Source organism: Mesobacillus sp. MER 48 (assembly GCF_023714225.1).
GTDB classification, from domain to species: domain Bacteria; phylum Bacillota; class Bacilli; order Bacillales; family Cytobacillaceae; genus Mesobacillus; species Mesobacillus oceanisediminis_A.
The window spans coordinates 115,344-173,014 of record NZ_JAMAUR010000001.1 but is presented as its reverse complement, the minus strand read 5'-3'; the positions used below and the strand labels follow the sequence as shown (position 1 = coordinate 173,014).

The following is a 57,671-nucleotide window of genomic DNA, read 5'->3' as shown; positions in this document are numbered from 1 at the left end:
GGAAGGTTCAGATATTTGAAGGGTTATTTGTTGGGATTTTGTCTGAATTAGGTGCAAGTTCGGACATTTCAATGGCTTTCCGATGGGATTTTGTCCGAAGAAGGGGGAAGTTCAGACATTTCATGGGTTATTTGTTGAGGTTTTGTCTGAAGTAAGTGTAAGTTCAGACATTTCAGTGGCAGTTCAATGTGGTTTTGTCTGAATTAGGTGCAAGTTCGGACATTTCAGTGGCTTTCCGATGGGATTTTGTCCGAAGAAGGGGAAAGTTCAGACATTTCATGGGTTATTTGTTGAGGTTTTGTCTGAAGTAAGTGCAAGTTCGGACATTTCAGTGGCTTTCCGATGGGATTTTGTCCGAAGAAGGGGGAAGTTCAGACATTTCAGTGGCAGTTCAATGTGGTTTTGTCTGAATTAGGTGCAAGTTCGGACATTTCAGTGGCTTTCCGATGGGATTTTGTCCGAAGAAGGGGGAAGTTCAGACATTTCATGGGTTATTTGTTGAGGTTTTGTCTGAAGTAAGTGCAAGTTCAGACATTTCAGTGGCAATTCAATGTGGTTTTATCTGAAGTAGGTGTAAGTACGGACATTTCAGTTGCAATCTAATGTGGTTTTGTCTGAAGTTCTCATTGGTTTGAATATTCACCCGAAGTAGATAGAGGGATCAAATACAGAGTGGATAATAAACAATAAACCTGCTGGTATATGAACCAGCAGGTTTATTCCTGGATTAGTTATTCGCATTCGCTGCCCATTCTTCCACGTTCCAAACTTTTGTAACCCAATCTTCATAGAAGTCAGGTTCGTGGCTGACCAGGACAATTGTTCCTTTATATGCTTTTAATGCACGTTTTAATTCTTCTTTTGCTGTGATATCCAGGTGGTTTGTCGGCTCATCGAATAATAGCCAGTTGCTTTCATTCATAAGCAATTTGGTCAGGCGTACCTTAGCCTGCTCGCCGCCGCTCAGTTGATTGAGGGGGCGTGAAATATGCTCGTTCTTGAGGCCGCTTCTGGCCAATGCCGCCCTTACTTGATGCTGGTCCATCCCAGGGAATTCACTCCACACATCCTCAATAGGTGTGATACTTCCTGCTTTAACTTCCTGTTCAAAGTAGGAAGGGAAGAGGAAGTCACCCCGCTCGATTTTGCCGCTCAATGGAGGAATCTTTCCGAGCATTGTTTTAAGTAGAGTGGATTTCCCGACTCCATTCATACCAACTAGCGCAATCTTTTCACCGCGTTCTATTGTAACGGATAGTTTTGGAAGCAGCGGGTGCGTATATCCGATTTCGAAATCTGTGCCTTCAAATACATATCGGCTGCTTGCGCGTGATTCCTTGAAATCAAAAGTGGGTTTTAAAGCCGTCTCAGGTCTGTCGATCCTTTCCATGCGATCAAGTTGTTTCTGGCGGCTCTTCGCGCGGCCTGTTGTCGAATAACGTGCTTTATTTTTTGCAATGAAATCTTCTTGTTTCTTGATGAAATCCTTTTGTTTTTCATATGCATTTAGATGCTGATTCTTGTTGATCTCAGCTAATTCCAGGAATTTTTCATACGTAGCAGTGTATCGTGTCAGTTTTGAGAACTCGAGCTGGAAAATGACGTTAGAAACCTGATTCATGAACTCGGTATCATGCGAGATCAAAATGAAAGCGTAAGGATAATCTTTCAGGTACCTGGTCAACCACTGAATATGCTCAACGTCAAGATAGTTAGTCGGCTCATCAAGCAGAAGGACCTTTGGTTTTTCAAGCAAAAGCTTAGCAAGTAAGACCTTAGTGCGCTGTCCGCCGCTTAATGCAGAAACATCACGGTCGATGCCGATTGCATCAAGGCCAAGGCCTCTTGCCGCTTCCTCAACTTCGATATCAAGGGAATAAAAACCGCCAGCATCAAGAGCATCCTGGATTTCCGCCATTTCTTCGAGCAGCTTTTCCAGTTCCTCAGGTGTTGCATCTGCCATTTTGCCGGTGACTTCGTTCAGCTCTTCTTCCTTTTTAAAGAGAGGGAGGAAGGCATCACGTAACACGTCCCGAATTGTTTTTCCAGGAGATAAAACCGTATGCTGGTCCAAATACCCGTACTCAACTCCGGGTGTCCATTCTACTTTTCCAGAATCGTGGATTAGTTGTCCGGTGATGATGTTCATGAGGGTGGACTTCCCGACACCGTTTGCGCCAACAAGGCCGACATGATCCTCGGCTAGCAGACGAAATGACACATCTTTAAAAAGGGTACGATCCCCAAATGTATGGCTTAAATTTTCTACATTCAATAAACTCATTGTTTAAGTCCTCGCTTTATCTATTTTCAGTTCATTCATTCCTAATCACATTCATTAATCATACTAAAATCTTTGATTTTGTTCTAGAGTTTTGTGGGCAGGAAGTAATGGAAACGAAGAATTTGATTGTTGTGGAAATTTACCTAATTCGATTTTCGAAACAATTACCATTTCCTTAGGAATTTTTTGTAAAATTAGGGATAATTAACTGAATTTACAAAATATACAGTTTTTTGTTTGCTGATGAGTTTCTACCTCTGCTATATTGTTATTCAATACATAGGAGGAGGTTTTAAATAGTGAAAAAACGATTGTTCCCTAGCTTGATTCTTGCTGGAGCTTTAACTGTTTCTTCTGTTCCATTCAATGTCCTTGCCCATGATGAACTTGGTGATGTAAACATTGAGAAAGGTGAACGGACAGGCTATAGCGAAGTATCGGTCCCTGTCATGGAGGGAAATAAAAACCTCAAATTCTTACATGAAGCCGCTGCTCCTGAAATGAAAACAGTCAGGGCAGATGGAAAGCAGAATAGTTTTGCAGATGTATTTGCCCACAAAGGGTACGCTTATCTTGGCACCCATACCAGGAATGGCGGTAATGGCGGAGTACGTGTATTTGATCTCAAAGATCCGGCCAACCCAAAAGAAGTGTCTGTATTCGCGAATAATGACATCCCTGGTACATGGCAGGAAAAGGTTATCGTCAAGAGTGTGAACACACCATCTTTTAAAGGGGATCTTGCAGTTGTTAGTGTTCAGCAGCTTAATAGAAATAATCCTGACTCAAAGGGCGGATTTTTGCTATATGATGTAACAAATCCAGAAAGCCCTAAGAAGCTGGGTTTTTATGAAGTGACCAAAAAAACCAATGGAACGCATGAGCTGTACCTGACCATGCAGGGCAATCGCGCGCTTGTACTAGCTGCTAACCCTTATGCTGACTATTACAGTCATGGGGAGGAGAAGGATTTTCAGATTGTCGATGTAAGCGATCCGTCGAATCCAGAGAAGCTATGGGAATTCGATCCTAGGACAATGGAAGAAATTCCTGAAGATTTTAACGGCTATCACTGGAATTCTCCTGATGGGAAAACACGTCCAGTCTTCAACCATAGCACTATGATCGATGAAACCGGGAAGTATGCATATGTTTCGATGTGGGATCTGGGAACGGTCATTTTTGACATCAGCAATCCAGAAAATCCGGAATATCTGGGAAGGACAGATTTCGCTTCTAACCAGCAGGGATCTGCACACTCAGCTACACTGGCAAAAGGCGGCAATGTGCTGATTGAGACAAGGGAAGTTTATAATCCATCTAAAGAAGGCTATGAACAATCATACGGATATACTAGGATTTTTGACATCAAAGATAAAACAAATCCTAAATTGCTTAGCGAGTTCAAGACCGATTTTGTAGATAATATAGAAAATGGGGTTACTTTCGCCAATACAGTCCATGACCCGAAAGTACAGGGGAATACATTGTATCTATCACATTACGCTGGGGGAGTATACGCGGTGGACATAACGGATCCGGCAAATCCTAAACAATCTGGGCAGTATGTTCCTGAAAAGTCAGATGTTTGGGGAGTATTTGTCGACAGGAACTATGTTCTTGCATCTGATATTGGATCTGGACTAAAAGTATTACTGAAAAACAATGGATCATCACCTGAAATCCAGGGAGTAGAATAGTACTTTGAATAGAACTTTGAAAAGCACGCATTTAGCGTGCTTTTCATTTGCAAATGAAGATTTTTAAAAGTAAATATTTTTTACGAAACCGACACTTGATAAATGTAAATATATCCCTCGCTTTGCTATAATTGTATTGGGCTAGAATCGTTACACAGTACAGACATCCATATCCCACATAGTAGGAAGGGGAGGATGCAATATGAAAGCTACAGGAATCGTGAGGAAGACGGATCAGCTGGGCAGGGTGGTCATTCCGATGGAATTAAGGAAGAAACTAAGTATCGGTGAAAATGATCCGCTGGAGATATTCGTGGATGAGGATATGATCATCCTGAAAAAATACCAGCCTGACCTGACTTGCCTTATAACTGGCACGATCAGCAATGACAACATGTCGCTTGCAGACGGCAAAATTGTGTTAAGTAAAGAAGGGGCTGAACAATTGGTTAAAGAATTGCAAAGCTACCTTGCTGCCAACTAGAATTTTCATATAAAAGCAGTCCTGAATCAAATCCAGGACTGCTTTAATCTTCTTATTTACAAATCTTCCCGATAGATCGGCATACTCATGCATCGAGGGCCACCGCGCCCGCGTGAGAGTTCAGAACTTGGAATTTCAATTACCTCGACGCCATTTTTCCTCAGCAAATCATTGGACACATAGTTTCGATCATAGGTGACAACGACTCCGGGAGCGATCGCCAGTGTATTAGAGCCATCGTTCCACTGCTCGCGGGCAGCAGCGATTTCATGACCGCCTCCACACGGTATCAGGATTAAATCCTGAAGGCGAAGGACCTCCTTCAATGTTTCTGTTAAGTTGGAGCGTTCAGAGATGGCAAGTTTGTCTGGGTCTGTATCTTTTTCAAGAATATATATTTTCATATCACCGTTGGGCCCCTCGATTCCATGATGGATGGTGAATTTTTCATGGTCCACCATTGTAAACACTGTATCAAGGTGCATATAGGCCCTCAATTTAGGGATTTCAACAGCAACCACCTTTTTTATTCGATCATTTTTGGAGAATATCTGTTTTGCCAATTTTTCAATTGCCTGGGCAGAAGTCCGCGCACTTACCCCGATGGCAATGACTTCAGGACTGAGCACGAGTTCATCCCCGCCTTCGAGAGGGTAGTACTGATCCCGATCGTACCAAAAAGGAATATCATGGGCAGCGAACCGGGGATGATGCTTCATGATGAAATCCATGAAAAGTGACTCCCTTTTCCTTGCTCCTTCACACATTTTGTTCAATGATATTCCATCCCCAATCACGGCGGCTGGATCTCTTGTAAAATAGAGATTTGGCATAGGATCCAGGAAGAAAGGATAGTAGTCGTCCAGAAGTTCATGCAAGTGCACTTTCTTCTCCTGTTCGATTTCTGATTTCAACACGCCAGACATCACTTTTTGAATCATCTCTTCAGTAGAATAGGAATGAAGATACTCTTCCACTATGCTTCTCGATCCGTTCAAATTGCTTTTGCTTTCATTGAGTACCTGATCAATGAACTCCTGTCTTAAGTCTTCTGTATGTAGGGCCTCTTCCATTAATCTTTCGAGATAAAGAACCTCGATGCCTCGGTTCCTTAATACATCAGCGAAATAATCATGTTCTTTTTGGACTGCTGGAAGATACGGAATGTCGTCAAAAAGAAGCCGTTCCAAATATTTTGGTGTCAGATTTTCGACTTCCTTGCCAGGCCTATGCAGCACTACTGACTTCAACTCTCCAATCTCTGAATTTATATTAAGTGGATATTTCATAAAAATTAACCTCCAAAACTCAGTTTCTATTTCTATATGAGACATGAGGGAGTGATGATGATGCAGATGAAAGGTTGTTCGCTGCCCTCTTGATGCCTGCCTGGTTACAGACTGGCCCTCTTTTATTTACCCTTTAAAAATTATTCAAACCACGTTTTAATAAAATCATGTTTTTTAAAGCACTATAGGGAAAAATAATAAAAAGTAAGCGTTTTCTGTCCTTCATAGATGTACAATTCATACAAATGTGATAAAGTATAATTTATGAATACCCATTACATATGGATTGATGGACTTAGATGTTGTCCGCTCCAAAAAGACAGTTGTTTTTGTAAAAATGACATGCCGTTTCGGCAGAAAGGGGAATTCGATGTCTAGCAAAACATTGGATCAATTTTTGAACGAGAACCTGGAGGAATTAAAGGGGAAGGGTCTATACAATGTAATCGACCCGCTAGAAAGCCCTAATGGACCAGTCATAACAATCAATGGAAAAGAAATGATCAATCTATCTTCTAATAACTATCTAGGACTTGCTACTGATGACAGGTTGAAAAAAGCTGCCGATGAAGCGATTTCCCGGTTTGGAGTGGGAGCAGGCGCCGTTAGAACGATTAACGGCACACTTAAGCTTCATGTTGAACTTGAAGAAAAGCTTGCCAAGTTCAAAAAGACAGAAGCTGCCATTGCTTATCAATCCGGCTTCATGTGCAATATGGCTGCGATTTCCGCTGTAATGGATAAAAATGATGCGATTCTTTCTGATGAATTGAACCATGCTTCGATTATTGACGGCTGCCGTCTGTCACGAGCAAAAATCATCCGTTTCAACCATTCTGACATGGAAGACCTGCGCGCAAAAGCAAAAGAAGCCAAAGAATCCGGTAAATACAATAAAATCATGGTCATCACCGATGGCGTATTCTCCATGGATGGAGACATTGCAAAATTGCCGGAAATCGTTGAAATCGCCGAAGAATTCGACTTATTTACATATGTCGACGATGCACATGGTTCTGGAGTACTTGGGGAAGGCGCAGGAACTGTCAAGCATTTCGGACTTTCAGATAAAGTCGATTTCCAGATTGGAACATTATCGAAGGCTATTGGTGTAGTCGGAGGTTATGTTGCTGGAAAGCAAAACCTGATTGACTGGCTGAAAGTGAGAAGCCGTCCATTTCTGTTCTCGACCTCACTCACTCCTGCTGACGTTGCTGCCAGCATGAAGGCAATCGAAATCCTGATGGAAAGCACAGAATTGAACCAGCGTCTATGGGAAAATGCAAACTATCTGAAGGATGGACTGCAGAAGCTTGGTTTTGACATTGGACACTCTGAGACGCCGATCACTCCATGCATCATTGGAGACGAAGTGAAAACACAGGAATTCAGCAAGCGATTATATGAAGAAGGGGTTTACGCAAAATCAATCGTATTCCCGACAGTACCGCGGGGAACAGGCCGGGTAAGGAATATGCCTTCCGCGGCGCATACGAAAGAAATGCTTGATCAGGCATTATCTATTTATGAAAAGGTAGGAAAAGAATTAGGGATTATTTAATTGGGGGATGCCGGTTTGTCTGACAAGCCGGCATAGTTTTAAGGAAAAGCAGGAGGAGTACATAGAATGAAAAAGATTTTAATTACTGGTGCACTTGGCCAGATTGGTTCAGAATTAACAGTTAAACTTCGTGACATATACGGACAGGACAATGTCATTGCGACTGACATCAGACAGACTAATTCAGAAGCAGCAGTCAACGGCCCATTCGAGATTCTCGATGTCATGGATGCCAACAGGATGGCTGAATTGGCAAAAGAATACAATGTTGACACAATCATGCACATGGCTGCACTGCTATCAGCAACAGCTGAGACGAAGCCGGTTTTTGCATGGAACCTGAATATGGGCGGTTTAATGAACGCCCTCGAAACAGCAAGGGAACTGAACCTGCAATTTTTCACTCCAAGCTCTATCGGTGCTTTCGGTCCAAACACACCTAAAGACAATACGCCTCAGGACACAATTCAACGTCCTACTACGATGTATGGTGTGAACAAGGTTGCAGGAGAATTGCTTGCAGATTATTATTTCCACCGTTTTGGAGTTGACACCAGGGGAGTGAGATTCCCTGGATTGATTTCTTACGTCACACCTCCAGGAGGCGGAACAACTGATTATGCGGTTGAGATTTATTACGAAGCAATCAAAAATGGTAAATACAGCTCCTATATCAACAAAGGGACATACATGGACATGATGTACATGCCTGACGCGCTTGGGGCGATCATTGATTTGATGGAAGCAGACCCTTCTAAGCTCATCCACCGTAATGCTTTTAATGTAACGGCAATGAGTTTTGACCCGGAGCAACTTTCAGCTGAAATAAAAAAGCATATTCCAGAATTTGAACTGTCTTACGAAGTGGATCCAGTAAGACAGGCAATTGCTGATAGCTGGCCGAATTCAATCGATGCTTCTGCTGCTGCTGAAGAATGGGGATTCAATGCAAAGTATGACCTCGGGAGTATGACTGCCGATATGCTGGAAAAAATGAAAGTCAAATTATAATAAATGAAGAAAAAAGGTGAAATCAAATTTGATTTCACCTTTTTACATAAATCAGTTTATCCTGCTTTTCTGTGACTTTTCCTATGATAGCAGCTTGATTCAATCCTTTGTCTTGGAGTGCTTTTACATATTGAATGGCCTCATTCTCTGGCAGTGATACGAGAAGGCCGCCTGACGTGATTGCATCACAAAGCACCAATTGCTCTTCAGGAGATATGTCTGCATACTCGACATCATCCACTAGCCACTTATGATTTGACTTAGAACCTCCTGGCACAACGCCTTTTGCCGCCAATTCATATGTACCTTCCAGGACAGGAACTCTGGATAATTCAATCTCAAAGCTGACATTGCTGCCTCGTGCAATTTCACTTCCATGACCGAGGAGGCCGAATCCAGTAACATCTGTTACTGCATGAGGAGTGAAGCTTTTGAGCGCTTCAGCAGCGGATTTGTTCAATAAGGCCATTGTTTCGGTAACGGACTGTTCCTGTTCGGCCGTTACCACACCACGCTTAATTCCGGTCGTTATGATTCCAACCCCAATTGGTTTTGAAATGACCAGGACATCACCTGGTTTGGCGCCGACGTTTTTCCATATGGATTCAGGGTGTGCCAGACCTGTCACGGATAAGCCGAATTTAGGCTCCTGGTCATCGACTGAATGTCCGCCAACTGTAACGGCACCAGCTTCTTTCACTTTGTCACTCGCCCCTCTTAATATTTCTGCAAGCATATCCGGACCAAGCTTTTTGACAGGATATCCTACTATATTAAGAACAGTTTTGGGTTCTCCACCCATCGCATACACATCGCTTAGTGCATTGGCGGCAGCAATCTGGCCGAACATATATGGATCATCCACGATTGGGGTGAAGTAATCAATTGTTTGGATCAGGGCGATATCATCTGTCAGTTTATATACACCTGCATCATCGGATGTTTCATGTCCGACGAGCAACTCAGGAACAGGTTCCTGTTCAGGTAATAGACGCAGAACCTGCGTCAAGTCCTCTGGACTGATTTTACATCCTCAGCCAGCTTTTGTTGACAACGAAGTCAAACGGATTTTTTCATGTTCACTCAACCTTATCACCTCAACAGAAAGTATACTCCTTCTTGTTTTTAAAATCATCCTTAAGCTACTATTATTTGCACAGAGTCAGACTTTACACTAAAATTACAGTAATTATATATATATTTGCAAGGGGGATTTTTAATGGAGAAGTATCAAGTCGCCGTCGAATTTTGCATGATGTGAAATTATGCACCAAAAGCCGCGAGTCTCGCGGAAGATTTATTCACGCATTTTCGAAGCCAAATAGAAAAAATGGAACTGATACCAGGTTCCAAAGGAGCTTTTGAGGTTACGGTTAACGGAAAACTTCTATACTCCAAACTTGATACAGGCTTATTTCCGGATGTCGACGAAATCATAAAGCAAATAGAAGCATAAATATTGCCTGGCAGCTGCCAGGCATTTTTTTAAGCTGCAGGATGCAATATTGCTGTAATTTCACAAGACTTAATTCACCTGATTGAAAAAATTACGATTGGATATTAATGATATAATGGAACAATGTAGATTTGTTTTGTGGGGGCATGCGAGCATGAAAGAATTGTTGAGAGCCTTGCCTGCAGTACATGAACTGCAGAAAGATACAAGGTTTACGGATTTAATTGACCAGTATGATCTCGATGAAGTCTATCTGACTGATGTGATGAAATCAGAAATAGATAGGATAAGGAAAGAACTGCTAAGAGGGAATTGGGCAGGGGCAGAACCAGGGACAGAAGCATTTATAGACCAAATCTTTGAAGCTGTTGACCGTTCTGCAGCTGAACGATTGGAATATACACTTAAAACTGTCATTAATGCTACCGGAACCATTTTGCATACAAATTTAGGCAGGGCCCGATTGAGCGAGAATGCCATAAAGCATGTAGTGGAAACAGCTATGAACTATTCCAATCTTGAATATAAGCTAGATGAAGGCAAACGCGGGTCACGGCACAGTCATGTGGAAGCATTGGTCAAGGAAATTACAGGTGCAGAAGCGGCTATGGTCGTCAATAATAATGCTGCTGCTGTTTTTATCATTCTCAGTGCGCTTGCACGAGGTAAAGAGGTTATCGTTTCGCGTGGACAACTTGTGGAAATTGGCGGTTCCTTCCGTATCTCTTCGATAATGGAAGAAAGCGGAGCGAGATTAGTCGAAGTAGGGACAACAAATAAAACCCATCTATACGATTATGAGAATGCGATTTCAGAAGAAACATCCATGATACTGAAGGTCCATACAAGCAATTTTAAGATATATGGCTTTTCGAAAACCGTAGAAACCGAAGAGTTAGCACAACTGTCAAATAAGCACGAAGATGTCATTTTTTACGAAGATCTAGGTAGTGGTGTTTTATATGATTTTCAAAAGCATGGTATTGGGGAAGAACCTGTTGTTAGTGAAGTGCTCAGAATGGGAGCGGATATCGTATCATTCAGCGGGGATAAATTGCTGGGCGGTCCGCAAGCTGGTATTATCGCTGGAAAAAAAGAGCTTATCGATCAACTGAAAAAGCATCAGCTGGCCAGGGTCGTAAGAGTTGATAAAATGACGCTGGCAGCACTCGAAGCAACTTTGATGGATTATCTTAAGGGCGAAAAGGGAATGGGCAATATCCCGACTCTTCGGGATTTACTTGTGCCTTTAACGGAACTTGAGGCAAGGACTGAAAAATTTGTCAAGTCTATCCAATCTTTTGGCGGAAAATTAAATGTAAATATCACAGAAGGGACTAGCCAGGTCGGCGGGGGAACAATGCCAGATGTCGAGCTGCCTGCCTGCCTGGCCAGCATCAGCCACCCTGAAGTAAGTGCTGAACATATTGCGAGAAAGCTTAGGACAGAACATTCACCAGCCATCATAGTGAGAATTCATAAAGAAGAGGTGCATGTCGACCTTCGTACCGTTACCCCGGAAGAAGAACAGCAGCTATTGGACGCGCTCAAATTAATATAGCATGATGGCTGCCAGATTATTTGGCAGCCATTTGTTTTTTACATATCGTGGCCAGAATTGTGCTTTTGGCGAGTATGGTTGCGGTTTTTTACCTTTTTGGATCCGCTTAGTGGAGCAGGCTGGCTGTCTTGGTCACCCTTGGGAGCATTTTTGCGCATATCCTTGGAATCGTTTTTGTTCATTGCTCATCCCTCCTGATTTTAGGATTAGATTTTCACTTGAATTTATACTGAATAAATAACTTTTAAATGTGCAATTTAACGGTATAGATTTTACTACATCAGGAGGAAATCACACATGCCTTACAATAAAGATAAACAACAAGCCTTCCAGGCAGCTCAGCAAGGGTTTGAAGACGCACAAGGTCTTTATTCGGAAATTGTCCGTGATTCAGCAAGCTATGGTCACCAGTTAAAGCACCTTAAAAATGAAGTGAATGAAGCATTTCAACAAATTGAAAATGCTCTTGAAACCGCTTCTGAACATCAAAGGGGACAATTAGAAAGGTTCCAGCAGGATCTCAGAAGCATCGTGAACGAAGTGAATATGGAATAAAAGTTGAAAGCGGAAGGTGTTCCTTCCGCTTTTTCATATACCAGGCATGTTATTATTTATTGATTCTTTTTACGCTTCTTATTATTTTGTTTTTCAAGCTCGGTCATAGGTTCATTTGCCATTTCTTCATTGAATCCCGCACCATTTCCCTGAGCTTTTGCAGCATTTGCTCCGGGAATGACATGATTTGCTTTTCTTTTTACCACATGAATCACCTCCATCTGTCATATTTTTTCCCATTACACACTGCGTAATCCTGCTTTTTCACTTTTGTAAAATAGTTTTTGATTGACTTGGATTAAATTAGGAAACAATATTCCTCTTTGATAAAATAACAGAAAGTTTGTTTTTAACATGTTTATAATTTTTATAATAAGGAAAACTTATCAATCGCAATAACTTTCTTGTTATTTACTTATATACAAGGTTATATTAATATGAAATTGTGAGAAAAGTTAGGATGGAATACAAGATTCAAACTTTTCGACAATTACTTTTATTTAGTTTATGATGTTTACGTAGAAGAAGGGGGTAAACATATGTCAAACCAAGATGTTTTTAACGCCCGCAGTTCATTTGAAGTTGACGGGAAACGCTATCATTACTATAGCCTGGCAGCATTAGAAAATGCTGGAATCGGCAATGTATCAAAACTGCCTTATTCTGTTAAGGTATTGCTTGAATCCGTGCTTCGCCAGCATGATGGCTTTGTGATCACAAAAGAGCATGTTGAAAATCTAGCAAAATGGGGAACCAGCGAAGTGAAAGAAGTGGATGTGCCGTTTAAGCCTTCACGTGTCATTCTTCAGGACTTCACTGGTGTACCAGCAGTCGTTGACCTAGCTTCTCTAAGGAAAGCAATGGCTGACATGGGTGGAGACCCAGACAAAATCAATCCTGAAAAGCCGGTTGATCTAGTCATTGACCACTCTGTACAGGTTGATAAATACGGAACTCCAGACGCACTTAATGTGAACATGGAACTTGAATTCGAACGTAATGCTGAACGTTACCAGTTCTTGAGCTGGGCACAGAAAGCATTCGACAACTACCGCGCTGTTCCGCCGGCAACAGGTATCGTTCACCAGGTGAACCTTGAGTACCTTGCAAACGTTGTCCACGCTGTAGAAAATGCAGATGGGGAATTCGAAACATTCCCAGATTCATTAGTAGGTACAGACTCTCATACTACAATGATCAACGGTATTGGCGTTCTTGGATGGGGCGTAGGCGGTATCGAAGCAGAAGCTGGAATGCTTGGCCAGCCTTCATACTTCCCAGTACCAGAAGTAGTAGGTGTTAAATTAGTAGGAGATATGCCGAACGGCGCTACTGCAACAGACCTTGCACTTAAAGTGACTCAGGTTCTTCGCAGCAAAGGCGTTGTTGGCAAATTCGTCGAGTTCTTCGGACCTGGCGTAGTGACGCTTCCACTTGCTGACCGTGCGACTGTTGCAAACATGGCACCAGAATACGGCGCTACTTGCGGATTCTTCCCAGTAGATGGAGAAGCATTGGATTACATGCGTTTAACTGGCCGCCCAGAAGACCACATTAAAGTAGTTGAGGCATACTGCAAGGAAAACGGATTATTCTTCGATCCTGCTTTAGAGCCAGTTTATACTGATGTAGTAGAAATCAATCTTTCTGAAATCGAACCTAACCTGTCTGGTCCAAAGCGTCCGCAGGATTTAATTCCACTTTCTGCAATGCAGAAATCCTTCCAGGAAGCATTGACTGCTCCTGCAGGAAACCAGGGATTCGGACTTGGCAAAAAGGAAATCCAAAAACAAGCTGTTGTTGAATTCGCAAATGGCGATACAACTACTATGAAAACAGGTGCTATCGCGATTGCTGCGATCACTAGCTGTACAAATACATCTAACCCATACGTACTTGTAGGTGCAGGTCTTGTTGCCAAGAAAGCTGTTGAGCTAGGAATGGAAGTTCCTAAGTTTGTTAAGACTTCATTGGCACCTGGTTCAAAGGTAGTAACTGGATACCTTCGCGATTCAGAATTGCTTCCTTACCTTGAAACTCTTGGTTTCAACCTTGTTGGTTATGGATGTACAACATGTATCGGTAACTCTGGTCCATTAAAGCCAGAAATCGAAAAGTCTGTTGCTGAAAGCGATCTTCTAGTAACTTCAGTACTTTCAGGCAACCGTAACTTCGAAGGACGTATCCACCCGCTTGTAAAAGCAAACTACCTGGCTTCACCGCCATTGGTTGTGGCTTACGCACTTGCTGGTACAGTGGACATCGATCTTCAGAATGACCCTATCGGAAAAGATAAAGATGGCAATGATGTATTCTTCAAGGATATCTGGCCATCAACTGCAGAAGTGAACGAAGTCGTTCACCGCGTTGTAACACCTGAACTATTCCGCAGAGAGTACGAAACTGTATTCACTGACAACGAAAAGTGGAATGAGATCCAGACAAATAGCGATCCGCTATACACTTTCGATGAGGATTCAACTTATATCGCAAACCCTCCATTCTTTGAAGGTTTGACTCCAGAAGCTGGAGAAGTTGCTCCATTGAACAGCCTTCGTGTTGTCGGCAAGTTCGGTGATTCCGTCACAACTGACCATATTTCTCCTGCAGGTGCGATCGGCAAAGATACACCAGCTGGAAAATACCTTCGCGAAAAGGGTGTAGAGCCACGTGACTTCAACTCTTACGGTTCACGCCGTGGTAACCACGAAGTCATGATGCGCGGAACATTCGCGAACATCCGTATCCGCAACCAGATCGCTCCTGGCACAGAAGGCGGCTTCACGACTTACTGGCCAACGAACGAAGTCATGTCCATCTTTGATGCTTGCATGAAGTACAAAGAGCAAGGCACCGGCCTTATGGTTATTGCAGGAAAAGATTACGGAATGGGATCATCCCGTGACTGGGCTGCAAAGGGTACTAACCTATTAGGCATCAAGACTGTTATCGCTGAAAGCTTCGAGCGTATCCACCGTTCAAACCTTGTATTGATGGGCGTTCTGCCACTTCAATTCAAAGCTGGTGAAAACGCTGAGACTCTTGGCCTGACAGGCAGAGAATCATTCGATGTCCAGATCGATGAAAAGGTTCGTCCGCGCGACATCATCACTGTGACAGCTACTGACGAAGAAGGCAACAAGAAAACTTTCGAAGCGCTTGTCCGTTTCGATTCAGAAGTAGAAATCGATTACTACCGTCACGGCGGCATCCTGCAAATGGTTCTTCGCGACAAATTAAAAGCGTAAATTAATACATCTAACCCCCTGGTCCTTACGAGGAACAGGGGGTTTTTTAGTATATGTGGAATTAGCACCGCGGGGATTTGTTATGATGCTTAACATTTTAAAAAGATCTGATTTATTTTGATAGCTTTCGCCTGAAGAAGCTGAACCTGTAAAAAGGATGAGGTTATCTTGACAGGTTTTCGAGTGATTGGGTTGAACCTGTCAAGATAATGGGGTTATCTTGACAGCTTTTCGAGTGATCGGGTTGAACCTGTCAAAATAATGGGGTTATCTTGACAGCTTTTTGTGTGAAGAAGCTGACCCTGTCAAAAAAACGAGGATATCTTGACAGCTTTTCGAGTGATTGGGTTGAACCTGTCAAAATAATGGGGTTATCTTGACAGCTTTTCGAGTGATTGGGTTGAACCTGTCAAAAAAACGTGGTTATCTTGACAGCTTTTTGAGTGAAGGAGCTGACCCTGTCAAAAAAACGTGGATTTCTTGACAGCTTTTTGAGTGATCGGGCTGAACCTGTCAAAATAATGTGCTTATCTTGACAGCTTTTCGAGTAATCGGGCCAAACCTGTCAAAAAAACAGGGTTATCTTGACAGGTTTTCGAGTGAAGGAGCTAAACCTGTCAAAATACTGGTTTTGCCAGGTGACAAGTATCTGTCAGCAAGCTAGCTTTATATTGGAAGCGGTTTTCACCTGGTTACGTTATGGTTTTCTTCACTTAGTACTCCTGTTAATAGAATAAAACTTCTATTAAACATAGTTCCCACCACTATTACACCAGAGGAAATTTATCTTTTCCACCTATCCTACAAAATTCACGAAAACTTCTGATAAATCGACAAACTCTCCTATTGAAATTTGCTGCCAAAGAGGTATGTTTAAGGTAGGTGGAACATAAGGAGTGATTTCTATGGGCCTTGTATCAATAGTAGCAAGAGAAGATTTTATTTCATTGGTTACTGATTTGGGGATACAGCAGATGACTGATGACATCCATTTCAAAGAATTGATACCGGATACAGCGTTCATTGCTTTTTCAGGTGATGAGGAATATGCGGTGATGGCAGCAGATGCCGCTGAAACCCTTATTAAACAAGGATTCAGTCTCAGAGAACTGGCTGAATCAATCCAGTCATCAATCAATAATCCTTTGCTTCCTGCAGATGGCCGTCCCTTTGAGGCGGTGGTGGCTGGTTACTCTCAAAAAGGTAAAGCTCAATATCACATCATTTCCAACATAAAGCCGCTTGAATCCTATTATCCTGGCACTGGTGAGAGTCTCTATTATGTAAATGGCTACGAACCGATGCTTGTCCTTGAACGGTTATTGAAGATGTATGGAATGGGGACAGTTGACCAGGCACAGGCAGCTCAGATCCATCTGCTGCAAGAAGCTTCCAAGTTTATTCCGAATGTTTATATGAATCCTTCATCCTATATTCTAAAAAGAGCAAACTAAAACAGCCCTGGACCCAGGGCTGTTTTTCTCATTATAGAGCATATTGCAAAACAAAGTTACCCAGGAACAGCAAGGCAATCATATAGAGTGCAGGCTGGATCTCCCGGCCTTTCCCCATTAATAGCTTCATTAAGGGATAAAGGATAAAACCAATCGCCATTCCGTCTGCAATGCTATATGTCAGCGGAATCAGGACAATGATCAGCAGAGCAGGGAAGCTTTCAAGTAAATCATCGAGCTTGATGTTGGTAATATTCTGCAGCATTAGTACACCTATTAAAATTAAGACAGGAGAGACTGCGCTTTCCGGTACCATTTTAATAACAGGGATTAATACAATGGACGCCAGGAATAGGACACCAGTTACGATGCTCGTTAATCCAGTCCGTCCGCCAGCAGCAATTCCGGCAGCACTTTCGACAGATGCAACGGTAGGGCTAGTCCCGAAAATTCCGGCTGTGGCTACTGAAATTGCATTTGCCTGTAAAGCTTTCCTGGATTTTTGTGTCTGGTTTAGCATCTTTGTATGTCCATGGATCAAGCCAATATTTTCGAAGATAACAACCATTGCCAATGAAAAAGCAGTAAGCCAAAAAACAAAATCACCCGCTTTGGCAAACGACATTTGACCAAACACTGCCATATACCCTTTGAATGATGGCATACTCCATGACGCTCCATCACCCTTGAAATCACCAAAAATCAAGGCAAGTGCTGCTGTGAATGCGATACTTAGCAAAAGGTTGCCGGGCACATTTTTAATGAATAATACGACAGTGACAACCAATCCGATCAAAGTGATGAGGGCTGTTGAACTGCTGAGGTCTCCGATTGCAAGTAAAGTATGTTCCGAACTTGTAATGATTCCGCTATTATCGAAACCGATCAGGATTAAAAGGATGCCGATGCCAACAGTGATGGCTTCCTTAAGGGAATCAGGAATGGACGAGACAATCGTTTTTGCCAGTGGAGTGAAAGCTAATAACATGAAAATGACCCCGGAAACAAACACCATGGCAAGTGCTTCCTGCCATGCAAAGCCCCCTGACTGTACGATTGTGTATGTAAACATCGCATTCAGCCCCATTCCCGGAATCACCAAAATAGGTGTATTGCTCCAGAAACCCATGAGCAGGCAGCCAGCGAAAACGGTCAAAATGGTGGCAATGATTCCAGCTTCCAAAGGAATTCCAGCTGCTGACAAAATGGTAGCATTGACAATGATGATATACACAACAGTTATATAAGAGATCAGGCCAGCTGAAAACTCTTTTCCGATTGTTGTATCATGTGCTTTTAATTGAAATAATTTATCCATTTTTTCTCCTCTCTCTTTATATAGATAAATTTTTTCGCTTTGAAACGAATGAAAATATCGTAACATAGACAATTGGTATATTGAAAATATATAATTTATATATTAATCATATCTTTTTTAAATAGAGGGATTACATGGATATTAGACAAATGCGTTATTTCATTGCGATTGCGGAGGAAAAAAACATCACAGCGGCTGCACATCGTCTTCATATGTCACAACCTCCGTTAAGCCTTCAATTGAAACAAATGGAAGAAGAATTGGGAGTAATGCTCGTTGAACGGCATGGAAAGAAACTGGAGCTGACTGATAAAGGAACATTGCTTTACCGGCATGCGCTCAATATTGTCCATTCATTTGAGGAAGTAAAAAATGAACTTCAAGAAACCGATGAAGGCAGGAAAGGGAATTTATCAGTGGGAATCAATACTCTTTCCGTTCCGCAGTTTCCGGAATGGCTTGACGAATTCCATTCTTTGTTTCCTCTGGTTTATTTGCGTATTGTCCAAAATGATTCTGCCTACCTGGCTGAACTTGTAAGAAATCGCTCTATTGAATTGGGGCTTGTCAGACTTCCCTTGTCTCATCATGATTTAAGTTATCTTCATTTGTATAATGAGCCATTTGTGTTTGTTTGCAGGGAGAAGATTGATGAAAGTATATCATTTGAAACCATCAGCAGGTTCCCGCTCATCCTTCCTTCGACAGAGGGACTTGGGAGCTATAATATCATCCATGAGGCCATAACAAAAGCGCAGCTGCCGGTGCAGATCATTTCTGAATGCTCAGACATGAATGTCCTGATGAAGCTGGTTTCTTCAGGGATTGGCGCGACCATCGTTCCTGAATCGGTATTCCGGTCATACGGCCAAAATAATTTGTATGCCAGAGAAATAACAGATTCGACCCTGACTTCATCGATAGGGTTAATCTGGCTGAAGCAGCACCATCTATCCCGGCCAGCACGTAATTTCATCGAACTGGTGAAACAGCGGCTTGGTATTCATGATCATAACATTGATTGAGTGCATCTTATATTTATAAATATGAAAACTACGCCCACTTAATATTTCACTTGCTCAATGCCTGAAAATTGGTAAAATGATATTTAGTTTCAGAATTGTCGTAAAAGGCAGAAGGAGGAGCAGCATGGAAGAGATATTTTTACAGTCAGTAAAATTTGACGGTGAAAAGCTTTATATATTGGACCAAACAAAACTTCCACAGGTGACAGAATTCCTGGAAATCACGGATATAGAGGATGTATGGGACGCGATTAAACAGCTAAAAGTCAGAGGGGCTCCAGCAATTGGCATTGCAGCTGCCTACGGACTGGCACTTGCCATCAAAGACGCACCTGAGTCAGACTTCGAGAGATTTTATGAGTATTTCAAGGAAAAGGCAGATTATCTAGCCACCTCCCGGCCGACTGCAGTCAATTTGTTCTGGGCTCTAAATAGGATGGATGTACGGGCGAAGGCTGAAAACGGAAAACCAGTATCGAGTATTAAGAAATTGCTGATCGAAGAAGCTCATACCATTCGCCAGGAAGATGAAAATGTCTGCAGCTCCATAGGTGAAAATGCGTTAAGCTTATTTCAAGATGGGATGACGGTCCTGACTCACTGTAACGCAGGCGGGATTGCGACAGCAAAGTATGGAACGGCCCTGGCCCCGATTTATTTGGCGAAGGAAAGAGGCATGGATATAAAGGTATTTGCCGATGAAACGCGCCCATTGCTGCAGGGAGCCCGACTGACCGCCTGGGAGTTGATGCAGGCTGGGATCGATGTGACTCTGATAACTGACAGCATGGCGGCCATGGTAATGCAACAAGGCAAAGTCCAGGCAGTCATTGTCGGCTGCGACCGCGTTGCCGCCAACGGCGATGTCGCAAATAAAATTGGTACTTACGGTGTTGCCTTACTGGCAAAAGCCCACAATATTCCGTTTTACGTGGCAGCGCCGTTATCAACCATCGATCTTGAAACCAAAACAGGTGAAGACATTCCAATTGAAGAGCGTGCTGCAGAAGAAATCACTGCCGGATTCGGGAAAGCAACTGCTCCTGAAGGAGTCAAAGTTTTCAATCCAGCCTTTGATGTCACACCTCATCATTTAATAACAGCCATCATCACCGAAAAAGGAATCATGCGCGGAAATTACAGCGAGGAATTGCCGCGTCTTTTTGAAAAATAATGAGGAAGACCGCCGGAGATATGATCTCCGGTTTTTTATTTGCAACGATATAGTTCACACAATCATCATATATTCTGACATATCCACTTTCATTATCTTAGTATACTTGGGATAACCTACTTGTAACTAAGTCTAAGGAGGGTACTTCATGATTAAAAAGGCGATTGGTGCTGGGATTCTTGCTGGATTGCTTTTGTTTGCTGTTTATCAGCATTTTTATAAGGCAGATGACCCTGACGCCATTCAGGCTTCAACCACATCTTCTGGCATCGATATTGGTTTGATGGCACCACCTTTTACCTTAAAAAACCTTGCAGGGGAAAAGGTTGATCTTAAGGAATATAAGGGCAGGAAGATTATGATTAACTTTTGGGCTACATGGTGCCCGCCATGTAAAGAGGAAATGCCTGCGATGGAGAAGTTTTACAAAAATCACTCAGAGGAGATAGAAATTCTCGCCATTAATCTGGATCCTCAAAATGATGTAAAAGCATTTGCTGAAAAAAATAAGCTGTCATTTCCGATCTTGCTTGATGCATCTGGCACGACACAGCAGACATACCAGATTGTTTCAATTCCGACTACCTATATTATTGACGAAAATGGAGTGATTTTAAAAAAGCATATTGGTTCCATGAGTTATGAGCAAATGGAAGAACTGTTAAAATGACACATCAGGTACCCTTCCTGGTGTTTTTTTATGGGAAAAATTGCATGGGGAGTACCCGGAAAATAAGGGTATGAATAAAATACGATTAAATTTTCAAAAAGTTGTAATAATTGCAACCGTTTCCGGACATAATAACTGTTAGAATGATGATAAAGGATGGTGAACACGATGAGGAAACCTAGAAAACGTTCTTTTCAAGAGCTAGTTATGGAAAATAAACGTCAACTTCTGAATGACCGTGATGCACTCGAAAAAATCGAGGCAAAATTAGAGCAAAAACACTTAGGTAAAGCTGAGTAATTTTCATACATTACCATTCATGATTAACTCTTCTTCTGGTAAAACTTAATCTAGAGGAGGGATGGTCATGAGTAATCCTAAAAGGGACAGCAAGCACCATGTTCCGAGCCACCTTGGAACCCAGCCGCGCGGTTTCAGCGGTAACAAGGGCAAGAAGATGAATGATAAATCTGGAGAACATGCACAGGTAATCCAGACTAAAGGTGAATAGATCTTGGAACCACGCCTGCCGAATAGATGGCAGGCTTTTATTTTTTATTTAATTTCTCTCAAAATGCCGTACCCGATGCCTTAGACCCAGAAAGCAACAATATCTGCGATAAAATCCTTGTCGAAAAAGTATCCACTGTTTTCCGCTTATATTCACTTTCATTCATCACATACTATTGTTGTACTTTTTAAAAGGAGGTACATGACAATGGCAAACCATACACCTAAGCCAGACGATCGCAGTGATAATGTAGAAAAGCTGCAGTCCATGATCCATCACACCATTGCGAACATGGAAGATGCTGAGGCTGCAATGAATAATTCGAGTCCTGAAGACCAGCAGCGGATTCAGGAGAAGAATGAGCGCCGCCGTGAGAGTATTGATGCCTTCAGGGCAGAAATTAAGGATGAAGCTAACAGACAGCAGTAAGGGGAGAGACCCGTCGTAAAGGCGGGTCTTTTTTCGTTTGCGGGAAAATGTGTTAATATACGGAATGTAAAGTTGAAATGGCATTCGTTAAATTATAGATAAAGAAGTGATTCGTATGGAACAACACAAAAAGCAAATCCCTTTAGATGAACAGCTGTTACTTTGGGAGGAAGAAATACATTCTAAGGGTTTCATTCGTGATGAAGCTGGTTTGATTACAGCCATTAAAGTACTGACAAAAAGTGAAGCGCCGACAAAACTGTCACATGTTTTGACGCTGGCAGCTCAATCAAGAGCTAAACGGAACGGATTTGATTCACTTGTCCTTGAGTGGCTGAAATCAGCGGTTGAGCAAGATGCTTCTAACAAAAAAGCTAAATCCCTGCTTGCGTCAAACCAATGGAAGAATAAAGGGAATTTGTTCGAAAACCTGGTCTACCCTCGGATCAGGGAAACAGACAATCGGGCACTGAAAAAGAAAACAGCAGAACAATACATCGATATTTCCCAGCAATTCCTTGGACATGCCGAAGAAGTGCTGGATGAGCTAAAGGAACAGACACCAGGAGATGGTTCCGATTTAAGCCGAAAATTCGGCAGGCTGACAGAATTACTCGAAAAGGCAATCGATGAAACAGCAGCACTCCTGAAAGCAACAGAGCTATATGAAGAGTCAGTAACCGGCGTTTTCCATACGGCAGTCCACTATGAAGAAATGAAAAAAAGACTTCATAAACTTGATGAAATCAAGCTTCAATGGAAAGAAGAATTCGCCGAGGATATGGAGATTCAAAACCAGTCGGAAATGGATCCTTTGGCTGAACTAAAACAGATGGTTGGCCTGGAATCCGTAAAAGAGAGAGTGAATGATTTTTATCGTTTCCTCAAATATCAGCAAAAGCGAAAAGAACTTGGACTGCAAACAAAAGATGACCAAAGCTTGAATATGGTGCTGACAGGCAATCCAGGAACAGGAAAAACATCGCTTGCACGATTGCTTGCAAAAATTTATCATCAACTTGGTGTTTTGCCGAGAGAAGAAATCATCGAGGCTGACCGTTCACAGTTAGTCGGCGCTTATGTTGGGCAGACCGAGGAAAACGTACGCAAAATTGTCGAACAGGCTCTTGGCGGTGTGTTATTCATCGATGAAGCATATAGTCTTAAGCGTGAAGGCCAGACAGGGAATGATTATGGCCAAACTGCAATCGATACATTGGTATCCTTAATGACTGGAAATGAATATGGCGGCAAATTTGCGGTAATCCTTGCTGGATATCCAGAAGAAATGCGCCAGTTTCTCGATGCAAATCCAGGATTAAGGTCTCGTTTCCCGCAATCGAATTTTATTCATCTGCCTGATTATACGGAAGATGAACTGATGGAGATTGCCGAGCAGGCAGCGCGGGATAATGATTACGCCATGACTGAACCTGCAAAGCTTGAGCTAAGGGACAGAATTGAAAAGGAAAGAGTTGATGATACATTTGGCAATGCACGAACAGTGCGTAACCTTGTATTGGAAGCTATATTTAAAAAAGGCTCAAGAAAGTCTGAAGAGGATGATTTTTCAACATATACGTTGTTGGAAAAAGCAGACTTTGAATCTTCTTCAAAGCCTTCAGCAGAACCACCGCTTGATCGCCTCCAGGCATTAGTAGGATTGGATACGGTAAAATCAGAAGTCACCTCGCTTATTTCTTTCGTAAGGATGCAGCAGCTCCGAAAGGAAAAAGGGCTGCCCGCTGTCCCAATCCAGCTGCATTCTGTCTTCACCGGGAACCCCGGGACCGGAAAAACAACTGTCGCAAAGATTTACGCTGAACTGTTAAAAGAATGCGGGATGTTAAAGCGGGGACATCTGATCACCAGCAGCCGCGCGGATTTTGTCGCTGGTTATGTAGGCCAGACAGCCATTAAGACAAAGAAAAAAATCCGTGAGGCACTTGGTGGAGTTCTTTTTATAGATGAGGCCTATTCATTGCTTGGTCAAAGCTCAGGTGACTTTGGCAAAGAAGTGATCGATACGCTTGTGGATGAGATGACCAGGCATAATGAAAACCTTGTCGTCATCCTGGCGGGCTATCCTGCCGAGATGGATCTGCTGTTGGAAAGCAATCCAGGCCTTCGATCACGCTTCAAGAAGTTTTTTCACTTCCCTGATTATAGTGTCGATGAATTATTGCTCATTATCAGGAACTATGCCGGAAAATATCAGTATAAAATCAATGATCAGGCCATTGTTTTTTTATCAGAAAAGCTTTCCAAAACAGAGATTAAGGGGAACGGAAGGTTTGCTACAAATCTGGTGGACGAAACCATACAGTCTCAAGCCTATCGCCTGATGGGCGGCGGATCGGTAGAGAACTTGGACCAGGATGTTATATACTTGGAGAAACAGGATTTTGAAGCGGCGCTGTCAAAAATACTGTCATAATAATGTTTCGGAAATTTTTATTGAACAAGACAATCTATCAGCAGAAGGGGAATGAGGATGCAGATTTCATCAAGAGAAATAGAGGTTAGATATGCAGAAACAGACCAGATGGGTGTAGTTTATCACGCAAATTATCTGGTTTGGATGGAGCTGGGCAGGACGCAATTGATTAAAGAGCTCGGTTTTAATTATGCTGAGATGGAGAAGGACGGCATTATCTCGCCTGTCCTTGATATTCAGGCTTCTTATAAAAAACCTTTGCGGTATGGGGATACTGCCACAATCAAGACTTGGGTCGAAGAATATGATGGCATTCGTTCTGTCTATAATTATGAAATTTTTAATGGCGAAGGTCAACTTGCACTCACTGGCAGCTCAAAGCACGTCTGTGTCAAAAAGGACAGTTTCCGGCCCATTTCATTAAAAAGGTCTTTTCCTGACTGGCATGAAGCTTATCTAAAAGCCATGAAAAAGCCTGAGAATGAAAAGGAGCAGGTCTGATTGGCATTCGGGATCAAAAGGCATGAACTAGCAGAGTGGAAAGAGAAAATCCGCAAAGGAGAGATTGCCTTTCTCACTCACTACTGGATAGATGACCGTTTTCCTGGTTGTACCACGGTGACAAAAGCAGGGTGCAGGGACATTGAAAAGTTGGCAGAGTGGGGGAGAAAATACGGTCTCAGCCCTGAATGGATTGACAATAGAAAACCTGATTACCCGCATTTCGACCTCTTTGGCATGAAACAGGAAGAGGTATTGAAAAAGGAAGGCATTAAGAATTTTCTTGGCAAAAAATAAGGCAGGCGCACATGCGCCCGCCTTATTTTTTTTCAAATTTAAACTCGGGTTCCTGGCCAACAGGGTGAAGATCCACTACCATATCGTGGCCGTCAAAATACCAAATGTCTTTTTCTTCAATATAATAAGTGATTCCGTTTTTGTCTGTTTTCACGCCGATATGATCGGGTTCCTCTTTCGAAACGCCAAGTGAAAAACCTTTTTGAATCGAACTGAAGCCTCCATACCGTACAAAAAAGCGTAAATAGCTTCCGGTGGAAAGGTCCATTTCGTTTTCATACCAGGCTGCCGCATCGTCATTGATTGTAATTTCCATATCGTTCTCCTTCCATACCAGATGCCCCGATTATAACATAAGCAATGCCCGGTCATCATTTGCCAGGCACTTACAGGATTATTTTTTAATGTATTGTGTCATATGATGCATGATTTCGTTATATTTATTTTCTGCGTCGGCAAGACCGAATCTCCCTGCTTCCTTCAAAGGTACCACCCTGTAATGGCTTTGTCTGCTGCTGGAAACGAAGGTAGGAAGGAATTCTGGATTCTGCAAAGCAATATCAGTACCATCGGGAGTGATGCGCTTTGTAACCTCCACCGTTGCGAGGCCTCCAATATCCTTGTAATCCCACATTTGACCAGACAGGAAATTACCGAGAGAATACACTACAAGACCCTTTCTGCCGTCAGAGGCGGTCACCCATTCCATTGGCTGAAGGACGTGCGGATGATGTCCGAAGATGATATCTACACCTTCGTCGATGAGGAACTGAGCAAGTTCTCTTTGATCATCTGTCGGAAAGCGCTGGTATTCATTTCCCCAGTGAATGCTCATGACAACCACATCCGACTCCTCTCTGGCACGGTGGATTTCAGCTTTCATTACCTCGCGGTCAATCAGGTTGACGAGGTGGTCTTTGCCGAAGGGTACCGGAATCCCATTTGTTCCATAGGTGTATGACAAATAAGATATATGAATACCGTTTTTATTCAATATCCTTAATTTATTCTTGTCAGCATCATCCTTGAAAGAACCCACATAAGGCAGCCCGGCAGCTTCCAAATTTCGTAAGGAGGTCATGACGCCTTTTTCAGAACGGTCCAGGGAATGATTATTGGCATTGGAAACAATATCGACACCAGCGTCGATCAGTGCATCCCCAATTTCAACAGGACTATTGAACGCCGGATAGCTGGATAAACCAATTTCGACCCCGCCAAGAATGGTCTCCTGATTGGCCAGCAGAAGGTCAGGCTCCGTTAATTGCTGTTTAACATTGGTTAACATCGGTTTAAAATCATATCCTGAATTAGTAAGAGCGTCTTCATAAACCGTATCATGAATCAGAATATCGCCGATTGCCCCTAATTTCACGGTTTCCTCAAAATTTTTACCGGATACATCCATACTTCGCACAGAATGTTTTTTTTGTATTACTGTCAAATTCGGTTCTTTTGCCTGTGCTTCATGATACATCTGGAATGTTAGTGTTCCTGCTATAATGCTTAATCCGGTAACCAAGATCATGCCAAAAAAAGTTTTCTTCTTTTTTCTCATAGAAATCTCCCCAGTATTTGATGAGGCTTATCTATTTTTTTGCCCCTAAAGATAATATATTATAAGATAGATGCTAAATATATATGTTTCATTATGATATTCAAATTTTTGTCAAAATTTGATTCTTTCATGTCCCGAAGATGTGAGAAAAATGCAGAAAGAGAGGATGGAGGATGATGTTCAAGATAACGGAGAGCGCCAAAAAAATACTGGAACATGCAATCCGCAAAGAAAGCAGCGACGGAGAAAAACTTTTTATCCGCCTCACTATGGGAATTGGCTGAGGTGGCCCCCAGCTCAGAGTTGCTCTGGAAGAGCGGCCATTAGGCAATGATCAAATCTACACTTTCGATGATGTCGACATCTTGATCCATCAGGATGATTTGGTTTATTTTAATGGAATCAAGCTCGATTATATTAGGGATGTGTTTGGAAGGGGAAAGTTTAAACTGCTGAAAATATGAAAATGCGACTCGATCAAAAGCCGCATTTTATTCGATATCCATTGTTTCTATAAAGTCCATTAACTCATCCAGATTCTTGATTTTGATAATCTTTAGATTCGTTTGTTCATGTAAATCAGCCAGGAATTCAACTATAAAGTCATCAGGAGTCGTTACATCAGCTGTTGAGGTTGAATATACAAATTGGTCTGTCAGCTTCATAACTTCTTCCATACACGTCCGCCTTCTTTCCTGTGTTCTTATCTTTATTTTATCAACAATCGTACAATTAGACCGATTTCAATTTGACAATTTTTTGACTAATCGAAAAGCTGATTATGACAGGGCGGGTAGTGAGATCTTGAATATTGTTCGCGAAGACTCATTATAGACCTTCAGTTCACCGCCATGATTTTCAATCAATTTTTTGCTGATTGCCAATCCAATGCCTGTTCCCTCCGACTTAGTTGTATAAAAAGGCGTGAAGATTTTCTTTAAAGTCCATTCATCAAGTCCGCTGCCATTATCAATTACACTGATCGTTGCAAAATCCGCATCTTTTCCAGCAATCATTTTAACGGATCCATCGTTTCTCCCGCTTCCTTCAACAGCCTCCATTGCATTTTTCAATAAATTGAGTAGTACTTGTTTCATTGAATTTTCCTCTGCCATGATAAAAAGTTCCTCTTCCGGCAGTTGAACACTTAAGTCAATCCCCTTCAGGATTGCTTCGCTTGTATACAAATCCTTCATGTTTTTAATCAAACAGTTGATTGGAAGCTTTTTTTTCACGGCAGGAGTTGGTTTTAACACAGAGAGGAATTCAGTTAGTAAGCTGTTTGCCCGATTGATTTCCTCCAGCGCTACGTCAGCTAATTCTTGTTTGCCAGCTGATTGGAGATCCGGCTTCAATAATTGGATAAAGCCTTTGATTGTTGTTAATGGGTTCCTTATTTCATGGGCTAACCCGGCTGCAAGAACGCTTGAAGAAACAGATTGATAGTCTGTGGATACATCATTCAATGCCGCTTTCAATGATTTTAAGATTTGTTGTTTTTCTTGGATTTCCTGGTTTAAATTTTGAAGTTCACTTTCCAATTCAGCTTTCTTTTTGTCAATCATAATGGTTAACTCATCCTTTACCATTAATTTACGAAAAGCTTTTGACTTGTTTTCTAAGGGGAGAACTGTGCTAAGTGGGAAAATATGTGAACCATGCTGAGATGTGAAGTCCGCTCTAAATGAAGTATTCTGTTGGATCATTGAGTGACGACTATAGGCAGTGGAATGATTATTCATTTTCATCTGGATCCCTTCTTATTAAAAAATTTACTACATCATGTTTGTTTGAACACATACGTATTTGGGTAATTTCATCAGGAATTCGCAATATAAAATTAGACAGCCAAATTCGATTACTTTCGGATATATATGACATTTTTATTTAAATTATACCATTAAAAATACCGAATTCATTATAAAGAACAAAAATATTTTTATAGAGAACATTGGATATTACTACAAAGGAGATATAACATGACAAAGGTATTCTATGACTTGCTTAAGGAAAGAGAAAAAGATTTAGTTGACAAAATATATGAATCGATTAATGATAACCAGCCGGATACCTTCCTGAAGCTAGCAAGACAATCACAATCGGAAATCTATAAAGAACAGATGGGAAAGTTAATTCGACTATTAGGAAGAAGTTTGGCAGGAGAATCGGTTGAGCAGGACATACTTGATTGGGGAACAGGGGTAAGTGAGGACAAGGTACGGCAAGGACTTTCACTTAGTGAATCGATTAAGCATTTTCATATCATTCGCGATGTGCTGTGGGATGAGTTTATAAGCATAACGGAAAATGATAGTCAGCTTACCATGGGAGAAGGTATGAGGGTAGGGAAAGTCATCAACGGATTTATAGATGATTTGATACTTATTTTCTCTGCGTCCTATACAGGATTGGCGAATAAAAGGTTAAAAGCACAACAAGCAGTTATCGATGAGCTCAGTACTCCTGTGATTTCAATCGTTGATGGAGTGGCAGTGCTCCCGATTATAGGCGATATCGATACCCATAGAGCAAGAGTTCTAAGGGAGCATACCTTGCGAGAAGCAAACCGCCAGGAAGTTGATTGCCTGATCCTGGATCTTTCAGGAGTATTCATTGTCGATACTATGGTGGCCCAGGAACTATTCAAGATCATCGACGGTCTGAAGCTTACTGGAGTGGAAGTGAATCTTACAGGTATCCGGCCTGAACTTGCCCATTCAGTTGTAACTCTCGGCATCAGGTTTGATGATGTAAAAATGTACAACAATTTGGGACAGGCGCTGAAGGCCTTTGGAGTCGTCCGCAAATAAAAAACCGGCAAACCATCATCTGGTTTGCCGGTTTTTTATTTGACTGTTTTACAGCCACGTGATCTTTGGTTCTGTTTTATTTCGGATTCTCTTAATATTTGCCCTATGCCTGTATATTACGAAGGTTGCCAGCACCGCAACGACCAATATTAGAGGAAGATCCCGGGTGAAAAGTGAGTAAATGAAGGCAGCAATCCCAGTCAAAATGGAAGAAAGAGAAACATATTTTGTTATGTACAAGCTTATGAAAAAGAAGATCAGCATGAACAAGAATAAAACCGGTACATAGGCAAGCAAAACACCGCCGGAAGTAGCGACCGCTTTTCCGCCGCGAAAGCCCGCAAATATAGGGTACATATGTCCAATTACTGCAAAAATACCAACCAGCAGGGTGTGGATTTCAGCATCAAGAAGTAAAGGAAGACTTGCAGCAAGAGTACCTTTAAGTACATCAGCGATACTCACCGCCATTCCTGCTTTAACACCTAGTGTCCGGAATGTGTTTGTGCCCCCTAAATTCCCGCTCCCATGTTCACGGATATCTTTGCCATAGAATACTTTTCCCACAATCAATCCAGAAGGAATCGATCCGAGCAAATAAGCTAGAATAATAATAATTGCATTTAATGCCATGAAATATTCTCCTTTAAAGATTTTACGGTTCTTTTATTTTACCACGTTCTCCTGAAAACACCATGTAATTCTTGAAACAAAGGTTTCATCCGGCTTAGTATATTTTCCAAAACTGTTAAATTAGAATATTCTTTTATACTCAGATTTGCTATTCGAAGAAATAGCAGAGTTTGTTCGATTTGGAATCAGTTAATTTCCCGGCTGCATGCTTGCTAAGTTTATAACTTGCTTAAGAAGTGAATAAGTATACTATCAAAGTTTAAGGAGTCCTGCCCGATGGTGAAGTTTAAGAATATGATAAAAAGTAAAAAGCTTATGTTCATGCTGTTCATTGGGTTATTGGTTCTCCTGACAGCCTATTATCATACACATAAAGACCTTCCGCCAGGCCTTTCCTACGAAGGTGATGTCCATAGGGCAAAGAATGTGCGATTTTTATATGATCTTACCTATCAAGGAAAAGATGGCAAAAGAAAAACTGAACAGGAAATTTTTGATACTGTTTTGAAGAGGATCGAAGAAGCAGAAGATTTCATCGTCCTCGATATGTTCCTGTTCAATGATTACTATAATGAGGATCTTGGATTTCCTGACTTAAGCCGGAACATCACCGATAAACTGATCGCCCAAAAGAAGAAACATCCCAATCTCAGAATTGTCTTCATTACTGATGAAATCAACCTGACATATGGATCCCATAAAGCCAAATTTTTAAAAGAATTAAGGGAGAATGAAATCGAGGTTGTCTTTACTGACCTGGACCCTTTGCGGGATTCCAATCCGCTATATTCAGCAGTTTGGAGATTATTTTTTCAGTGGTTTGGTCAATCCGGTGAAGGCTGGATACCGAACCCCATGGCCAAGAATGCTCCTGATGTAACGATCCGTTCTTATCTCGAATTGATGAACCTAAAGGCGAATCATCGGAAAGTGTTTGTGACTGAAAAAACGGCCATTATTACATCTGCCAATCCTCATGATGCTAGCGGTTTGCATTCGAATATCGCCCTTGAAACAAGCGGAAATATTATCGGAGATATCCTCGAGTCGGAACAGGCTGTCGCCGACTTTTCGGGAGGGCCTGAGCTTCCTGAATACATGCCAAAAAAAGAAACTGGCCCCTTTGAAGTCCAGGTCCTGACGGAAAGCAAGATTCTCAAACATATCCTGAATGAGTTGAAGAAAAGTGAAGAGGGTGACCAAATTTGGATCGGAATGTTCTATCTTGCTGAAAGATCCGTTATTGATGAAATCGACAAGGCGGCCGATCGAGGTACGAAAATAAAGATCATTCTCGATCCCAATAAAAATGCCTTTGGAAATCAGAAAACCGGTCTTCCAAACATACCGGTTTCGGCAGAAATCAGAAATCTGGGCAGTGATAACATCGAGGTTAAATGGTACAAGACGGGAGAAGAACAGTATCATACCAAAATGATTTATTTTGACCGTAAGGATAAGGATGTCATAGTAGGAGGATCAGCTAATTTTACCCGAAGGAATCTGGTTGACCTAAATCTGGAAACCAATATGAAAGTATCCGCTCCTTCCGACAGTGAGCTCGCCAGGGACGTTGACCAATATTTCAAGAAAATCTGGAATAACGAATCTGCAGTATACACAGTAGAATATGAAGAAAACAAGGACAAAATGACACCATTTAAATACATTGTCTACTGGATTCAAAGAATATTATGGTTTACCAGCTATTAACCAAAAGGACACCGACACTGGGTGTCCTTTCTTGTTTGAGAGCTTGGATGGAAGCCCTTGAATGCCTGTGACAAAAACTAATCATCCTTATATATATCTTTAATTAAAATATTATTATAGACTAAATGCATCAGTGTGCTGCACATGGGTTATACATTTAGAAACTTATTAGAACGGAGATCCACATATGAAAACTTTTCTTTCAGCCATACAGTGGATGGCTTTTATTATTGCCGGCTCAATTGTTGCCCCTATTGCGATTGCAGATGTTTTTCATCTTAATGAAATACAGACAACCGGCCTGGTTCAAAGGACAATGTTTGTATTGGGAATATCAAGTCTTCTGCAGGCTTTGATCGGCCACCGGCTGCCGATCAACGAGGGACCTGCCGGTTTATGGTGGGGTGTCTTCACGATCTATGCAGGTTTAAGTACTGCCTTGTTCACTTCTAATATTGAGACCCTTCAGGCACTGGAAGGCGCCATGATTGTAAGCGGAGTGGTCTTTTTCCTGTTAAGCTTTTTTAAGCTGATCGACAAGCTGGCAAAATTGTTCACGCCTGTTGTCAGTGGAATTTATCTGCTGCTGCTGGTTATCCAATTAAGCGGTTCATTTCTTAAGGGGATGATGGGGATTGGGAGAGGCAATAGCGAAGTGAATCTTTCAGTCGCTTTATTCAGCTTGTTTCTGGTTGCTTTAACATTTTACTTAACCCGTCACCGTTTAAAACTAATCAGTCAGTATGCCATATTGATCAGTTTGGGTACAGGTTGGCTGCTTTTTTCACTGCTTGACTTAGGGGAGACTTTTCATCGGTATGAAGGACCTGTGTTTGCTTTCCCGGATGTTCTGGCTTTCGGGACGCCTATTTATGATTCAGGTCTGATGGTAACCTCTGTATTCATCACCTTCTTACTCATAACCAATATGCTCGCAAGCATCAGGGTAACAGGCCAAGTGCTGAATGATCTGGGAGCTGATAATCGTGAATACCGTTACCGTGCCAGCGGATATACCGCCGGAATCAATCAGATCCTTGGAGGGTTATTCTCTGCCATTGGTTCTGTGCCTATTTCAGGAGCAGCCGGGTTTATCGCAACAACAAGAAACACAAAGCTGCTGCCGTTCATCATTAGTTCTTTATTCATAATCGGAGCGAGCTTCCTGCCGCAAGTCATGTCTGTATTTGCCGCATTGCCAGCACCTGTCGGCTATTCAGTCACGTTTGTGATCTTTGCTAATATGATTGGAATTGCATTTTCCGAATTCGACCGGGAAAATGACAAACATAGGACACGGGCGGTTATTGGAACCTCCCTGTTTGCAGGCGTAGGGTCCATGTTTGTACCAGCAGAAGCATTCAGCCATGTTCCTCCTATCATGGTTTCAATCCTGAATAATGGTTTGATTCTTGGGACGTTAATAGCAGTTATAACTGACCAGTTCTCATTAGCCAGGAAAAGGAAAATGCAAACTTTTAAAGAAGCTTAATAGTATACTGTTCTTCAGGTTAATAAGTTAAAATAATTCTTTTAGAGGGTAGGATAAAAGTAAAGAAACTAAACATTGGAGTGATGGAGGATGGAAATGAAGTATCCAAGCCGTGAAGAAATCGGCAAGATTTTAAAAAAGTCAAAAAGGATAGCGGTAGTGGGCTTAAGTGATAATCCGCAGCGAACTTCATACATGGTATCTGAAGCCATGCAGAAGGCAGGGTATGAAATTATCCCAGTGAATCCTGCAGTGGAGGAAGTACTTGGCGTAAAAGCGGTAAAGTCCCTTAAAGAAATAGACGGTCATGTCGATATCGTAAATGTCTTCCGAAGGTCGGAATATTTGATGGACGTCGCTAAGGAATTTGCAGAAATTGATGCGGATATCTTCTGGGCACAGCTAGGTCTCGAAAATGAAGAAGCTTATCGCTTTTTGAAAGAAAAAGGGTACACCGTGATCATGGATCGCTGTATAAAGGTAGAGCATGCTTTAACTAAATAATATCTTTGCGTGAGGAGGAACAGCTTCCTCACGTTTTACTTTTATCGGCATTTATTAGTCAGGCTAGGGTCGCCTTCAGACAAAACCTGGTGGAATCGTCGTCGTTTTGTCTGAACCAGGGCCAACTTCGGACAAAATCAGGAGTAATCGGGGCTGAGTTGTCTGAACACTGTTCAACTTGGACAAATCCTGGTGGAATCGCCGTCGTTTTGTCTGAACCAGGGCCAACTTCGGACAAAACCTGGTGGAATCGCCGTTGATTTGTCTAAACTAAGGTCAACTTCGGACAAAATCAGGAGTAATCGCGGCTGAGTTGTCTGAACAATGGTCAACTTCGGACAAATCCTGGTGGAATCGCCGTCGTTTTGTCTGAACCAGGGCCAACTTCGGACAAAACCTGGTGGAATCGCCGTCGTTTTGTCTGAACCAGGGCCAACTTCGGACAAAACCAGGAGTAATCGCCGTTGAGTTGTCTGAACAATGGTCAACTTCGGACAAAACCAGGAGTAATCGCCGTCGTTTTGTCTGAACCAGGGCCAACTTCGTACAAATCAGGAGTAATCGCCGTTGATTTGTCTGAACAATGGTCAACTTCGGACAAAACCAGGAGTAATCGCCGTCGTTTTGTCTGAACCAGGGCCAACTTCGTACAAATCAGGAGTAATCGCCGTTGATTTGTCTGAACCAGGATGCACTTCAGATTAAATGATCAATAGAAAATCTTTGTTTTATAATATTTATTAAGTAATGGTGATAAAGTAGATACATATGTTTTGCGAGGCGGGAATATAGAATGGATTTTTTAGACAAGCAGCTGGCTCAGGAGATTGTTGACAGGACGATGGGAATCATCGGGAAAAATATCAATGTAATGGATAACCGGGGTGTCATCATTGGGTCGGGGGACCAGAAACGAATCGATGATATACATGAAGGTGCTGTCAATGTCATCAAACAGGGATCTGGCTATGAAATTACAGAAAAAGAAGCAAAGAATCTCCATGGGGTGAAGGCAGGTATCAACCTTCCCATTCGCTTTGACGGAGAAATAGTTGGTGTTATCGGTATCACTGGTTCTCCTGAGGAAATCAGAAGTTTTGGTGAACTTGTCAGGATGGCTGCTGAACTAAGTCTGCAGCAAGCAGTGCTAATGAATGAAATCCAGTGGGATGAGAGGCTGAAGGAAGAGCTTGTCAGTCAAATTATCCATTCCCAAGGGAAGATGGATCCGCTTTTCCTGGAAAGGGCCATGCGTTTGGGAATTAATCTGGATTTACCTCGGATAGCGATGGTTATTTTAACTTCTGACAGGAAGAAAACCTTCACCTTTCTTAAAGGCAGACTGGAAAAGGATGACCTTTTGCTTATGCAGCATGACAGGATAGTGATTTTAAAGAGGATGCCTTCCGCCCAAAGTGCCAATCAGGTTAGAAAACTGGCAGAGGGATGGGTCGACAGTTATAAATCAACCAGTGATGTGTACATAAAAATAGGTATTGGACAACAACACCCTGGATTGACAGGATTGGCAATGTCTTATCAACAGGCTGAACATACCTTGAAAGCAGGCCAGAAATTAGCACCTGACAAAGATATCTTCGTGTATGAAGATTATTATCTGCCTGTTTTCCTCCTAACAGCTTCAAATATGGGATTGACTGAGGGTTTAGAGCCTTATTATACAAGGTTAAAAGCCAGGGATACTAAAGGGGAATTGACTGAGTCATTAAGAGCACTGATTGATACCAATGGTGATATGAACAGTGCTGCGAAAATGCTTTTTATCCATAGGAACACCCTTAGGTACAGATTAGACAAGATAACAGAAATAACAGGCAAAGATCCTCGAAAAACCACGGATTTGCTTCATCTTTACTTGTCATTTCTCAATAATGAACTTGAATGATTGTGCAAATGCACGAAAGATCTGTATTAATACAGATCTTTTTTTGGTGGTTTGACCAATGAAATCGAATGAGATAGCGCTTACAATTGAGGTAATCAAAGATTTGAAGGAGGAACACAACTTGGATATTCAAGTAAGCGCTTTCGGCGCATTAGTAGCCCTTATCGTAGCTATATTCTTAATACTGAAAAAAGTTTCACCTGCTTACGGAATGATCGCCGGAGCATTGATTGGCGGTCTCGTTGGCGGCGTCGATGTTACAAATACGGTTACCTTGATGATGGAGGGCGCCAAAGGAATTATTCCTGCTGTATTGCGCATCCTCGCTGCAGGTGTACTGGCCGGGGTCTTGATTGAATCAGGCGCAGCAGCAGTCATTGCGGAAACGATTGTTAAAAAAGTCGGGGAAACTCGGGCGTTGCTTGCTTTGGCAATTGCAACGATGATCCTTACGACAGTTGGTGTATTCATTGATGTGGCTGTTATCACAGTCGCTCCAATTGCCCTGGCAATTGCCAGCAAAGCAGGCATCTCAAAAACTGCGATTCTGCTTGCGATGATTGGCGGGGGTAAAGCCGGTAACATCATGTCACCAAATCCGAATGCCATTGCTGCATCCGATGCGTTCGGTGTTCCATTGACTTCAATCATGGCAGCAGGAATCATCCCAGCTGCATTTGGACTTACAGTCACGTATATTTTAGCTAAAAAATTGGTTCATAAAGGTTCAAGCGTTTCAGCTGAGGAAAGCGAAACGAAAGTTAACGGGGAGCTGCCGCTTGTGGTGCCAGCGATTGTCGCCCCATTAGTGACGATTATCCTGCTTGCCCTTCGACCATTGTTTGATATAAACATTGATCCAATGATTGCCTTGCCAGCCGGCGGGATTGCAGGAGCACTGGCAATGGGACGAATCAAGCATATCAATGACTATGCTGTATCAGGCCTTGGGAAAATGTCCGGTGTCGCTATCATGCTTCTGGGTACAGGTACTTTGGCGGGAATCATCGCGAATTCAGGCTTAAAGGATGTTCTCATCAACAGTCTTGATGCACTTGGACTTCCGGCCTTCGTTCTTGCACCTGTATCGGGTATCTTTATGTCTGCTGCTACAGCTTCGACTACTGCTGGAACAGCTGTTGCCTCCCAGGTATTTGGAACCACCATTTTAGAAATGGGTGTAACTGCATTGGCGGGTGCGGCAATGGTGCATGCTGGTGCAACTGTGCTTGACCACCTCCCGCACGGAAGCTTTTTCCATGCAACTGGAGGAAGTGTGAATATGGAGATTAAAGAGCGTCTGAAATTGATTCCGTATGAAACTGCAATAGGTTTGACACTTGCCATCGTTTCAACCCTGATTTTTGGAATCTTTAAGTTCTTTGGATAGATTTTTCGGTTAAATTTCTTCAGAAACCTTTTTGAAATTGGCTCTGTTAATTAAGGCTGTTGATTTTCGTTCCAGGCGCTTCGCTTTCCGCGGGACTGGCGCTGAGCCTCCTCATCGCTTTGCTCCTGCGGGGTCTCACCTGACCAGTTGAGCCCGCAGGAGTCTACGCGCCTTCCACTACAATCAACAGGGTTTAAAAATCAACATTCAGCCTTAACAGAGCCAAATTAAAAAATATATTTTCACAAAATCAATATGGATTATTTTAAACTCCATACCTTCCTTACACATTACTCCGTTAGTAAATGAGAGGAGAAACAAAGTATGAAAATCGTAATAGCTCCAGATTCCTTCAAGGAAAGTCTGACTGCACTTGAAGCAGCAAGCGCGATCGAGGCAGGCATGAGAAAGATTTTGCCAGAAGCAAGTTTTGTAAAAGTTCCAATGGCGGATGGCGGTGAAGGCACTGTACAATCTCTCGTTGATGCAACTAAGGGAAAGATAATCTCAAAAACTGTAACAGGACCGCTTGGCGAGCCAGTTAAGGCATTTTTCGGCCTGTCTGGTGATGGAAAGACCGCGATTATCGAGATGGCTGCAGCTTCAGGGCTTCATCTGGTATCCAGGGAGAAACGCAATCCGCTGGTAACCACTACGCGCGGCACTGGAGAATTAATTTCTGCCGCCCTTGACTTTGGTGTGGAAAAGATCATCATCGGAATTGGCGGCAGTGCCACGAATGATGGAGGAGCAGGAATGGCGAGAGCCCTCGGGATCAAGTTCCTCAATGTTGATGGAAATGAGATCAGCGAAGGTGGCGGATCTCTTGGTGAATTGGCTTCCATTGATATGACGCAAGCAGATAGCCGTTTGATCGCGGTGAATATCGAAGTGGCCTGTGATGTGGATAACCCATTAACCGGTCCCAAAGGCGCATCCCATATTTTTGGTCCGCAAAAAGGGGCAACTGCAGAAATGATTGAAGTATTGGATGGCAATCTTCAACATTACGCAGAAATTATCCGGAAAGATCTAGGAAAAGATATCGAACATATTTCTGGTGCAGGGGCAGCAGGCGGACTCGGCAGCGGCCTGCTGGCATTCCTGTCAGCAGACTTGAAAAGAGGAGTTGATATCGTTCTTGAGGCTACAAAGCTTGAAGAGCAACTTTTAAATGCGGATTTTGTTATTACTGGAGAAGGGAAAATAGATGGACAAACGATTTTTGGCAAAACCCCAATTGGGGTAGCAAAGACCGCAAAACGGCACGGCATCCCTGTAATCGCAATTGCTGGCCATGTTGCACAGGACAGTGAAATTGTCCACGAACACGGAATCGATATTTTATTCAGTGTTGTACCAGGTGTGATATCTCTAGAGGATGCATTCAATAATGCCAGTACGTATGTTAGAAATACTGCTGCGAATATAGCGTCCCTGATCAAATTAAGCAAGTAAAAAGAAAAACCGCGATGCTGATTGTCTGCAGCTCGCGGTTTTTTTGATGTTTAAAATAGGTGGAATTCGAATAAATATAAAAAAGAAGTGCAAAAAATAAAAAACACCCTTAAAGGTGTTTTGGAGAGTATGTATTTCTATTCGAAATATGTAAATAGTAAAATGGAAGTTGGCACTGAATTGTTTTGTAGGCAGAATAAATTTATTATAATTATATCATAAATAAAAAGTGTTGTCAAATAAAAGAGGATAGATTCGGGGAGTGGAATTCATGGATGAAAAGCAGCTAAACGCCTTAAAAATGGAACAGGATCGTGTTCATTCCATCATTGAGGAAATTGATAGGAAGGCCAAAAAATGGAGGGCGAGTTCAAGTGATGTCGGCTCAGATGCCTTTCAGATCAGGAAGACGTTTTGGGAGGATGTAACTGTAAACTTTGATGAAGCAGATGATGTAGCGGAAACCTTCACAAGCATCAAACAGCAGGCAGCACTTTTATCAGAGCGTGAGCGTACACAATCGCAAATGGTGAAACAGCTTAAAACACTTTCCCAACTAAGGTTCTCCCCTTATTTTGGCAGAGTTGATTTTAAAGAAGACGGTGAAAGCGAAGCAGAGAAAATCTACCTGGGTATTGCCTCGTTAATGGACGAGCAGGAAGAAAATTTCTTGATTTATGATTGGAGAGCGCCGATTTCTGGCCTTTATTATGACTACTCCCCGGGCCCTGCCCAATATGAAACAGAAACAGAGACCATTCAAGGAGATATGGAGCTAAAGCGGCAATTTGTCATTAGGTCTGGGAAAATCAAGGCGATGTTCGAGACCGGTGTAACAATTGGTGACGAGATGCTTCAGGAAGTTCTCGGCAATAATGCTGACACTCAGATGAAAACCATAGTAGCGACCATTCAAAAGGAACAAAACGAGATCATCCGTAATGACTCAAGCAGCCTTGTTGTTGTGCAGGGAGTAGCCGGGAGCGGCAAAACGTCAGCGGCTATGCAGCGTGTAGCTTATTTACTTTACAAGTACAGGAATATCATCTCATCAGAAAATATCATGCTGTTCTCTCCTAATCCGCTTTTCAATAGCTATGTTGCTACCGTCCTGCCTGAACTTGGAGAAGAAAACATGCAGCAGGCCACATTCCAGGAATATCTCCTGTCACGTTTTGGTGCTGAATACGAGCTGGAGGATCCATTTGAACAGATGGAGTATCTGCTTGCAGCAGAAAAGGATGAGAGCCGCCAGGAAAGAGTTGAAGGCATCCGTTTCAAAGCAAGCCTGGAATTTAAAGAATTGCTGGACCGGTATGCAGAGAAGTTATCCAGAGAGACACTTATCTTTAAAAGCTTGTCATTAAAGAAGCGAACGATTATATCAAAGCATGAGATTGCCAAATTTTATGATTCACTCGATAAGGGTATTTCAATGCCGAATAGGATTCAGCTTGTAAAGGAATGGCTGGTCAAGGAACTGAAGAAAAAAGCAAAGGCAGAAAAATCCCAGGAGTGGGTAGAAAAAGAAATTCAATTCCTTGAAAAGGAAGATTATCTCGAGGCTTTTAAACAAAGCCAGAAAAAACAAGGCGAAGCAGAAGATACATTCCATGATTATGACCGTGAAGAAAAGTGGCTATCTGAACTTGTCGTAAAAAGACGGTTCAAACCATTGTTCAATGCAGTGAAAAAACTGAAATTCATAAATAACAGGGCCATTTTTATGAACTTTTTCAAGGATGAAGGTCTTCGAGCAGATACGGCGCCAACTAATTGGCCTTCTATTTGTGACCAGACAATCCGTTCTCTGGAAAGAAAGTCTATCCCTTACGAGGATGCAACACCGTTTCTCTATCTTCAGGATCTGATTGAAGGGAGGAAGTCAAACACATCGATTCGCCATGTCTTCATCGATGAAGCTCAGGATTATACTCCTTTCCAATTTGCATATATTAAAAATCTTTTCCCGTACAGCAAAATGACCTTGCTTGGTGACATGAACCAGGCGATTTACTCTGGTCCTACAGGGGCTCCGACCATCTTTGCCGAAGCAGCGCTTGACTTTGGAGATAAGGAAACCTACAAGCTTACAAAAACCTACAGATCGACAAAGCAGATTGTAGAATTCACGAGGGAGCTGATTGAAGGAGGTAATCTGATTGAACCTTTCAATCGTTTAGGTCCAAAGCCGGTAGTCGTGAATCCCGGAAAACATATTGACCACACAGAAAGAACGATTGGACTTATTTCGGATCTTAAAAATAAGGATCATAAAAACATCGCTATCATCTGCAAAACAGCAGCTGAGAGCATAGAAGCTTTCGAATCCATCAAGAAGTCCCATGAGGCAAGATTGATTGAAAAAGGCACCTTGACCTTTGAAAACGGGGTCAATGTCGTACCAACATACCTGGCAAAAGGAATAGAGTTTGATGCGGTGATCATTTTTGATTCATCTTCCTACACAAGAAATGAGGAAAGGAAATTGTTTTATACGGCTTGTACGAGGGCTATGCATGAGCTTTATATTCTTTCAAGAGGTGAATTAAGTCCGCTTTTAGCAGAAGTAGACCAGGAACTTTTTCAGGTCATTTAAAAAACAAGCCGCCAAAATCCATGGCGGCTTGTTTTGTTGCATTTATTTTAGCCATTTGAATATAGACTTTTGTGTCTTGCCTCTTGCTGGCTGTTTTTTATTCGCCTCCTGCAAGGCTGAATTTACATCGATCAAGCCATTTCCGTAATCAATGTCTTTTCCCTGTTCACCAAGATCGATGGCAGATGTTTTAATGATATTGATGACCTGGGAGCTTTTGAGGTCTGGATTAGCTGATTTAATTAAAGCGGCCAGACCTGCAACATGGGGAGCAGCCATTGATGTCCCGGAAAGGGCTGCATACTGTGCATTGAAAAAGGTGCTCGGAATATTCACCCCAGGAGCAGCAATGTCTATATAATCCCCATAGTTAGAAAAGTTCGCTCTGTTTCCGTTATAATCAACAGCAGCCACGCTCAAAACCTCGGGATAAGCCGAAGGGTAAGTAGGCTGATTGGATCCGTCATTGCCGGCTGCAGATACCATGACAACATTGTTGTCAAAGGCATAACGGACAGCTTCTTCCAGGACCTTGGAGGGCTGGTAATTGCCAAGGCTCATATTTATAACATCTGCACCATGGTCGACAGCCCAAATGATACCTTTTGCGATATCGAATGTGGTACCATAGCCTTTCGCACCCATTGCTTTAACAGGCATGATTTTGCTGAACCATGTCATGCCGGCAACACCCTCACCGTTATTCGTTTCTGAGGCTATGATCCCAGCTACATGTGTTCCATGGCCATTATCATCATCCGGCTCTCGTTTTTCATCTATCACATTATAACCAGATATAATCCTGTTCTTTAACTCTGGATGATCCAGGTCAACACCTGTATCTATAATGGCTATTTCAATTTGTTCTTTTCCGCGTGTAATATTCCAGCCTTGCTCTGTTCCAATCGCTGGCAAATTCCATTGGTAATTCTCCTGGTAAAGTAAATCATTTGGTACGTTTGCTTCGTTTTGCATGAGGATAAAATTTGGCTCGGCATACTCAACGTTTTGCCTCTTGTTAAAATATTCAACCATTTGCGGTGTTTCCATGGAAGTGGACCTGAAAATATAAACCGAATTCAGGTGTTTGATGACCCAGCCATTGATATCGCGTGTAATTTCATCTATTTCGTCAGGTCCTGGTTCTGTAAAAAAATCAACAGCAGCCTCATGATCATAATAATGACTTGTATCTTTCTTGTTATGGTAAATAAGCGTGACTTCGTCTTGTGTATTGAGCTGCCTCTTGATTTTCTCTCCCATTTCTACATTATTTACGTTTGCCATCGACTGCATCTTCATGATTCGTTGGCCAGTAGAATGAGTTTTCGCACTAAGTTTATTGCTGTGTACAGGCTCATGCCTGAACACTCCGGCCCCTGTAAGGGCAAGAACAAGAATTAATGTTGCCCCCAGGATGAAACCCTTCGTGCTTTTCATGATAAGAGCCCTCCAAAAAAAGATTTGTTCTTATATTGCAGAACAAACGGCAAAATTAACGGCGGTAATCACTGGCAGTTTCATTTAGTTGGAAATAGGACATTTAAAAGTATGCAAAGCACTTTTATAAGCATAAAGTTTCCTTTTTCCTAATCACAAGTTACCAAAAATCCTATTTTTTATGACAAATTTCAAAATTAATTCTTTAATTCCGTTTGCCAAATCCCAATTAATCGCTACAATTAAGCATAGACGCCAATATTATGGTAAAATAAACAAAGAGAACAATTGTTCTGAAATTGATAAAAGGCATATTATTTAATATCCTTTTGACAAAAAAGAGGAATACTTAAGGAATTCATTGACACTATACATAAAAACCGTCAATGTTGTTTGCAAGAAATGAAAGGGGTATGTTCGTGGCAAGAAATCAGCAAGCTTTTGATTATAATGATGATGCCATCCAGGTACTGGAAGGTCTTGAAGCGGTCCGTAAAAGGCCAGGTATGTATATTGGCAGCACAGATACCCGGGGACTTCATCACCTCGTGTATGAAATCGTTGATAACTCTGTTGACGAAGCACTTGGCGGCTACGGTAATCACATCATCGTCAAAATCCATAAAGATAATTCGATCAGTGTCCAGGATAAAGGGCGTGGCATGCCAACAGGGATGCATAAGCTAGGAAAGCCCACACCGGAAGTCATCCTTACGGTCCTTCATGCAGGCGGTAAGTTTGGACAAGGCGGTTATAAAACAAGCGGCGGACTGCATGGTGTCGGCGCATCAGTTGTAAATGCGCTATCTGAATGGCTTGTTGTCACCATCAAACGCGATGGTTTTGTTTATGAGCAGCGTTTTGAAAACGGCGGGAAGCCGGTGACAACTCTAGAGAAAATCGGCAAGACAAACCAGACAGGAACAACGATCCATTTCAAACCTGACGCCGAAATTTTCTCTACTTTGACATATAACTATGACACACTGTCTGAAAGGCTCCGTGAGTCTGCATTTTTGCTGAAAGGCTTGAAAATTGAGCTGATAGATGACCGGAATAATGAGAAAGAAGTCTTTCATTTTGAAACAGGCATCCAGGCATTTGTTGAATATTTGAACGAAGAAAAAGATGTTCTGCATCCTGTGGTCAGCTTTGAGGGCGAATACAGCAAAATAGAAGTTGAGTTTGCCTTCCAATTCAATGATGGATATTCGGAGAACGTTCTCTCATTCGTTAACAATGTCAGGACGAAAGATGGCGGAACCCATGAAGCAGGCGCAAAGACTGCGATGACCAGGGTATTCAATGAGTACGCCCGCAAGGTTGGATTGCTCAAGGAAAAGGACAAGAACCTTGATGGAGCGGATATCCGCGAAGGTCTGGCTGGAATCGTTTCTGTCCGAATCCCTGAGGAGCTGCTGCAATTTGAGGGTCAGACCAAGGGCAAGTTGGGGACCAGTGAAGCAAGGTCGGCTGTGGACTCGGTCGTTTCAGAACATCTGTCTTATTTCCTTGAGGAGAATCCAGATGTCAGTACCCTGCTGATCCGAAAATCCATCAAGGCTTACCAGGCTCGTGAAGCTGCCCGTAAGGCCCGTGAAGATGCTCGCAGCGGGAAAAAGAGGAAAAAATCGGATGCAATGCTTTCAGGCAAATTGACTCCGGCTCAATCAAAGAATCCAGCTAAAAATGAATTATACCTTGTCGAGGGAGATTCTGCTGGCGGTTCTGCCAAGCAGGGACGGGACAGGAAGTTCCAGGCCGTTCTGCCATTGCGCGGAAAAGTCATCAACACAGAAAAAGCCAAGCTACAGGATATTTTCAAAAACGAGGAAATCAATACGATCATTCATGCCATTGGTGCGGGAGTGGGTTCGGATTTCCTTGTAGACGACATCAACTATGACAAGATTGTCATCATGACAGATGCAGATACTGACGGTGCCCATATCCAGGTGTTATTGCTCACATTCTTTTACAGGTACATGAAGCCGCTCATCGAAGCAGGAAAGGTCTTCATTGCCCTTCCTCCGCTGTATAAAGTCAGCAAAGGGACAGGCAAAAAGGAAATCATCGAATATGCCTGGAGTGATGAAGAACTGAAGGGTGCCATCAAGAAGGTCGGCAAAGGCTATATCATCCAGCGTTACAAAGGTCTCGGTGAGATGAATGCTGATCAGCTTTGGGAAACGACAATGGACCCTGAGACCAGGACGTTGATTCGCGTCCGAATAGATGATGCTGCAAGAGCGGAACGCAGAGTCACTACACTTATGGGTGATAAAGTAGAACCCCGCAGGAAATGGATTGAATCCAATGTCGCTTTCGGTCTTGAAGAAGACGGCAATATTCTTGAAAATGAAAACATTTCAGTCGCAGAGGAGGTTGAAGGCGAATGAGTTCTGTTGAAAAATTTCGTGACCTCCCACTCGAAGACGTATTGGGCGACCGATTCGGCCGCTATAGTAAATATATTATCCAGGAACGTGCCCTACCAGATGCGCGTGACGGATTGAAGCCTGTACAGCGCAGGATTTTATACGCCATGCATGTTGAGGGCAACACAAGTGAAAAGGGCTTCCGGAAATCAGCCAAGACAGTCGGTAACGTCATTGGTAACTACCATCCGCACGGTGATTCATCGGTATACGAAGCAATGGTCCGTATGAGCCAGGATTGGAAAGTGCGGAATTACCTGGTTGACATGCACGGGAATAACGGAAGCATCGATGGTGATCCGCCAGCGGCAATGCGTTATACCGAAGCAAGATTATCAGCTATTGCCGGTGAACTATTAAGGGATATCGAAAAGAGGACAGTTGAGTTCATCCCGAACTTTGATGACACATCCAGTGAGCCTACTGTGCTTCCGGCGATGTTCCCAAACTTGCTCGTGAATGGCTCGACGGGGATTTCAGCGGGATACGCCACAGATATTCCACCACATAATTTAGCGGAAGTGATTGATGGGGTTATCATGAGAATGGACAACCCTGCCTGCACGGTCGAAGATCTCATGAAAGTGATTAAAGGACCCGACTTCCCTACGGGCGGAATTATTCAGGGTGTTGAAGGAATCGCTAAAGCTTACAAGACTGGCAAGGGAAAGATCATTGTCCGCGGCAAAGCGGAAATCGAGGACATCCGAGGCGGCAAACAGCAGATTGTCATCACGGAAATTCCATATGAAATCAATAAAGCCAACCTCGTCAAGAGAATTGATGAATTCCGTTTAGACCGGAAAGTTGAAGGGATCTCAGAGGTTCGAGACGAAACAGACCGCACAGGCCTTCGTGTTGTCATTGAATTGAAAAAGGAAGCAGACGCAAACGGTGTCTTGCATTATCTTTACAAGAACAGCGATTTGCAGATTACCTATAACTTCAATATGGTTGCCATCAACAAGAAACGGCCAGTATTGATGGGGCTTGCCGAACTTCTTGATGCCTATATCGACCACCAGAAGGATGTTGTTACAAAAAGATCACAGTACGACCTTCAAAAAGCCCGTGACCGACAGCATATCGTCGAAGGACTAATGAAGGCATTATCCATCCTCGATCAGGTGATCGCGACGATCCGCGCTTCAAAGGATAAACGTAATGCAAAAGATAATTTGATTCAGAAGTTCGAATTCACTGAAGTCCAGGCTGAAGCGATTGTTTCCCTCCAGCTTTATCGCCTGACGAATACTGATATAACTGCGCTCCAGGCTGAAGCAGAGGAGCTTGCCAAGAAGGTGGACGAACTAACCGCCATTCTGGGAAGTGAGAAAAAGCTTCTGACTGTCATTAAGAAGGAATTGAAGGATGTCAAGAAGCGCTTTTCAGATGAACGCCGAACTAAAATTGAGGAAGAGATTGAGGAAATCAAAATCAACCTTGAGGTACTGATCGCGAGTGAAGATGTAATTGTCACGGTAACGAAGGATGGATATATAAAACGTACTAGCCAGAGGTCCTATGCGGCTTCAAATGGACAGGATTTCGCAATGAAGGATACTGACAGGCTGTTATCCCAATTGAATGTGAACACAAAGGATGTCCTGCTGTTGTTCACCAATAAAGGAAGCTACCTTCATTTACCTGTACACGAGCTCCCTGATATCCGATGGAAGGACCTTGGTCAGCATGTGGCGAATATCGTCCCGCTCGACCGTGATGAAGAAATCATCCGGGCTGTACCTGTTACCAATTTCGAACAGAATATGTTCTTTGTGTTTGTCACGAAGAATGGCATGGTGAAAAAATCGGAATTAAGCCTCTATAAAGCCCAGCGTTATTCTAAACCATTAACCGCCATCAACGTAAAAGGTGATGACAGGGTTGTCGATGTCCATCTAACAAATGGAGAAAAGGATCTATTCATTGCCTCTCACTTTGGCTATGGCTTATGGTTCAGCGAAGAAGACGTCAGTCCAATCGGAATCCGGGCAGCCGGAGTTAAGGGTATGAACCTTAAGGATGGAGACTATGTTGTGGGTGGTAAAATCATCGACGCAAACGAAAATCCTTCCATTGTCATTGCAACCCAGCGCGGTGCGGTGAAGAAGATGAAGCTTTCTGAATTCGAAAAAACATCTCGCGCAAAACGCGGAGTTGTGATGCTGCGTGAATTGAAGGCAAATCCACATCGCATTATCGGTGTTGAAGCTGTCCGTGGTGAGGATGAAATCTTCTTCCTTACTGAAAAACAGCAAATTGTTTCGCTAAAAGCAGCAGATTTGAGGAACAGTGATCGCTACACAAACGGATCATTCATTGTTGATGAAAGTGAAACAGGCAGGCTTGTAACCATTTGGAAAAGTGAAACCGAACAGGAAACAGAATAAAAAACACTAAAAAACACAGCAATTGAGCTGTGTTTTTTGTTTCTAATTAAGAAGTTAAGGGTAAATGCTAAGAGGTTCGTGGACCCTATTAAAGGCTGATGGAAGTCAGGTACCATTGTAATGAAGGCGCCCATTTGGTACATTAGGAACTATAAAAAAATTTACTGTAGATAAGGAGTTTTTTATGGGGATTTTCAACAATATCATATCGGAATTAAACAATTATATGTGGAGCTATATCTTAATTGCAGTTCTAGTTATTTTAGGTACATATTTCACTATCAGAACAAGATTTGTCCAGTTTAAGTACTTTCCTGAGATGCTAAGGGTACTAAAGGACCCAGCAACTGTCTCATCTGAAGGGAAAAGGGGCCGATCTTCATTTCAGGCGTTCACTGTCAGTCTTGCTTCACGGGTTGGTACAGGGAATCTTGCAGGTGTAGCGACGGCTATTTCTGCCGGTGGTCCAGGTGCCGTCTTCTGGATGTGGGTTATTGCGCTTATTGGAGCGGCTTCAAGCTTCATCGAAAGTACATTGGCCCAGATTTATAAAGTAAAAGACAAGGATGAATATCGCGGCGGTCCGGCTTACTATATGGAACGCGGTCTCAATAAAAGATGGCTTGGAATACTGTTTGCAGTCATCATAGTTTTTACGTTTGGGTTGGTATTCAGTTCTGTTCAATCCAACACCATTTCTCTAGCATTTGACCAGGCATTTGGATTTGATCGGCTTTGGATGGGAATCATTCTGGCCGTTATGACAGCCGCTATCATTTTTGGTGGGATCAAAAGAATAGCTTTTGTATCCCAAATCATTGTCCCAATTATGGCAGTTCTGTATTTGATCTTGGCTTTGTATATCGTCTTCACAAATCTTGGTGAAGTTCCTGCAATGTTCTCTCTAATCTTCAAAAACGCTTTTGGGCTTCAGGAAGCCGTTGGCGGAGGTATGGGAGCAGCAGTCATGATGGGAATCAAACGAGGGCTTTTCTCAAACGAAGCTGGTATGGGAAGTGCGCCGAATGCAGCTGCTACTGCTGCTGTGACACATCCTGTAAAACAAGGATTAATCCAAACACTTGGCGTATTTACGGATACGATTTTGATTTGTTCAGCAACAGCTTTCATCATCATTATGTCTGGAGAGTATACGAACGCTGATTTGGATGGTATTCAGTTAACCCAGGCTGCACTCACAACACATGTTGGGGCATGGGCACCAGCGTTCGTAGGGGGAGCAATATTCCTTTTTGCTTTCACATCTATTATTGGAAATTACTATTACGGCGAAACGAATATTGAGTTCATAAAAGAAAGTAAGACAGCATTATTGGTTTATCGACTGGCGGTCATCGCAATGGTTTTATTTGGTTCAATCGTCGACTTAGCGATTGTCTGGAATCTGGCTGACCTCTTCATGGGAATCATGGCGCTAATTAACCTGGCAGCCATTACCTTGCTCGCGAAAATTGCCATGGCAGCACTTAAGGATTACAGAGAACAGCGGAAACAAGGGAAGGACCCTGTATTCTATGCTGACACAATCGAAGGTCTGAGTGGCATTGAATCATGGGAATACCGTGAGAAAGCACAGAATAAGAATTAAAACCTTCTAAACCCTCTGGATTAATCAGAGGGTTTTTTTGTGTATCTTTTTTCCATATTTAGAGATATTAACTATATAGGAGGGATGCATAATGAAAAAGGAACTACTGATTACATTCACCGCATTCTTTTTTATGTCGTTGACTGCTCTCACCGGTGCGTATGCAGGTGATTCCAGGGAGAGCCCAACCGTGACAGTATCGGAAGAAAAGGTCGATATCACAGGTGATGGAAAGAAGGATATAATTTATGTAAAAGGTGTGCCATTCGAAGAAGGTACACAGTTCCTTAAGGAGATTTATTTAAAGATTAAAGCGTCTAATGGGAAAACATACAAGATTGATCTCGAAGGGGGATACGAACCTTCTACTGAATATAAAGATCTTAATCACGATTCTGTTAAAGATATTTTCATCAGCGTACCTACTGGTGGAAGCGGAGGTCTCTCTAATTTTTATTTATATACTTTAAAAGATTTTCAGGTTGTCAATCTGACTGTACCGGAACCTTTGTCTGTCAGCAGCCAATTTGAAGACGGCTATAAAGCCTCTGCACGTATAGAGCAAACAGGCCAGTCATACAGTTTTGATTTAAGTGCCAGGAAAGCGGATTATGACAGGCTTGGCCTATATCATGATGGGAAGTTGAATGAACCGACTGAATTGATGGTTCTTCCGTTCGGAACTTTAAAGCACATAATAGTCAAGGCTGGACAATATGGGTTAATCGGCAGTCAGCGAATAAATGGAGCATACAACGCCGATGGAATCGCAAATATGGAATCAACATGGTTATACGAAAAGGGAAAGTGGAAACTAATAAAAGCGGAGGTAATCAATCTCAAAGAGCATTAAAATAGGCAAATGTCACGAATGAATACTATCTGGCATACGCTATTGGAAAAGGATTCTTTTTCAGGAAGGAGCCTTCTGCCATGAGCAAATTCAAGCCAGAGAAATTGACTGTCAACTTTATTCCACCAGCAACAGCTTACAGGCCCATAGACAGCAGGAAATATACTTTAACACACTCTGATTTAACCGGTGAGTTGTTTTTAGCGATTGGGAATGTTTTTGATTACCAGGCCATCAACTATAAAATGCGGGATGAAGTATTGGCAGACTGGGTAACCATTAATGGTGAGTATATTCTGTATGCAAATGTATACGTCAGCAATGGGGAATATGACAAGAATATGTCCCGGATCCGGTATATGATTTTCAAACGAGAATTGGATTTAGCATTTACGGCGATGATTTATGGCGACAGGAGCTTTTTTACCTATCATCCATTGCTGCTGGATGCGCCAATCTACGTTCGGTTCGCATCCAGTTTCCCAGAGTTCAATGAAATCGCTTATTACGGAACACCAAGACTCTATTTAAACAAGGTGAATAGCAAAAGAGTAACAGAAACACAGGTTTAGGCCTGTGTTTCGTGTTTTAAACGAAAGGGAATAGACAGCCTTTTATTACATAATAATATTATGTAAACTTACAGTTATTGATGTAGGATGTTTCTGAGATTTTGTTGTTATCTGGATTAATGAGAAGTATTAGCTTTTTAATTTGTCTTTGAAATTGAAAAGCGTTAAGATTACAGATTAGAATCTGAAATTTTTTAGAGTAAATGAAATATGCAATTATTAATAATAAAACCGATTTGATATCTGATAGAGATCAGGCAAAAAGATTGTATCTAAATTGCTAAGGATAACTTTTGACGTGTTAAATACGACGAACCTACAATTATTTCAAAATCCATAAACAGTATTATTAATTTTGTCTAATGAAATCTTAAAGACAAAGTTAAACAATTTTTGATTCTGTCTCACTGATTTGAGTATACTTAGGTATTGAGATAAGATTCTAGATTATACATGGAACTTCCGAGAATTTATGTTATGTAAACTAGAAATAACTCATTGTTGTATGGGGGCTTATCCCTTTAAGTTCCTGTAATAATGCATATGTTGAACTACGTCCCTCTTTGTTCCTCATAATCATTCCTCTCCTTTCGTAAGGTTATCGTTTCATGTTTTGGACGATAATTCTTTCGTTTCAGCCAACAATTTGTTTCTTGTTCACATTAAAATTCCAGGAGGTCTTTTTATGATGGTCACTGAAGCTCGTGATGAATTTTAAATGTACCTGCAAGTCGAACGGAACTTTTCCATGAATACCATCACTAGTTATGAACTCGATCTATTGATTGTTCGAGGAATTTTTAAAACAGCATAACCGTAACCGTTCGCAGCAAAATCGAGGATTTCAATCCTTCGACAGTCCGCCGGTTCATCCAAGAACTGGTACTGAAAAGGAATCATTATTTTGACAAAAGAAACCGAAAGTAATAATTGAAAGTACGTGAAAAATACGGTCTTATCCATGCAGTATAGTTCTTTTGTTGCTAAATTAAATTGACAAATCCTTCTCTCCTTCCAGGGAATAAAAAAGAAAAGCCCATCCATTGGACAGGCTTTTCATTCCATTGCTTATTTAACTGCTTTCAACTTTCGGTTTTTAATCACAAGATAAGCACATGCAGCACCGAGTACCGCAACAGCACCGTAAAGTGTATATAAGAGATTGTTGTTTTCCGGATTATACTGCGCCAGTATGCTGCCCTTTGCACCATCTTGGCCTGTATCTGTGCCGACCTTTCCCTCATACATATCAACTATGACAGACTGATAATCTTCAATGGATTTCTCCTGTGTCTTAAGGAGGTCTTTGCCTGCCTTATTTAAACCCTTTACCTTTTTCCCGTTATAAACAAACCATAGTTCGTTTTCCATATTATAAAGGAGGCTTTCGTTTTCCTTGATTTTCGCCAATTCCTTTACATCCTCGTATGGATAGCCGAATATTGCCAGATCATAGGCCCCTGCCTCATTTAAGTATGTAGAGATTGCGTTGACAGGCTTTCCATCCTGGTATACGACAGAGATATATTCGTTGGCATCCACGATGCCTTCGCTTCCTTTTTTCTTGCCGACATAGAAATCCTTACCCATCACATAGATTTTCAGCAGTGGGCCGAATGTGATGTTTTCGGATGGAGTAAAATTGAAACTTCCCGGCGTATCGCCTTTTACTGTGTCCAAAACAATGTTCTTGAAATGAGTGTCTGCAAAATCTTGGGCACCTTTAGGAATTTCGGTTTCCGCAGCGCTCGCATGAAAAGAAGTAAATAAAATGCTTAATAATAAAGTGCAAACCATCATCAGTTTCTTCATTGTGAATCCCCCTTTTTAGTCGTACATTCCTACCCTGGTGTCATCCCAAGAGAAGGTTGCATTACTCACGAAATATTTGTAGGTAGTTTTTCTCGGGGTAGTACCCGATGTGCCGACATCCGACCATGTTATATAGTCCGAGCCGGTGCCGTTGTCATCATAACCGTATATGACCGCCTGATGACCGACTGTAGCACCACTTGACCAAACAATCCTGGTCAGCATTGGCTGTTGTTTTTCAACCTGACTTTTAACTACGGAGTAACTCACAATGTCGCCAACTGTGTATCCAGTGGCTGCAAAATATGCCTTAGACAGGATGCGTGTAGTTTCTAATTCCAATGAACCCGTAGCATCGTAACAAGTGGTGGTTGCCTTCCCCCATTTAAAAAATGTACATTGGGTAGTCTGTCTATCTCCCGTGTGGTAATATACAATCGATTGTGCCGTAGCCACCCAGCACCAATTATCCTCTTGCTGATTGTAAATTGGAACGTACAAAGTTCTGGCAGCGGCTTCCGTTTTAATAGAGCCGGCACTTGCGAATATGCTCAATACCAATACGAGACTAAGCAAGACCTTCATTACTTTCATTTTACTTCCCAACCCCTTATTCTGTAATATTTTTAATATGACAAAACCGGACAATACTCGACATTGTCCTCACCTGTCCTTACCCCCTTGCTATTCTTTCGACTAAATAAATGCTAAAACCTTCCAGATATGTAATTTTTTCTGTAAACGGATGTTGGGAAATTTTTTTGCAAATAAAAAAGCCCACCCATAGGGGAGATTCATGTGAATGGTTGATGGTTTCCTTCAAAAGTTTTTTTCGAATTATATTTTAAAATTACAGCCTGTCATAACCCAATTAGAGTTCGTCATCTTTAGGATTGCTATCTTCCTTTGCTAAATCCCTTTCAGCCTCAAATTCTTCCTTCATTTCCTGCATTGACTCCTTTGCTTCTTTACCTTGCTCGATAACTTCCTCAGGAATGGCCCCGCTTCCATAAGTCGCGCCTATGTTCAGCTGACCGCCAAGTTCTTTAATCCCAAGCTGGGCAAAGTTATTGTTTAGCTCATACTTATCGAGATAAACTTTCTCAATTTTGATTTCTTGATAAATAACCGATGATGGACCTTTTTCAGGATTGGGTTCTTTTGAAAAAGTAGATTCTGTGTTTTTGTTTTCATCAGCTGTTTTGTGGTTCTCTTTTATCATTGAAAATTCTTTTTTTAATTCATCAAAATACATTTCAAGCTGGGATACTTTATCGTTCCATATCTTCAGTTGCTGTTTGTAGGGCTCTAATTCCTGGTATATAAGCTGTGTAAACCATTTTGCTATATTTTCACGTTCAATGTTTTGTACTTCATGTTTCACCAGCTGCAAATCCTGATGTTTGACCACTGCTTCTTCAAGACGCTTAATTCTCTGTTCCATCTCCTCTATCCTTGTCCATTCTGAGGAAGCGGATATTTTTCGATTTTCACCATCCACTGATCGGTAAACTGGCTTGTTTTGATTGTCTTTTTGGATTTTATCAGAATGATGATCTGTATTTTTGCCAGACTTCCCCGTTTTGGCTGCTGTCCAGTCCTGGTTTTGTTTATCTTTTTCTTTTAACTCATAAAGCTTAAGTGTTTTTTCCATCTCTAAGATTCTTTTAAAATGCAGATCAACCGTCTTGAGTTTTTTTACTTGTGAATCGAGGATATCAACTTTCTTAATCAGGTTCTCTATGTTTACATCTTTATCAACTGGATTGAATAACCTTTTTATAGGCATGAAATCGGCACCACGTTTCCTTCAGTAATTTAATTTACAACCACTCTTTGGCAGAAAGGATGAAAGATTATGAAGTTTAAACCAACGGAAATTAATATTGGCAGCTTTAAGTTGAATAGTTTTACTTCTGGAACCATTTCCACACAAAAAACGGTCCAGCAGCGTATAGTGATGAATTATAAATTTACACATGGGTGGGGTGAGCAATCTGGTGATATGGCACCGGCTTCAGGGGAAGTTAATATTATACTGGATGGAGACTTAATTGATAGTGATTCTGTTAAAAAAGCCACGAGCTAATCAATTGATATATATTCCTCATTTTTCAAATATTTATAGTAGCTGATTTCCAGGAGTCCATTTTGGAATTTTGCATTCAATTTATAATCCATTGGCAGTTCTGGAAGTTTCAATACCCGTTCGAAGTTGCCATACTTCCTCTCCTTCTGAATCGGCTTTAAACCGTAGGCTGGAGAGTTGATGATACATCGGATGACTAGCCTATCGCCTTGTAAAGAAAGCCTGACATCCTCCTTCTGCACACCTGGGATATCAACTAGGATGAATACCTGATCATCACTTTCTAAAATATCAATTGCGGGATAATCAACAGCAGGAGAATTTTCTTTTTTTCCTTCAGAAGGGTTTTCTGTTGAAGCATCAGCCATAAATTGCTTGGCATAGTCATGATCAAATATCTGGTTCCAAAAATCCCCTCCTTGGACCTTTTGGGCCATTTCCATCCATTCCTTCAATTTGTGTAAATCCATAGCGCTTCCTCCTAAACATAATACTGGAGCCAGGGGCATATATTGATTTTCATAAGGGGGAATCTTCATGGCCACACCTGCTGTTAATATTAATATTTTTATTTTGAAAATTAATTCCTTCGAAAATGCTTCTGCTGTCAATATCGGACAAAACCTGCTAGCTGAATGGCAAAATTCGGACAAAAGAAATCAAGGTTATGGGCAGAGCTATGGAGATGGCAGTGCTTTTGTCGGCAACCGGAATTTTGTTGACGACAGGGATCAAATCGATTCGCCATCCAGCTTCGAATCAAACGTGCCAAAGATATTTTAGAGGAGGGATAATTTGATATTCGCACCTTCAGTGACGAATGTATTTGCCATTAAAGTCAACGTAATGGACCGTTCTTCACAGATTTCTTTTGGTTCAATCCAACAGGCAGATGTATTTCTGTCAACAAAACGAAATCAGGGATTTGGAGAGCAAAATGGGGATTTGGCCCCTGTAAACTTTCCTGTAAATATTGTGAACGATCCAGATCTGTCGGAATCTAACAGTGTGAAAAATAGCGTGGTATGACATATATTTCCCTGCTTATGCAGGCCTTGCTTGTTGCTTTTTTTGGTTATAGAACTTTTGCACATCAAGTGCTTTTGCAGTCTGCAATCATGCCGAGAGTCTTAGAAGGGTATGTCGTCAATTTAAAAAAAGCTTGTGGGCAAAGTCGTTTTCAAATAGACAATGTCTCAAGCTTTTTTTATTTTCTCATTAAATAGGACTTTATTTTTTAAAACGTTAAGTTCTGCATTCCTATGGTCATTATTCTTTTACTGTATGTGTAACAAACTGGGTATCTTTATCAACCTTTGCATATGTAGACCTTCCTATATATAGAGGAATCGATAGCTTCTCGAAATCTGGCAAACCATTAGCAAGAAATTTCTCATCATCCCGGTAAAATCGAACGATATTTGCCACAAACCAGTCATGGTCCCCATATGTATGGCGATCGATCACTTCACACTCATACGCAATATAAGCATCCTTCAGTACTGGTGAATTTGTAGCTGAACCATGGTGGAAACAGATGTTCGATTTTTCGAATTTGTCGTGTTCGGATCCAGAATATACACCCGCTTGTTGTATGAGCTCTGCTTTTTCAAATGGGACAAAATTAATGGCGAATTTTCCGGCCTCTTTTACCAATTGATACGAATGACGCTCACGGCCGATTGCAACTCCGTAAATTGGCGGATCATAAGAAATATACGTGTGCCAGCCAGCTGCCATTATATTGTGTTCTCCCTTATGGCTCACCGATACGAGTGCGACCATCCCTGGATAGCTATGCATAACGGTTTGATTGACTCTTTGAATCATGATCTAATTTCTCCTCTTTATTTTTAAGCATATTATAACAAAAAACTGAAATTTCGTATTGCTAAGTAAATTCAAAATCCTTAAAATAAAACACAGCGACTTACTACCACGCACGGGTTAAGGGAGACTTCTAATGAACCGCAAAGTTTTTCTGTATGTAAAAGCATTTTCGGATCTCGGCACTTTTATGGATTTAATTGCTATCAATGTATTAATGTATATTGCAACTGGAAGTCCTGCCTGGCTTGCTGCCACAATGGCATTCCGGACCTTAGGCGGTGTCCTGTCGAGCTTATTTTCAGGTGTCCTTGCAGACCGTTTTGACCGGAGGAAAATCATGATTTGGACCGATATTTTTCGGGCAGTCATCATTCTTAGCTTAATCCCCTTCCCTAATCCGGTTATGATCCTGATTGTATGCTTCCTGATCGGTTTGACAAGCAGCTTTTTTGCTGTAAGCTACAGTGCCGAAATTCCACAAATATTCGGCCAGGATAAGGTCCTCGAAACGAACGCGCTGATTTCAAGACTGACATCGATCAGTCTCGTATTAGGGTTCATTGGAGCAGGAATGATAACCGATTTTCTTGGATACCAGATTACCTTAATCATCGACGCAGCCACATATCTGTTATCAGCAGGCGTTCTTATCAAAATGAAATGGCAAACAACTGCGTCAGTCGGTACAGATCTTATAGCGTCTGGAGTGAAAGAAAAAGTATCACAGATTGGCAAAGACTTAAAAGAAGTATATTCTTTCATTTTATCTGTGCCGATGTTGTTATACATAAACATCATATTTCTCGTCGGTTCATTCGCCGGTGCCTCACATAACCTGGGAATTCCATTGTTGGCTGATGCAATTGTTACCAGTAAGCAAAGCTTAATATATGGACTGATCTGGGGCGTCTGGGGAATAGGTTCTGTATTGGCCAGCATGCTTTTGCCGAGGATGAATTTTATCAAGGGAAATCGCTTGTATCGTACCTATTTTGTTTCAGCAATCTTGATGTCAGCTGGCTTCATAACCTTTCTCTCGAATATAAATATTTGGGTCGTACTGATGTTTGCTTTCTTTACGGGAATCTTTGATGCATGCTTTACGACCTTGCATGCTACCATTCTTCAGCAAACAGATAATTATATTAGAGGAAGAATATTTGGAGTCGGCATGCTTTTGAAATCACTGGGATTTGCGCTAGGGTTTTTGGTTGCACCTATCCTGCTAGAGGCTCTTTCACTGGCAAAAATGGTCTGGATTTTTCATGGAACATTGATTATCTCCAGCATTCTAGTGATCCTCATTTCAAATGCCGGCCCAAGGAAGTATAAAGAAGTAAAACAGGGCTTATGATTCCTCGCAAAAGAACTCCCTTTTACTCTAAGGGAGTTCTTTTGGTTTATCCTTTAGTTGTCTTACTCCCCATAAAAATAAGGGTGAAATCTTCGATGAAAGCTGGTATGTCTGCCTCCATACCGATCCAGTCCAGGTCATCTTCCGGTTCAGGTGCTGGTTTCGGTCTGAAGTCGGCCATGCTTTTCCCTTTGGCGCGGCCGAACAATTCGACGGTAACCCTTCTGGGCAGATATTTGACGAGGTTTTTATT

53 protein-coding genes and 1 pseudogene (1 of these 54 only partly in view) are annotated in these 57,671 nt (G+C 42.0%); 36 read left to right on the top strand and 18 right to left on the bottom strand.

From position 1 onward, the window contains the following. Nucleotides 1–727: 727 nt before the first annotated feature. The gene (locus M3593_RS00825) at nucleotides 728–2,284 is read right to left on the bottom strand and encodes an ABC-F family ATP-binding cassette domain-containing protein (RefSeq protein WP_251540227.1); all 1,557 of its coding nucleotides are present in this window, start codon (nucleotides 2,282–2,284) and stop codon (nucleotides 728–730) included. Between the two features lie 299 nt (nucleotides 2,285–2,583). Between M3593_RS00825 and M3593_RS00820 the strand changes: the two genes are divergently transcribed. Beyond that, a complete protein-coding gene (locus tag M3593_RS00820; protein ID WP_251540226.1) occupies nucleotides 2,584–3,984 on the top strand; it encodes an LVIVD repeat-containing protein in 1,401 nt (466 codons plus the stop codon). Nucleotides 3,985–4,186: 202 nt separating this feature from the next. After that, nucleotides 4,187–4,468: an AbrB/MazE/SpoVT family DNA-binding domain-containing protein gene (locus M3593_RS00815; protein ID WP_144480818.1), complete on the top strand. Its 282-nt coding sequence runs from the start codon at nucleotides 4,187–4,189 to the stop codon at nucleotides 4,466–4,468. A gap of 56 nt (nucleotides 4,469–4,524) precedes the next feature. Here the strand turns inward: M3593_RS00815 and arcA are convergent, their stop codons facing one another. After that, entirely contained in the window at nucleotides 4,525–5,757 is a 1,233-nt protein-coding gene (gene arcA, locus M3593_RS00810; RefSeq protein WP_251540224.1) for an arginine deiminase, read from the bottom strand. A 370-nt stretch (nucleotides 5,758–6,127) separates the two neighbouring features. On the opposite strand from arcA, the gene M3593_RS00805 reads away from it, so the two are divergent. Together M3593_RS00805 and M3593_RS00800 are read left to right on the top strand one after the other, a co-directional pair. Continuing rightward, nucleotides 6,128–7,318, top strand: coding sequence for a glycine C-acetyltransferase (locus M3593_RS00805; protein WP_251540222.1), 1,191 nt, complete (start codon nucleotides 6,128–6,130; stop codon nucleotides 7,316–7,318). Between the two features lie 66 nt (nucleotides 7,319–7,384). Beyond that, the gene (locus M3593_RS00800) at nucleotides 7,385–8,329 is read left to right on the top strand and encodes an L-threonine 3-dehydrogenase (RefSeq protein ID WP_251540220.1); all 945 of its coding nucleotides are present in this window, start codon (nucleotides 7,385–7,387) and stop codon (nucleotides 8,327–8,329) included. Nucleotides 8,330–8,363: 34 nt separating this feature from the next. Here the strand turns inward: M3593_RS00800 and selD are convergent, their stop codons facing one another. After that, a complete protein-coding gene (selD, locus tag M3593_RS00795; protein ID WP_285847871.1) occupies nucleotides 8,364–9,464 on the bottom strand; it encodes a selenide, water dikinase SelD in 1,101 nt (366 codons plus the stop codon). Nucleotides 9,465–9,602: 138 nt separating this feature from the next. On the opposite strand from selD, the pseudogene M3593_RS24180 reads away from it, so the two are divergent. Both M3593_RS24180 and selA read left to right on the top strand, forming a co-directional pair. Beyond that, nucleotides 9,603–9,785 (top strand): annotated as a pseudogene (locus M3593_RS24180) (Rdx family protein); the annotation flags it as partial. Nucleotides 9,786–9,939: 154 nt separating this feature from the next. Next, nucleotides 9,940–11,346, top strand: coding sequence for an L-seryl-tRNA(Sec) selenium transferase (selA, locus tag M3593_RS00790; protein ID WP_251540219.1), 1,407 nt, complete (start codon nucleotides 9,940–9,942; stop codon nucleotides 11,344–11,346). A gap of 38 nt (nucleotides 11,347–11,384) precedes the next feature. Here selA and M3593_RS00785 read toward each other — a convergent pair whose 3' ends face one another. Further along, nucleotides 11,385–11,528, bottom strand: a complete 144-nt coding sequence (locus M3593_RS00785) for a small acid-soluble spore protein P (protein WP_079509097.1) — start codon at nucleotides 11,526–11,528, stop codon at nucleotides 11,385–11,387. A 115-nt stretch (nucleotides 11,529–11,643) separates the two neighbouring features. Here M3593_RS00785 and M3593_RS00780 point away from each other — a divergent pair, with 115 nt between their 5' ends. Continuing rightward, complete coding sequence (locus tag M3593_RS00780; protein WP_144480824.1) at nucleotides 11,644–11,901, top strand: DUF2524 family protein; 258 nt, start codon at nucleotides 11,644–11,646, stop codon at nucleotides 11,899–11,901. 56 nt (nucleotides 11,902–11,957) lie between these two features. Here M3593_RS00780 and sspO read toward each other — a convergent pair whose 3' ends face one another. After that, nucleotides 11,958–12,107, bottom strand: coding sequence for a small acid-soluble spore protein O (sspO, locus tag M3593_RS00775; protein WP_144480826.1), 150 nt, complete (start codon nucleotides 12,105–12,107; stop codon nucleotides 11,958–11,960). A 333-nt stretch (nucleotides 12,108–12,440) separates the two neighbouring features. Here sspO and acnA point away from each other — a divergent pair, with 333 nt between their 5' ends. Together acnA and M3593_RS00765 are read left to right on the top strand one after the other, a co-directional pair. Further along, nucleotides 12,441–15,149: an aconitate hydratase AcnA gene (gene acnA / locus M3593_RS00770; protein WP_251540217.1), complete on the top strand. Its 2,709-nt coding sequence runs from the start codon at nucleotides 12,441–12,443 to the stop codon at nucleotides 15,147–15,149. A 905-nt stretch (nucleotides 15,150–16,054) separates the two neighbouring features. Continuing rightward, nucleotides 16,055–16,603, top strand: a complete 549-nt coding sequence (locus M3593_RS00765) for a hypothetical protein (protein WP_251540215.1) — start codon at nucleotides 16,055–16,057, stop codon at nucleotides 16,601–16,603. A gap of 31 nt (nucleotides 16,604–16,634) precedes the next feature. Here the strand turns inward: M3593_RS00765 and M3593_RS00760 are convergent, their stop codons facing one another. After that, the gene (locus M3593_RS00760) at nucleotides 16,635–17,921 is read right to left on the bottom strand and encodes an NCS2 family permease (protein WP_144480832.1); all 1,287 of its coding nucleotides are present in this window, start codon (nucleotides 17,919–17,921) and stop codon (nucleotides 16,635–16,637) included. Between the two features lie 134 nt (nucleotides 17,922–18,055). Between M3593_RS00760 and M3593_RS00755 the strand changes: the two genes are divergently transcribed. From M3593_RS00755 to M3593_RS00715, 9 genes are all read left to right on the top strand, one after another. Further along, complete coding sequence (locus M3593_RS00755) at nucleotides 18,056–18,946, top strand: LysR family transcriptional regulator (RefSeq protein WP_251540213.1); 891 nt, start codon at nucleotides 18,056–18,058, stop codon at nucleotides 18,944–18,946. 124 nt (nucleotides 18,947–19,070) lie between these two features. After that, entirely contained in the window at nucleotides 19,071–20,120 is a 1,050-nt protein-coding gene (gene mtnA, locus M3593_RS00750) for an S-methyl-5-thioribose-1-phosphate isomerase (RefSeq protein WP_251540210.1), read from the top strand. 148 nt (nucleotides 20,121–20,268) lie between these two features. Next, nucleotides 20,269–20,790, top strand: a complete 522-nt coding sequence (locus M3593_RS00745; RefSeq protein ID WP_144480838.1) for a peroxiredoxin family protein — start codon at nucleotides 20,269–20,271, stop codon at nucleotides 20,788–20,790. A 168-nt stretch (nucleotides 20,791–20,958) separates the two neighbouring features. After that, nucleotides 20,959–21,090 (top strand): FbpB family small basic protein, encoded by a 132-nt coding sequence (locus M3593_RS00740; RefSeq protein WP_144480839.1) that lies wholly within the window; start codon nucleotides 20,959–20,961, stop codon nucleotides 21,088–21,090. Nucleotides 21,091–21,157: 67 nt separating this feature from the next. Beyond that, nucleotides 21,158–21,301, top strand: a complete 144-nt coding sequence (locus M3593_RS00735) for an acid-soluble spore protein N (protein ID WP_144480842.1) — start codon at nucleotides 21,158–21,160, stop codon at nucleotides 21,299–21,301. 207 nt (nucleotides 21,302–21,508) lie between these two features. Further along, a complete protein-coding gene (gene tlp / locus M3593_RS00730; RefSeq protein ID WP_144480844.1) occupies nucleotides 21,509–21,730 on the top strand; it encodes a small acid-soluble spore protein Tlp in 222 nt (73 codons plus the stop codon). 115 nt (nucleotides 21,731–21,845) lie between these two features. Then, complete coding sequence (locus tag M3593_RS00725) at nucleotides 21,846–24,167, top strand: AAA family ATPase (RefSeq protein WP_251540207.1); 2,322 nt, start codon at nucleotides 21,846–21,848, stop codon at nucleotides 24,165–24,167. A gap of 57 nt (nucleotides 24,168–24,224) precedes the next feature. Continuing rightward, nucleotides 24,225–24,668: an acyl-CoA thioesterase gene (locus tag M3593_RS00720; RefSeq protein WP_251540205.1), complete on the top strand. Its 444-nt coding sequence runs from the start codon at nucleotides 24,225–24,227 to the stop codon at nucleotides 24,666–24,668. After that, nucleotides 24,669–24,965, top strand: coding sequence for a hypothetical protein (locus M3593_RS00715; protein WP_251540203.1), 297 nt, complete (start codon nucleotides 24,669–24,671; stop codon nucleotides 24,963–24,965). Between the two features lie 22 nt (nucleotides 24,966–24,987). Here the strand turns inward: M3593_RS00715 and M3593_RS00710 are convergent, their stop codons facing one another. From M3593_RS00710 to M3593_RS00695, 4 genes are all read right to left on the bottom strand, one after another. Beyond that, nucleotides 24,988–25,281 carry a HesB/YadR/YfhF family protein gene (locus tag M3593_RS00710; protein WP_144480851.1) on the bottom strand — a complete coding sequence of 98 codons (294 nt, stop codon included), beginning with the start codon at nucleotides 25,279–25,281 and terminating at the stop codon, nucleotides 24,988–24,990. Nucleotides 25,282–25,359: 78 nt separating this feature from the next. Beyond that, complete coding sequence (locus M3593_RS00705) at nucleotides 25,360–26,523, bottom strand: CapA family protein (RefSeq protein WP_251540200.1); 1,164 nt, start codon at nucleotides 26,521–26,523, stop codon at nucleotides 25,360–25,362. 491 nt (nucleotides 26,524–27,014) lie between these two features. After that, nucleotides 27,015–27,200, bottom strand: coding sequence for a hypothetical protein (locus M3593_RS00700; protein WP_251540197.1), 186 nt, complete (start codon nucleotides 27,198–27,200; stop codon nucleotides 27,015–27,017). 102 nt (nucleotides 27,201–27,302) lie between these two features. Next, nucleotides 27,303–28,088: a two-component system sensor histidine kinase NtrB gene (locus M3593_RS00695; RefSeq protein ID WP_251540195.1), complete on the bottom strand. Its 786-nt coding sequence runs from the start codon at nucleotides 28,086–28,088 to the stop codon at nucleotides 27,303–27,305. A 414-nt stretch (nucleotides 28,089–28,502) separates the two neighbouring features. On the opposite strand from M3593_RS00695, the gene M3593_RS00690 reads away from it, so the two are divergent. Further along, on the top strand, nucleotides 28,503–29,333 hold the full coding sequence (locus M3593_RS00690; RefSeq protein ID WP_251540193.1) for an STAS domain-containing protein: 831 nt from the start codon (nucleotides 28,503–28,505) through the stop codon (nucleotides 29,331–29,333). Between the two features lie 48 nt (nucleotides 29,334–29,381). Here M3593_RS00690 and plsY read toward each other — a convergent pair whose 3' ends face one another. Next, nucleotides 29,382–29,966: a glycerol-3-phosphate 1-O-acyltransferase PlsY gene (plsY, locus tag M3593_RS00685; protein WP_144480861.1), complete on the bottom strand. Its 585-nt coding sequence runs from the start codon at nucleotides 29,964–29,966 to the stop codon at nucleotides 29,382–29,384. Nucleotides 29,967–30,242: 276 nt separating this feature from the next. Between plsY and M3593_RS00680 the strand changes: the two genes are divergently transcribed. The 8 genes from M3593_RS00680 (at nucleotide 30,243) to helD (ending at nucleotide 41,028) form a co-directional block, all read left to right on the top strand. Further along, on the top strand, nucleotides 30,243–31,679 hold the full coding sequence (locus tag M3593_RS00680) for a phospholipase D family protein (RefSeq protein ID WP_144480863.1): 1,437 nt from the start codon (nucleotides 30,243–30,245) through the stop codon (nucleotides 31,677–31,679). A gap of 187 nt (nucleotides 31,680–31,866) precedes the next feature. After that, nucleotides 31,867–33,171, top strand: a complete 1,305-nt coding sequence (locus M3593_RS00675) for a purine/pyrimidine permease (RefSeq protein WP_251540191.1) — start codon at nucleotides 31,867–31,869, stop codon at nucleotides 33,169–33,171. A 90-nt stretch (nucleotides 33,172–33,261) separates the two neighbouring features. Then, the gene (locus M3593_RS00670; RefSeq protein WP_144480867.1) at nucleotides 33,262–33,675 is read left to right on the top strand and encodes a CoA-binding protein; all 414 of its coding nucleotides are present in this window, start codon (nucleotides 33,262–33,264) and stop codon (nucleotides 33,673–33,675) included. 464 nt (nucleotides 33,676–34,139) lie between these two features. Continuing rightward, nucleotides 34,140–34,307, top strand: a complete 168-nt coding sequence (locus M3593_RS00665; RefSeq protein ID WP_251540189.1) for a hypothetical protein — start codon at nucleotides 34,140–34,142, stop codon at nucleotides 34,305–34,307. Nucleotides 34,308–34,468: 161 nt separating this feature from the next. Beyond that, a complete protein-coding gene (locus M3593_RS00660; protein ID WP_144480869.1) occupies nucleotides 34,469–35,581 on the top strand; it encodes a sugar diacid recognition domain-containing protein in 1,113 nt (370 codons plus the stop codon). Between the two features lie 121 nt (nucleotides 35,582–35,702). Next, entirely contained in the window at nucleotides 35,703–36,971 is a 1,269-nt protein-coding gene (locus M3593_RS00655) for a GntP family permease (RefSeq protein WP_144480906.1), read from the top strand. A 324-nt stretch (nucleotides 36,972–37,295) separates the two neighbouring features. After that, nucleotides 37,296–38,429 carry a glycerate kinase gene (locus tag M3593_RS00650; protein ID WP_144480871.1) on the top strand — a complete coding sequence of 378 codons (1,134 nt, stop codon included), beginning with the start codon at nucleotides 37,296–37,298 and terminating at the stop codon, nucleotides 38,427–38,429. Between the two features lie 271 nt (nucleotides 38,430–38,700). Further along, the gene (helD, locus tag M3593_RS00645) at nucleotides 38,701–41,028 is read left to right on the top strand and encodes an RNA polymerase recycling motor HelD (protein ID WP_144481133.1); all 2,328 of its coding nucleotides are present in this window, start codon (nucleotides 38,701–38,703) and stop codon (nucleotides 41,026–41,028) included. Nucleotides 41,029–41,070: 42 nt separating this feature from the next. Here the strand turns inward: helD and M3593_RS00640 are convergent, their stop codons facing one another. Next, the gene (locus M3593_RS00640) at nucleotides 41,071–42,468 is read right to left on the bottom strand and encodes a S8 family peptidase (RefSeq protein WP_251540187.1); all 1,398 of its coding nucleotides are present in this window, start codon (nucleotides 42,466–42,468) and stop codon (nucleotides 41,071–41,073) included. A gap of 419 nt (nucleotides 42,469–42,887) precedes the next feature. Between M3593_RS00640 and parE the strand changes: the two genes are divergently transcribed. The 5 genes from parE to M3593_RS00615 all read left to right on the top strand — a co-directional run bounded on the left by parE (nucleotide 42,888) and on the right by M3593_RS00615 (nucleotide 50,333). Next, on the top strand, nucleotides 42,888–44,867 hold the full coding sequence (gene parE, locus M3593_RS00635; protein ID WP_144481129.1) for a DNA topoisomerase IV subunit B: 1,980 nt from the start codon (nucleotides 42,888–42,890) through the stop codon (nucleotides 44,865–44,867). Further along, nucleotides 44,864–47,299 carry a DNA topoisomerase IV subunit A gene (parC, locus tag M3593_RS00630; RefSeq protein ID WP_144481127.1) on the top strand — a complete coding sequence of 812 codons (2,436 nt, stop codon included), beginning with the start codon at nucleotides 44,864–44,866 and terminating at the stop codon, nucleotides 47,297–47,299. Before parE ends, parC begins: the two co-directional genes overlap by 4 nt. Before the next feature lie 184 nt (nucleotides 47,300–47,483). Then, nucleotides 47,484–48,908 (top strand): alanine/glycine:cation symporter family protein, encoded by a 1,425-nt coding sequence (locus M3593_RS00625; RefSeq protein WP_144481126.1) that lies wholly within the window; start codon nucleotides 47,484–47,486, stop codon nucleotides 48,906–48,908. A 91-nt stretch (nucleotides 48,909–48,999) separates the two neighbouring features. After that, nucleotides 49,000–49,761 (top strand): hypothetical protein, encoded by a 762-nt coding sequence (locus tag M3593_RS00620; RefSeq protein ID WP_251540185.1) that lies wholly within the window; start codon nucleotides 49,000–49,002, stop codon nucleotides 49,759–49,761. 80 nt (nucleotides 49,762–49,841) lie between these two features. After that, complete coding sequence (locus tag M3593_RS00615; RefSeq protein WP_251540183.1) at nucleotides 49,842–50,333, top strand: staygreen family protein; 492 nt, start codon at nucleotides 49,842–49,844, stop codon at nucleotides 50,331–50,333. A gap of 1,068 nt (nucleotides 50,334–51,401) precedes the next feature. On the opposite strand, the gene M3593_RS00610 is transcribed toward M3593_RS00615, so the two are convergent. The 3 genes from M3593_RS00610 to M3593_RS00600 all read right to left on the bottom strand — a co-directional run bounded on the left by M3593_RS00610 (nucleotide 51,402) and on the right by M3593_RS00600 (nucleotide 53,934). Next, nucleotides 51,402–52,145 (bottom strand): hypothetical protein, encoded by a 744-nt coding sequence (locus M3593_RS00610; RefSeq protein ID WP_144481120.1) that lies wholly within the window; start codon nucleotides 52,143–52,145, stop codon nucleotides 51,402–51,404. A gap of 15 nt (nucleotides 52,146–52,160) precedes the next feature. Then, nucleotides 52,161–52,739, bottom strand: coding sequence for a C39 family peptidase (locus M3593_RS00605; protein ID WP_144481118.1), 579 nt, complete (start codon nucleotides 52,737–52,739; stop codon nucleotides 52,161–52,163). A 277-nt stretch (nucleotides 52,740–53,016) separates the two neighbouring features. Beyond that, on the bottom strand, nucleotides 53,017–53,934 hold the full coding sequence (locus tag M3593_RS00600; RefSeq protein WP_251540181.1) for a hypothetical protein: 918 nt from the start codon (nucleotides 53,932–53,934) through the stop codon (nucleotides 53,017–53,019). 69 nt (nucleotides 53,935–54,003) lie between these two features. Here M3593_RS00600 and M3593_RS00595 point away from each other — a divergent pair, with 69 nt between their 5' ends. Further along, entirely contained in the window at nucleotides 54,004–54,234 is a 231-nt protein-coding gene (locus tag M3593_RS00595; protein WP_251540179.1) for a hypothetical protein, read from the top strand. On the opposite strand, the gene M3593_RS00590 is transcribed toward M3593_RS00595, so the two are convergent. Next, on the bottom strand, nucleotides 54,231–54,704 hold the full coding sequence (locus M3593_RS00590) for an Hsp20/alpha crystallin family protein (RefSeq protein WP_186326885.1): 474 nt from the start codon (nucleotides 54,702–54,704) through the stop codon (nucleotides 54,231–54,233). The two genes, M3593_RS00595 and M3593_RS00590, sit on opposite strands and share 4 nt — an antisense overlap. A gap of 67 nt (nucleotides 54,705–54,771) precedes the next feature. Here M3593_RS00590 and M3593_RS00585 point away from each other — a divergent pair, with 67 nt between their 5' ends. Both M3593_RS00585 and M3593_RS00580 read left to right on the top strand, forming a co-directional pair. Beyond that, complete coding sequence (locus M3593_RS00585; protein WP_285847867.1) at nucleotides 54,772–55,017, top strand: hypothetical protein; 246 nt, start codon at nucleotides 54,772–54,774, stop codon at nucleotides 55,015–55,017. A gap of 12 nt (nucleotides 55,018–55,029) precedes the next feature. Further along, the gene (locus M3593_RS00580; protein WP_144481110.1) at nucleotides 55,030–55,263 is read left to right on the top strand and encodes a hypothetical protein; all 234 of its coding nucleotides are present in this window, start codon (nucleotides 55,030–55,032) and stop codon (nucleotides 55,261–55,263) included. A gap of 240 nt (nucleotides 55,264–55,503) precedes the next feature. On the opposite strand, the gene M3593_RS00575 is transcribed toward M3593_RS00580, so the two are convergent. Next, nucleotides 55,504–56,064: a flavin reductase family protein gene (locus tag M3593_RS00575; RefSeq protein WP_251540177.1), complete on the bottom strand. Its 561-nt coding sequence runs from the start codon at nucleotides 56,062–56,064 to the stop codon at nucleotides 55,504–55,506. Nucleotides 56,065–56,197: 133 nt separating this feature from the next. Between M3593_RS00575 and M3593_RS00570 the strand changes: the two genes are divergently transcribed. Then, on the top strand, nucleotides 56,198–57,418 hold the full coding sequence (locus tag M3593_RS00570) for an MFS transporter (RefSeq protein WP_251540175.1): 1,221 nt from the start codon (nucleotides 56,198–56,200) through the stop codon (nucleotides 57,416–57,418). 46 nt (nucleotides 57,419–57,464) lie between these two features. On the opposite strand, the gene M3593_RS00565 is transcribed toward M3593_RS00570, so the two are convergent. Further along, a protein-coding gene (locus M3593_RS00565; protein ID WP_251540174.1) for a nucleoside hydrolase crosses the window boundary here: on the bottom strand, nucleotides 57,465–57,671 show its end. It continues 753 nt past the right edge of the window; the window shows 207 of its 960 coding nt (coding positions 754–960); its start codon lies off the right edge, out of view; it ends in the stop codon at nucleotides 57,465–57,467.

Excerpts from the sequence above, each read along its gene's own strand:
- M3593_RS00825 (WP_251540227.1), bottom strand. The coding sequence starts at position 2,284 with ATGAGTTTATTGAATGTAGAAAATTTAAGCCATACATTTGGGGATCGT.
- M3593_RS00815 (WP_144480818.1), top strand. The coding sequence starts at position 4,187 with ATGAAAGCTACAGGAATCGTGAGGAAGACGGATCAGCTGGGCAGGGTG.
- arcA (WP_251540224.1), bottom strand. The coding sequence starts at position 5,757 with ATGAAATATCCACTTAATATAAATTCAGAGATTGGAGAGTTGAAGTCA.
- M3593_RS00805 (WP_251540222.1), top strand. The coding sequence starts at position 6,128 with ATGTCTAGCAAAACATTGGATCAATTTTTGAACGAGAACCTGGAGGAA.
- M3593_RS00800 (WP_251540220.1), top strand. The coding sequence starts at position 7,385 with ATGAAAAAGATTTTAATTACTGGTGCACTTGGCCAGATTGGTTCAGAA.
- selA (WP_251540219.1), top strand. The coding sequence starts at position 9,940 with ATGAAAGAATTGTTGAGAGCCTTGCCTGCAGTACATGAACTGCAGAAA.
- M3593_RS00785 (WP_079509097.1), bottom strand. The coding sequence starts at position 11,528 with ATGAACAAAAACGATTCCAAGGATATGCGCAAAAATGCTCCCAAGGGT.
- M3593_RS00780 (WP_144480824.1), top strand. The coding sequence starts at position 11,644 with ATGCCTTACAATAAAGATAAACAACAAGCCTTCCAGGCAGCTCAGCAA.
- acnA (WP_251540217.1), top strand. The coding sequence starts at position 12,441 with ATGTCAAACCAAGATGTTTTTAACGCCCGCAGTTCATTTGAAGTTGAC.
- M3593_RS00765 (WP_251540215.1), top strand. The coding sequence starts at position 16,055 with ATGGGCCTTGTATCAATAGTAGCAAGAGAAGATTTTATTTCATTGGTT.
- M3593_RS00760 (WP_144480832.1), bottom strand. The coding sequence starts at position 17,921 with ATGGATAAATTATTTCAATTAAAAGCACATGATACAACAATCGGAAAA.
- M3593_RS00755 (WP_251540213.1), top strand. The coding sequence starts at position 18,056 with ATGGATATTAGACAAATGCGTTATTTCATTGCGATTGCGGAGGAAAAA.
- mtnA (WP_251540210.1), top strand. The coding sequence starts at position 19,071 with ATGGAAGAGATATTTTTACAGTCAGTAAAATTTGACGGTGAAAAGCTT.
- M3593_RS00745 (WP_144480838.1), top strand. The coding sequence starts at position 20,269 with ATGATTAAAAAGGCGATTGGTGCTGGGATTCTTGCTGGATTGCTTTTG.
- M3593_RS00740 (WP_144480839.1), top strand. The coding sequence starts at position 20,959 with ATGAGGAAACCTAGAAAACGTTCTTTTCAAGAGCTAGTTATGGAAAAT.
- M3593_RS00735 (WP_144480842.1), top strand. The coding sequence starts at position 21,158 with ATGAGTAATCCTAAAAGGGACAGCAAGCACCATGTTCCGAGCCACCTT.
- tlp (WP_144480844.1), top strand. The coding sequence starts at position 21,509 with ATGGCAAACCATACACCTAAGCCAGACGATCGCAGTGATAATGTAGAA.
- M3593_RS00725 (WP_251540207.1), top strand. The coding sequence starts at position 21,846 with ATGGAACAACACAAAAAGCAAATCCCTTTAGATGAACAGCTGTTACTT.
- M3593_RS00720 (WP_251540205.1), top strand. The coding sequence starts at position 24,225 with ATGCAGATTTCATCAAGAGAAATAGAGGTTAGATATGCAGAAACAGAC.
- M3593_RS00710 (WP_144480851.1), bottom strand. The coding sequence starts at position 25,281 with ATGGAAATTACAATCAATGACGATGCGGCAGCCTGGTATGAAAACGAA.
- M3593_RS00705 (WP_251540200.1), bottom strand. The coding sequence starts at position 26,523 with ATGAGAAAAAAGAAGAAAACTTTTTTTGGCATGATCTTGGTTACCGGA.
- M3593_RS00700 (WP_251540197.1), bottom strand. The coding sequence starts at position 27,200 with ATGGAAGAAGTTATGAAGCTGACAGACCAATTTGTATATTCAACCTCA.
- M3593_RS00695 (WP_251540195.1), bottom strand. The coding sequence starts at position 28,088 with ATGATTGACAAAAAGAAAGCTGAATTGGAAAGTGAACTTCAAAATTTA.
- M3593_RS00690 (WP_251540193.1), top strand. The coding sequence starts at position 28,503 with ATGACAAAGGTATTCTATGACTTGCTTAAGGAAAGAGAAAAAGATTTA.
- plsY (WP_144480861.1), bottom strand. The coding sequence starts at position 29,966 with ATGGCATTAAATGCAATTATTATTATTCTAGCTTATTTGCTCGGATCG.
- M3593_RS00680 (WP_144480863.1), top strand. The coding sequence starts at position 30,243 with ATGGTGAAGTTTAAGAATATGATAAAAAGTAAAAAGCTTATGTTCATG.
- M3593_RS00675 (WP_251540191.1), top strand. The coding sequence starts at position 31,867 with ATGAAAACTTTTCTTTCAGCCATACAGTGGATGGCTTTTATTATTGCC.
- M3593_RS00670 (WP_144480867.1), top strand. The coding sequence starts at position 33,262 with ATGGAAATGAAGTATCCAAGCCGTGAAGAAATCGGCAAGATTTTAAAA.
- M3593_RS00660 (WP_144480869.1), top strand. The coding sequence starts at position 34,469 with ATGGATTTTTTAGACAAGCAGCTGGCTCAGGAGATTGTTGACAGGACG.
- M3593_RS00650 (WP_144480871.1), top strand. The coding sequence starts at position 37,296 with ATGAAAATCGTAATAGCTCCAGATTCCTTCAAGGAAAGTCTGACTGCA.
- helD (WP_144481133.1), top strand. The coding sequence starts at position 38,701 with ATGGATGAAAAGCAGCTAAACGCCTTAAAAATGGAACAGGATCGTGTT.
- M3593_RS00640 (WP_251540187.1), bottom strand. The coding sequence starts at position 42,468 with ATGAAAAGCACGAAGGGTTTCATCCTGGGGGCAACATTAATTCTTGTT.
- parC (WP_144481127.1), top strand. The coding sequence starts at position 44,864 with ATGAGTTCTGTTGAAAAATTTCGTGACCTCCCACTCGAAGACGTATTG.
- M3593_RS00625 (WP_144481126.1), top strand. The coding sequence starts at position 47,484 with ATGGGGATTTTCAACAATATCATATCGGAATTAAACAATTATATGTGG.
- M3593_RS00620 (WP_251540185.1), top strand. The coding sequence starts at position 49,000 with ATGAAAAAGGAACTACTGATTACATTCACCGCATTCTTTTTTATGTCG.
- M3593_RS00615 (WP_251540183.1), top strand. The coding sequence starts at position 49,842 with ATGAGCAAATTCAAGCCAGAGAAATTGACTGTCAACTTTATTCCACCA.
- M3593_RS00610 (WP_144481120.1), bottom strand. The coding sequence starts at position 52,145 with ATGAAGAAACTGATGATGGTTTGCACTTTATTATTAAGCATTTTATTT.
- M3593_RS00605 (WP_144481118.1), bottom strand. The coding sequence starts at position 52,739 with ATGAAAGTAATGAAGGTCTTGCTTAGTCTCGTATTGGTATTGAGCATA.
- M3593_RS00600 (WP_251540181.1), bottom strand. The coding sequence starts at position 53,934 with ATGCCTATAAAAAGGTTATTCAATCCAGTTGATAAAGATGTAAACATA.
- M3593_RS00595 (WP_251540179.1), top strand. The coding sequence starts at position 54,004 with ATGAAGTTTAAACCAACGGAAATTAATATTGGCAGCTTTAAGTTGAAT.
- M3593_RS00590 (WP_186326885.1), bottom strand. The coding sequence starts at position 54,704 with ATGGATTTACACAAATTGAAGGAATGGATGGAAATGGCCCAAAAGGTC.
- M3593_RS00585 (WP_285847867.1), top strand. The coding sequence starts at position 54,772 with ATGGCCACACCTGCTGTTAATATTAATATTTTTATTTTGAAAATTAAT.
- M3593_RS00575 (WP_251540177.1), bottom strand. The coding sequence starts at position 56,064 with ATGATTCAAAGAGTCAATCAAACCGTTATGCATAGCTATCCAGGGATG.
- M3593_RS00570 (WP_251540175.1), top strand. The coding sequence starts at position 56,198 with ATGAACCGCAAAGTTTTTCTGTATGTAAAAGCATTTTCGGATCTCGGC.